Annotated in this window: 57 protein-coding genes and 1 pseudogene (2 of these 58 running past the window's edge); 11 read left to right on the top strand and 47 right to left on the bottom strand. The window is 64.5% G+C overall.

Annotated features, from left to right (window positions below):
• The 15 genes from AB7F49_RS04350 to AB7F49_RS04280 form a co-directional block, all read right to left on the bottom strand.
• Window positions 1-277 carry the 5' end (the start) of a DUF4198 domain-containing protein gene (locus tag AB7F49_RS04350; RefSeq protein WP_428520605.1) on the bottom strand. 599 nt of this gene lie to the left of the window's left edge, so only the first 277 of its 876 coding nucleotides appear in the window; its start codon is at window positions 275-277; its stop codon lies off the left edge, out of view.
• 17 nt (window positions 278-294) lie between these two features.
• A complete protein-coding gene (locus tag AB7F49_RS04345; RefSeq protein ID WP_428520604.1) occupies window positions 295-807 on the bottom strand; it encodes a DUF2271 domain-containing protein in 513 nt (170 codons plus the stop codon).
• 8 nt (window positions 808-815) lie between these two features.
• Entirely contained in the window at window positions 816-1,442 is a 627-nt protein-coding gene (locus AB7F49_RS04340; RefSeq protein WP_428520603.1) for a PepSY-associated TM helix domain-containing protein, read from the bottom strand.
• A gap of 86 nt (window positions 1,443-1,528) precedes the next feature.
• The gene (locus AB7F49_RS04335) at window positions 1,529-3,868 is read right to left on the bottom strand and encodes a PAS domain-containing sensor histidine kinase (protein ID WP_428520602.1); all 2,340 of its coding nucleotides are present in this window, start codon (window positions 3,866-3,868) and stop codon (window positions 1,529-1,531) included.
• A 357-nt stretch (window positions 3,869-4,225) separates the two neighbouring features.
• A complete protein-coding gene (gene pepN, locus AB7F49_RS04330; RefSeq protein ID WP_428520601.1) occupies window positions 4,226-6,868 on the bottom strand; it encodes an aminopeptidase N in 2,643 nt (880 codons plus the stop codon).
• Between the two features lie 187 nt (window positions 6,869-7,055).
• Window positions 7,056-10,040, bottom strand: coding sequence for a bifunctional [glutamine synthetase] adenylyltransferase/[glutamine synthetase]-adenylyl-L-tyrosine phosphorylase (locus AB7F49_RS04325; protein ID WP_428520617.1), 2,985 nt, complete (start codon window positions 10,038-10,040; stop codon window positions 7,056-7,058).
• Between the two features lie 38 nt (window positions 10,041-10,078).
• The gene (locus AB7F49_RS04320; RefSeq protein WP_428520616.1) at window positions 10,079-11,524 is read right to left on the bottom strand and encodes an ATP-binding protein; all 1,446 of its coding nucleotides are present in this window, start codon (window positions 11,522-11,524) and stop codon (window positions 10,079-10,081) included.
• A 60-nt stretch (window positions 11,525-11,584) separates the two neighbouring features.
• A complete protein-coding gene (locus AB7F49_RS04315; protein WP_428520600.1) occupies window positions 11,585-12,268 on the bottom strand; it encodes a response regulator transcription factor in 684 nt (227 codons plus the stop codon).
• Window positions 12,269-12,626: 358 nt separating this feature from the next.
• Window positions 12,627-14,156: a Do family serine endopeptidase gene (locus AB7F49_RS04310; RefSeq protein ID WP_428520599.1), complete on the bottom strand. Its 1,530-nt coding sequence runs from the start codon at window positions 14,154-14,156 to the stop codon at window positions 12,627-12,629.
• Between the two features lie 404 nt (window positions 14,157-14,560).
• Window positions 14,561-15,049 carry a cytochrome c-type biogenesis protein gene (locus AB7F49_RS04305; protein ID WP_428520598.1) on the bottom strand — a complete coding sequence of 163 codons (489 nt, stop codon included), beginning with the start codon at window positions 15,047-15,049 and terminating at the stop codon, window positions 14,561-14,563.
• A gap of 4 nt (window positions 15,050-15,053) precedes the next feature.
• A complete protein-coding gene (locus AB7F49_RS04300) occupies window positions 15,054-17,030 on the bottom strand; it encodes a heme lyase CcmF/NrfE family subunit (protein WP_428520597.1) in 1,977 nt (658 codons plus the stop codon).
• A complete protein-coding gene (gene ccmE / locus AB7F49_RS04295) occupies window positions 17,027-17,488 on the bottom strand; it encodes a cytochrome c maturation protein CcmE (protein WP_428520596.1) in 462 nt (153 codons plus the stop codon). Before ccmE ends, AB7F49_RS04300 begins: the two co-directional genes overlap by 4 nt.
• Before the next feature lie 6 nt (window positions 17,489-17,494).
• Window positions 17,495-18,637 (bottom strand): c-type cytochrome biogenesis protein CcmI, encoded by a 1,143-nt coding sequence (gene ccmI, locus AB7F49_RS04290; protein ID WP_428520595.1) that lies wholly within the window; start codon window positions 18,635-18,637, stop codon window positions 17,495-17,497.
• Between the two features lie 141 nt (window positions 18,638-18,778).
• Window positions 18,779-20,182 (bottom strand): hypothetical protein, encoded by a 1,404-nt coding sequence (locus tag AB7F49_RS04285; RefSeq protein ID WP_428520594.1) that lies wholly within the window; start codon window positions 20,180-20,182, stop codon window positions 18,779-18,781.
• An 83-nt stretch (window positions 20,183-20,265) separates the two neighbouring features.
• Window positions 20,266-20,742: an RT0821/Lpp0805 family surface protein gene (locus AB7F49_RS04280; protein ID WP_428520593.1), complete on the bottom strand. Its 477-nt coding sequence runs from the start codon at window positions 20,740-20,742 to the stop codon at window positions 20,266-20,268.
• Window positions 20,743-21,015: 273 nt separating this feature from the next.
• Here AB7F49_RS04280 and AB7F49_RS04275 point away from each other — a divergent pair, with 273 nt between their 5' ends.
• A complete protein-coding gene (locus tag AB7F49_RS04275; RefSeq protein ID WP_428520592.1) occupies window positions 21,016-22,143 on the top strand; it encodes a linear amide C-N hydrolase in 1,128 nt (375 codons plus the stop codon).
• A gap of 3 nt (window positions 22,144-22,146) precedes the next feature.
• Here the strand turns inward: AB7F49_RS04275 and AB7F49_RS04270 are convergent, their stop codons facing one another.
• The 7 genes from AB7F49_RS04270 to AB7F49_RS04240 form a co-directional block, all read right to left on the bottom strand.
• Window positions 22,147-23,514, bottom strand: a complete 1,368-nt coding sequence (locus AB7F49_RS04270; protein ID WP_428520591.1) for an ATP-binding protein — start codon at window positions 23,512-23,514, stop codon at window positions 22,147-22,149.
• Between the two features lie 35 nt (window positions 23,515-23,549).
• The gene (locus AB7F49_RS04265) at window positions 23,550-24,218 is read right to left on the bottom strand and encodes a response regulator transcription factor (protein ID WP_428520590.1); all 669 of its coding nucleotides are present in this window, start codon (window positions 24,216-24,218) and stop codon (window positions 23,550-23,552) included.
• Between the two features lie 18 nt (window positions 24,219-24,236).
• Window positions 24,237-24,572 carry a hypothetical protein gene (locus tag AB7F49_RS04260; RefSeq protein ID WP_428520589.1) on the bottom strand — a complete coding sequence of 112 codons (336 nt, stop codon included), beginning with the start codon at window positions 24,570-24,572 and terminating at the stop codon, window positions 24,237-24,239.
• 126 nt (window positions 24,573-24,698) lie between these two features.
• A complete protein-coding gene (locus AB7F49_RS04255; RefSeq protein ID WP_428520588.1) occupies window positions 24,699-25,376 on the bottom strand; it encodes a nitroreductase in 678 nt (225 codons plus the stop codon).
• 61 nt (window positions 25,377-25,437) lie between these two features.
• Window positions 25,438-25,872 (bottom strand): hypothetical protein, encoded by a 435-nt coding sequence (locus AB7F49_RS04250; RefSeq protein ID WP_428520587.1) that lies wholly within the window; start codon window positions 25,870-25,872, stop codon window positions 25,438-25,440.
• A gap of 1 nt (window position 25,873) precedes the next feature.
• The gene (locus AB7F49_RS04245; RefSeq protein WP_428520586.1) at window positions 25,874-26,110 is read right to left on the bottom strand and encodes a hypothetical protein; all 237 of its coding nucleotides are present in this window, start codon (window positions 26,108-26,110) and stop codon (window positions 25,874-25,876) included.
• Entirely contained in the window at window positions 26,107-26,904 is a 798-nt protein-coding gene (locus tag AB7F49_RS04240) for a glycoside hydrolase family 108 protein (RefSeq protein ID WP_428520585.1), read from the bottom strand. Before AB7F49_RS04240 ends, AB7F49_RS04245 begins: the two co-directional genes overlap by 4 nt.
• 371 nt (window positions 26,905-27,275) lie before the next feature.
• Here AB7F49_RS04240 and AB7F49_RS04235 point away from each other — a divergent pair, with 371 nt between their 5' ends.
• Entirely contained in the window at window positions 27,276-30,080 is a 2,805-nt protein-coding gene (locus AB7F49_RS04235) for an Ig-like domain-containing protein (protein WP_428520584.1), read from the top strand.
• 253 nt (window positions 30,081-30,333) lie between these two features.
• Here the strand turns inward: AB7F49_RS04235 and AB7F49_RS04230 are convergent, their stop codons facing one another.
• Window positions 30,334-30,897, bottom strand: a complete 564-nt coding sequence (locus AB7F49_RS04230; protein WP_428520583.1) for a hypothetical protein — start codon at window positions 30,895-30,897, stop codon at window positions 30,334-30,336.
• A gap of 225 nt (window positions 30,898-31,122) precedes the next feature.
• Between AB7F49_RS04230 and AB7F49_RS04225 the strand changes: the two genes are divergently transcribed.
• Entirely contained in the window at window positions 31,123-32,445 is a 1,323-nt protein-coding gene (locus AB7F49_RS04225) for a UDP-glucose dehydrogenase family protein (protein ID WP_428520582.1), read from the top strand.
• A gap of 14 nt (window positions 32,446-32,459) precedes the next feature.
• Here the strand turns inward: AB7F49_RS04225 and AB7F49_RS04220 are convergent, their stop codons facing one another.
• Complete coding sequence (locus AB7F49_RS04220) at window positions 32,460-32,630, bottom strand: hypothetical protein (RefSeq protein WP_428520581.1); 171 nt, start codon at window positions 32,628-32,630, stop codon at window positions 32,460-32,462.
• Window positions 32,631-32,651: 21 nt separating this feature from the next.
• The gene (locus AB7F49_RS04215) at window positions 32,652-34,433 is read right to left on the bottom strand and encodes a DUF2793 domain-containing protein (RefSeq protein WP_428520580.1); all 1,782 of its coding nucleotides are present in this window, start codon (window positions 34,431-34,433) and stop codon (window positions 32,652-32,654) included.
• A gap of 60 nt (window positions 34,434-34,493) precedes the next feature.
• Between AB7F49_RS04215 and AB7F49_RS04210 the strand changes: the two genes are divergently transcribed.
• Complete coding sequence (locus tag AB7F49_RS04210; RefSeq protein ID WP_428520579.1) at window positions 34,494-35,000, top strand: hypothetical protein; 507 nt, start codon at window positions 34,494-34,496, stop codon at window positions 34,998-35,000.
• Here the strand turns inward: AB7F49_RS04210 and AB7F49_RS04205 are convergent.
• The 4 genes from AB7F49_RS04205 to AB7F49_RS04190 form a co-directional block, all read right to left on the bottom strand.
• Window positions 34,967-38,845, bottom strand: a complete 3,879-nt coding sequence (locus AB7F49_RS04205; RefSeq protein ID WP_428520578.1) for a baseplate multidomain protein megatron — start codon at window positions 38,843-38,845, stop codon at window positions 34,967-34,969. The two genes, AB7F49_RS04210 and AB7F49_RS04205, sit on opposite strands and share 34 nt — an antisense overlap.
• On the bottom strand, window positions 38,845-39,279 hold the full coding sequence (locus AB7F49_RS04200) for an NlpC/P60 family protein (protein ID WP_428520577.1): 435 nt from the start codon (window positions 39,277-39,279) through the stop codon (window positions 38,845-38,847). The genes AB7F49_RS04205 and AB7F49_RS04200 overlap by 1 nt, the downstream gene beginning before the upstream one ends.
• Window positions 39,280-39,350: 71 nt before the next feature.
• Window positions 39,351-40,247 (bottom strand): DUF2163 domain-containing protein, encoded by an 897-nt coding sequence (locus AB7F49_RS04195; protein ID WP_428520576.1) that lies wholly within the window; start codon window positions 40,245-40,247, stop codon window positions 39,351-39,353.
• 4 nt (window positions 40,248-40,251) lie between these two features.
• A complete protein-coding gene (locus AB7F49_RS04190; RefSeq protein ID WP_428520575.1) occupies window positions 40,252-40,884 on the bottom strand; it encodes a phage distal tail protein, Rcc01695 family in 633 nt (210 codons plus the stop codon).
• A gap of 89 nt (window positions 40,885-40,973) precedes the next feature.
• Here AB7F49_RS04190 and AB7F49_RS04185 point away from each other — a divergent pair, with 89 nt between their 5' ends.
• Window positions 40,974-41,207 carry a hypothetical protein gene (locus AB7F49_RS04185; protein ID WP_428520574.1) on the top strand — a complete coding sequence of 78 codons (234 nt, stop codon included), beginning with the start codon at window positions 40,974-40,976 and terminating at the stop codon, window positions 41,205-41,207.
• 60 nt (window positions 41,208-41,267) lie between these two features.
• On the opposite strand, the gene AB7F49_RS04180 is transcribed toward AB7F49_RS04185, so the two are convergent.
• From AB7F49_RS04180 to AB7F49_RS04145, 8 genes are all read right to left on the bottom strand, one after another.
• Window positions 41,268-41,840, bottom strand: coding sequence for a phage tail tape measure protein (locus AB7F49_RS04180; RefSeq protein ID WP_428520573.1), 573 nt, complete (start codon window positions 41,838-41,840; stop codon window positions 41,268-41,270).
• On the bottom strand, window positions 41,830-42,018 hold the full coding sequence (locus AB7F49_RS04175; protein ID WP_428520572.1) for a rcc01693 family protein: 189 nt from the start codon (window positions 42,016-42,018) through the stop codon (window positions 41,830-41,832). The genes AB7F49_RS04180 and AB7F49_RS04175 overlap by 11 nt, the downstream gene beginning before the upstream one ends.
• Window positions 42,015-42,332, bottom strand: a complete 318-nt coding sequence (locus AB7F49_RS04170; protein WP_428520571.1) for a gene transfer agent family protein — start codon at window positions 42,330-42,332, stop codon at window positions 42,015-42,017. Before AB7F49_RS04170 ends, AB7F49_RS04175 begins: the two co-directional genes overlap by 4 nt.
• A 12-nt stretch (window positions 42,333-42,344) precedes the next feature.
• On the bottom strand, window positions 42,345-42,752 hold the full coding sequence (locus tag AB7F49_RS04165) for a phage major tail protein, TP901-1 family (protein WP_428520570.1): 408 nt from the start codon (window positions 42,750-42,752) through the stop codon (window positions 42,345-42,347).
• A 195-nt stretch (window positions 42,753-42,947) separates the two neighbouring features.
• Entirely contained in the window at window positions 42,948-43,355 is a 408-nt protein-coding gene (locus AB7F49_RS04160; RefSeq protein WP_428520569.1) for a DUF3168 domain-containing protein, read from the bottom strand.
• A 15-nt stretch (window positions 43,356-43,370) separates the two neighbouring features.
• Window positions 43,371-43,694: a phage head closure protein gene (locus AB7F49_RS04155; RefSeq protein WP_428520568.1), complete on the bottom strand. Its 324-nt coding sequence runs from the start codon at window positions 43,692-43,694 to the stop codon at window positions 43,371-43,373.
• Complete coding sequence (locus AB7F49_RS04150) at window positions 43,691-44,266, bottom strand: head-tail connector protein (protein WP_428520567.1); 576 nt, start codon at window positions 44,264-44,266, stop codon at window positions 43,691-43,693. The genes AB7F49_RS04155 and AB7F49_RS04150 overlap by 4 nt, the downstream gene beginning before the upstream one ends.
• Before the next feature lie 122 nt (window positions 44,267-44,388).
• Window positions 44,389-45,354, bottom strand: a complete 966-nt coding sequence (locus AB7F49_RS04145; protein ID WP_428520566.1) for an AEC family transporter — start codon at window positions 45,352-45,354, stop codon at window positions 44,389-44,391.
• A gap of 152 nt (window positions 45,355-45,506) precedes the next feature.
• On the opposite strand from AB7F49_RS04145, the gene AB7F49_RS04140 reads away from it, so the two are divergent.
• From AB7F49_RS04140 to speB, 3 genes are all read left to right on the top strand, one after another.
• A complete protein-coding gene (locus tag AB7F49_RS04140; RefSeq protein ID WP_428520565.1) occupies window positions 45,507-46,256 on the top strand; it encodes a S1 family peptidase in 750 nt (249 codons plus the stop codon).
• Window positions 46,257-46,325: 69 nt separating this feature from the next.
• Window positions 46,326-46,886: a pyruvoyl-dependent arginine decarboxylase gene (locus AB7F49_RS04135; protein ID WP_428520564.1), complete on the top strand. Its 561-nt coding sequence runs from the start codon at window positions 46,326-46,328 to the stop codon at window positions 46,884-46,886.
• Complete coding sequence (speB, locus tag AB7F49_RS04130) at window positions 46,886-47,785, top strand: agmatinase (RefSeq protein ID WP_428520563.1); 900 nt, start codon at window positions 46,886-46,888, stop codon at window positions 47,783-47,785. The genes AB7F49_RS04135 and speB overlap by 1 nt, the downstream gene beginning before the upstream one ends.
• A gap of 6 nt (window positions 47,786-47,791) precedes the next feature.
• On the opposite strand, the gene AB7F49_RS04125 is transcribed toward speB, so the two are convergent.
• The 3 genes from AB7F49_RS04125 to AB7F49_RS04115 form a co-directional block, all read right to left on the bottom strand.
• Window positions 47,792-47,965, bottom strand: a complete 174-nt coding sequence (locus AB7F49_RS04125) for a hypothetical protein (protein ID WP_428520562.1) — start codon at window positions 47,963-47,965, stop codon at window positions 47,792-47,794.
• Window positions 47,966-48,092: 127 nt separating this feature from the next.
• A complete protein-coding gene (locus AB7F49_RS04120) occupies window positions 48,093-48,278 on the bottom strand; it encodes a hypothetical protein (RefSeq protein WP_428520561.1) in 186 nt (61 codons plus the stop codon).
• A 196-nt stretch (window positions 48,279-48,474) separates the two neighbouring features.
• A complete protein-coding gene (locus tag AB7F49_RS04115; RefSeq protein WP_428520615.1) occupies window positions 48,475-49,683 on the bottom strand; it encodes a phage major capsid protein in 1,209 nt (402 codons plus the stop codon).
• A gap of 299 nt (window positions 49,684-49,982) precedes the next feature.
• Here AB7F49_RS04115 and AB7F49_RS04110 point away from each other — a divergent pair, with 299 nt between their 5' ends.
• Together AB7F49_RS04110 and AB7F49_RS04105 are read left to right on the top strand one after the other, a co-directional pair.
• On the top strand, window positions 49,983-50,276 hold the full coding sequence (locus tag AB7F49_RS04110; RefSeq protein WP_428520560.1) for a hypothetical protein: 294 nt from the start codon (window positions 49,983-49,985) through the stop codon (window positions 50,274-50,276).
• Between the two features lie 55 nt (window positions 50,277-50,331).
• Window positions 50,332-50,613 carry a hypothetical protein gene (locus AB7F49_RS04105; RefSeq protein ID WP_428520559.1) on the top strand — a complete coding sequence of 94 codons (282 nt, stop codon included), beginning with the start codon at window positions 50,332-50,334 and terminating at the stop codon, window positions 50,611-50,613.
• 10 nt (window positions 50,614-50,623) lie between these two features.
• Here the strand turns inward: AB7F49_RS04105 and AB7F49_RS04100 are convergent, their stop codons facing one another.
• The 6 genes from AB7F49_RS04100 to AB7F49_RS04075 all read right to left on the bottom strand — a co-directional run bounded on the left by AB7F49_RS04100 (window position 50,624) and on the right by AB7F49_RS04075 (window position 53,902).
• Window positions 50,624-51,532, bottom strand: a complete 909-nt coding sequence (locus tag AB7F49_RS04100; RefSeq protein ID WP_428520558.1) for a DUF2019 domain-containing protein — start codon at window positions 51,530-51,532, stop codon at window positions 50,624-50,626.
• Window positions 51,533-51,655: 123 nt separating this feature from the next.
• Entirely contained in the window at window positions 51,656-52,027 is a 372-nt protein-coding gene (locus AB7F49_RS04095; RefSeq protein WP_428520557.1) for a DUF2019 domain-containing protein, read from the bottom strand.
• A complete protein-coding gene (locus AB7F49_RS04090; protein WP_428520556.1) occupies window positions 52,024-52,788 on the bottom strand; it encodes a hypothetical protein in 765 nt (254 codons plus the stop codon). The genes AB7F49_RS04095 and AB7F49_RS04090 overlap by 4 nt, the downstream gene beginning before the upstream one ends.
• Before the next feature lie 4 nt (window positions 52,789-52,792).
• The gene (locus tag AB7F49_RS04085; RefSeq protein ID WP_428520555.1) at window positions 52,793-53,380 is read right to left on the bottom strand and encodes an HK97 family phage prohead protease; all 588 of its coding nucleotides are present in this window, start codon (window positions 53,378-53,380) and stop codon (window positions 52,793-52,795) included.
• Between the two features lie 157 nt (window positions 53,381-53,537).
• Window positions 53,538-53,717 (bottom strand): hypothetical protein, encoded by a 180-nt coding sequence (locus tag AB7F49_RS04080; RefSeq protein WP_428520554.1) that lies wholly within the window; start codon window positions 53,715-53,717, stop codon window positions 53,538-53,540.
• Window positions 53,717-53,902, bottom strand: coding sequence for a hypothetical protein (locus AB7F49_RS04075; RefSeq protein ID WP_428520553.1), 186 nt, complete (start codon window positions 53,900-53,902; stop codon window positions 53,717-53,719). Before AB7F49_RS04075 ends, AB7F49_RS04080 begins: the two co-directional genes overlap by 1 nt.
• Before the next feature lie 167 nt (window positions 53,903-54,069).
• Between AB7F49_RS04075 and AB7F49_RS04070 the strand changes: the two genes are divergently transcribed.
• The gene (locus AB7F49_RS04070) at window positions 54,070-54,483 is read left to right on the top strand and encodes a hypothetical protein (RefSeq protein ID WP_428520552.1); all 414 of its coding nucleotides are present in this window, start codon (window positions 54,070-54,072) and stop codon (window positions 54,481-54,483) included.
• A 31-nt stretch (window positions 54,484-54,514) separates the two neighbouring features.
• On the opposite strand, the pseudogene AB7F49_RS04065 reads toward AB7F49_RS04070, so the two are convergent.
• Window positions 54,515-54,880, bottom strand: a pseudogene (locus AB7F49_RS04065) (phage portal protein); it runs 805 nt beyond the window's last position.

Genomic DNA, 54,880 nt, shown 5'->3' with positions numbered 1-54,880 from the left:
CGTCGGGCGCCGAAATCAGCAGCACCCCCGGGCGGCCGCCGCGCGCGCCCAGCTTTTCCGGCGGCGCGCCGATATTGGCAATCCGAAGCGGAAAGTGCTCGAAATAAAACAGGTCGTTCGACACAGCGGCATCCACGGTCACCCAGACCTCGCCTCCCGAGAGTATCGTCGCGGACGGCAGCATCCATGAGCGATGCGCCTGCGCCGATAGCGGCAGAGCGAGACACAACGCGGCAGCAAGCCAAGTGCGCGGGAAATGCGTGCGCGAGAATTTCATGATGTGGTCCTGCTGTTTCAAGGTCTGATGTCGATCGCGACGTGCCCGAGTTCGTGCCCGCCCTTGATCCTTTGACTCTCCGGAGCCGTCGCCGGCCAGCGGAACGGCAGTCGCAAGATTTCGCGGCCTCCGACTTCGCGCGCGGCCTCGATCACGAGGTGATAGTCGCCCGGTGTCAGACCCCTCATGGGAGGCTGATCGACCGCCACGTTGATCGTGTGCTCGCCAGGCGCACGCGTCGCGCTCGACAGCCCGTCGACCGGCATGGTCAGTTCACGGCCGGACTTGCGCCACCATTGCCGCATGTCCTTCAGCCATTTCGAGCCTTCATTGTCCTTCAGCTTGAGGTCGTACCAGACCGCAAGATTGCCGACGAAGGACTGATCCGGTTTCTCCAGCCAGATCGCGACATAGGGCCGGTGATATTCGGCGACATTGAGCCGCGGGATTTCAACGCTGACCCTGACCTCGGCGGCCAGTCCCGGCGCCATCATTGCGCCGGTCATCGATATCGAGACGAACGTGCGCATGCCGGTCCTCAATGGATGAAATAGATCGCGATCAGGAGCGGGATGACGACACCGAGCCCAACCATCGGCCAGGTCGACGGCCGGGCGTGCGACAGCAGGTGCAGCAAAACGAGGCCAGTCAGGCAAAACACGATGCAGGCGACCGCGAATGCATCGAGAAACAGCGACCAGGCGGCGCCGGTATTGCGCCCCTTGTGAAGGTCATTGAGATAGGAGATCCAGCCGCGATCGGTCAGCTCGTAGTGCGCCTCGCCGCTGTTGCGATCGAGGTTCAGCCAGGCGTCACCTCCTGGCCGCGGCAGCGCGATGTAGATGTCTCCGGGAGCAAGTTCAGCCTCGCGACCGCTCGTCTCGACCTGCAGGGCGGTGGAAGCCCAGTCCACGATCCCCTCCGGAACGGGCATTCGGCCCTGTGCCGGCAGTGACTTCAGCGACTCGACCATTGCCGCGGGCAAGGTGGCGGTGCGCTCGCTCACGGCCAGCCTCGCCTCGATCCTGCCGGCATGGTTCAGTGTGATGCCGGTGATCGCGAATAGAAGCATTCCAACCAGGCAGATTGCCGCGCTGATCCAATGCCATTGACGCATCTGGCGCAGCCAGAAGGCGCGGCTGCCGAGCGTCAATTTGCGCCTCATGGGGAACGACTTGCCTGCGATCACGACCATGCTGGACATTGGTCACGTAAGTAACCAAGATCAAAACCGCTAGCAAACACAATGATTTATCGGAATTCCAAACTGCTCTGATGCGGTCCCTGCGAAGCGCTCGAAACGGCTGGCTGCGCGGCAGATCCGGCTCGCGGCCCGCCAATGGGCAGACGCACAAATACCGTGGTGCCGCGCCCCGGCGTGGAGCGGATGCGCATGCGGCCGCGATGCAACTCCACCAGCGACTTCGCAATGGCAAGACCAAGTCCCGAGCCATGATGGGTCTTGGTGAGCTGGCTTTCCACCTGCTCGAACGGACGCCCGAGCCGTTGCAACGCATCCTGTGCGATCCCGATCCCGGAATCGCTGATCGCAATGGCGATGCACCCCCCGGCGCGACGTCCGCGGACGGCCACGTGCCCGCCATTGCCGGTGAATTTCACGGCGTTCGACAGCAGGTTGAGTGCGATCTGCTTCAGAGCCCGCCGGTCAGCGCGCAACGCGATGTCGGGCGCGATCCGAGACGACAGCGTCAGCCCTTTCTCTTCGGCGCGGGTGGCAACCACACGCAGTGAATCCGCAAGGATGTCATCCAGCACGACATCTTCGGCCTCCAGCTTCATGCGGCCAGCCTCGATCTTCGACATGTCGAGCACATCGTTGATCACATCCAGCAGATATTGCCCGCTGTGATGAATATCGCGGCAATACTCGTGATACTTGTCGACACCGAGCTTGCCGAACATGCCCTTCTCCATGATTTCGGAGAAGCCGATGATGGCGTTCAGCGGCGTGCGCAGTTCGTGGCTCATATTGGCCAGGAATTTCGACTTGGCCTGGTTCGCATCCTCGGCGCGGGTCTTTTCAGCGGCATATTTCTCCGCCAGATCCTGGAGTTGCTGTTTGGATTGTCGCAAATCCTCGACGGTCGCAAGCAGACGCGTCTCGCTGTTCTTCAGCTTGCGCTCATGATGCTTCAGACTAGTGATGTTGGTGCCGACCGAGACGTAACCGCCATCCTTGGTGCGCCGCTCGCTGAACAGCCAGTGGCCGTCCTCCAGTTGCGCCTCAAAGGAGCGCGCGCCCGGCAAATCCGGACCGACATTGGAGAAGTTTCCGAGATGCAGATGCTCGCGTCCGGCTGCGAGCACCGCTTCATAGGTCGTGCCCGGCGCGACCAGAGCGTCCGGCAGCTTGTGCAGGTCCTGGAAATTCGAGTTGCACAGTACCAGGCGATTGTCGGAATCCCACAGCACGAAGGCCTCCGGGATGGTTTCGATCGCGTCGCGCAGCCGCATATCGGCCGCGGTGGTACGTTCGACCAGCGTCCTCTGTTCGGTTACGTCCACCGCAATTCCAATGAGATGCAAGCCGGGTTCGGCCGGCTGGCGGACCACCTCGCAGCGCACTCGCAGCCAGACCCAGCGGCCGTTGGCATGCAGCATCCGAAAATCGTGATCGATGGCGCTCAGCCGCTCGTCGGCAACCTGGGTCGCGAGCGCGTAAAGGTCGATATCGTCGGGATGGACGTATTTGTTGATTTCGCCGAAGGTCATCAGGTCGTCGCGTGCATCCAGGCCAAGAATGGCGAACATGGAATGCGACCAGAAGATGCGTCCACGCGCCAGGTCCCAGTCCCAGAGGCCGCAACGCCCGCGGTTGAGCGCAGTATCGATACGGCTGCGGACGGTGTCATAGATGAGGTCGGCTTCGCGCGCGCGGGTGGCCTGCCAGTGAAACGCAAAGCCGAGAATGAGGAGTACGAATCCCGTCGTTGCCGACAGCGTAACCGTGAGTGCCGTGTCCGAGCGCCAGGAGGCGAGCGCATCGCTGCGGCGCTGGTAGACCACAAGCTGCCCGAGCGGCTCCTGCAGCGTGCGGACCGTCGCGAATGCGCGTTTGCCGTCCGCGAGCGTCAGATCGAGAACACCGGCGCCGGCGCCGAGAATGGTTAGCGGAGAATCACCGAGGATATCGGACAGCTGTCGCCCGGTGACACCGGCGATGTCCGGCGCGGCCGCAACGATCATCCCCTCGGGGCTGGTGATGAGAATTCGGCGACCGGAGGCCGTGGTCCGCGGCGTGCGCGCCATCTCAAGCTCGGTCTGCGCCCTGCGCCATGCGGTGGAGCGATCCCCCGGGCGCGGACGCTCCATTCTTTGCGCCAGCACTTCGGCAATCGTCTCGATGTCCTTGGTTGCCTCTGCCAGCGCACTGCGGCGGTGATCCAGCACCTGGACAAATGCGCCGATGGCGATCGTGACCAGAAATGCGATGATGAGGGCGGGAACGGCGCGCCGCAGCGCTGGCTCCGCAGTGAGCAGGCGCCTGTAAGCCGGCTTCGCGATCGACTGCGCCAATCCCTTGATGGAATCGGAACGCGCAGACGCATGCGCAGCCTCGGCGCGCGCCATGAATTGCCCCCGTGTCGGATTGCTGCCCTAACACAACCCTTGACCGGGAGGATGTGCCGCATCGCGTCCCGAATCGAGAATCATAAGAATCGATGCGGCTTGATTTGTCGAGAGTCCGCGGAGTCAAGAACGTAAAAAAATTGCTAACAGCGAAGCTTCTCGCCTCAGGTCGCGGCTGCCATGGCGCACGGTGAAACGTGGACCGCACGAATCTTCATGATGCTTCCTCCGGCTTGACGCGGAGGACACGAGCGGCCTGTTCCCGCATCGCCGCGGCACAATCGAGCGGGTGCGCCGATCGCCCCCATTATCGTCAGCAAGGACACGCCGGCAGATACGGCCGTGCCGCGGGCCGGCTCAGGTTCCGTCCGCCAGCGCACGACTGACGATGTCCTTGACATCGGCCGACAGCGCGGACGCGATCGCGATCCGTCGCAGCGCAGCTTCCGCCCTCGCGCGACGTCCCGCTTCGAGCGCGCGCCACGAGCGGAAGGCGGTTGCGAGCCGCGCAGCAACCTGCGGGTTCTTGCTATCGAGCATGAGCACGGCGTCGGCGACGAAATCATAGCCCGCGCCATCAGCCCGGTTGAACTGCGTCGCGTTGCCGTGGGCGAAAGAACCGACCAGCGCGCGAACGCGGTTCGGATTGTTCATGGAAAAGGCCGGATGTGCCATCAGCGTCCGCACCCGATCGAGGGTGCCGCTTTCCGGGATCATTGCCTGCAAGCCGAGCCACTTGTCGATGACCAATGGATTGCTTTCATAGCGTTCGTAGAAATCCTGCAATGCCTCGACGCGCTCCGGTCGGTCATGCAGCGAAAGCGTCGCGAGTGCCGCCATCCGGTCCGTCATGTTGTCGGCCTGGCGATATTGCGCCATCGCACGCGCTATTGCCGGGGGCTGTCCGGTTGCTGCCAGCAGGTCGAGCGCGGTGTTGCGAAGGGCGCGGCGGCCGGCGCTCGCCGCGTCGGGGCTGTAGGGGACGTCGCTCGCAAGCGAGCCATAGGTCGCTGCAAGTGGCGCTGCCAGCGCGCTGCCGATCGCGGAGCGCAATTGCGCGCGCGCGGAGAAATTTGCGCTCGGGTCGATATCCCGGGCGAGTTCGCGCGCGATGTCGGCTTCGATCGGCATGGTCAGCGACAGCGCAACGAAGGCCGGTTCGAGCTGCGGGTCGATCAGGATCGCATTCAGTGCCGCCAGCAGTCCGTCATCCGAGGCAAGCGACTCGCCTGCGCGCAAATGCGCTACATTCTTCAGAAGCAGACGGGTGGCGAGCGTCTGTACCGCCTGCCAGCGATTGAATGCGTCACTGTCGTGTGCCGCAAGCCGCCGCAGGTCCTCGGCCGAGAGATTGGCGGTCAGCTTCACCGGCGCGGAGAATTCGCGGTTGATCGACAGGACCGGACGTTCGGCCACGTCCTCGTAGACAATGGTTTGCGACGGCTGGCTGAGCGTTATGACATCGGCCGCCGGGCTGCCTCCCGATCGCAAGGCAATATCCGCGCCGCCCGTCCCGACGAGTCCCACTCTCAGCGGGATCACCATTGGTTGCTTTTCCGACTGACCCGGGGTCGGCGCCAGCGATTGCGACAATTGCAGTGTGAAGGTCTTCGACGCTTCGTCATGGCGGCCATCCGCGATCACCTCGGGCGTTCCGGCCTGGGAATACCAGAGCATGAACTGACCGAGGTCACGTCCCGAGGCGTCGGAAAAGCAGCGTATGAATTGTTCGATGGTCGCCGCCTCGCCGTCGTGGCGGTCGAAATACAGATCCATTCCCTTGCGGAATGCTTCCATACCAAGCAGCACGCGCAGCATGCGCACCACTTCCGCGCCCTTTTCGTAGACCGTCGTCGTGTAAAAATTGTTGATCTCGTGATAAAGCTCCGGGCGCACCGGATGTGCCAGCGGCCCGGCATCTTCGACGAATTGATGGGCGCGCAGGTTTCGCACGTCGCCGATCCGCTCCACCGCACGCGAACGCATGTCGGCGGAGAATTCCTGGTCGCGATAGACGGTGAGCCCTTCTTTCAGGCAGAGCTGAAACCAGTCGCGGCAGGTGATGCGATTGCCGGTCCAGTTGTGGAAATATTCGTGAGCGATGATGGCTTCGATCGCGGCGTAGTCGGCGTCGACCGCGGTGTCCGGCGAGGCCAGCACATAGCGGTCGTTGAACACGTTCAGTCCCTTGTTTTCCATCGCTCCCATGTTGAAGTCGGAGACCGCCACGATCATGAATACATCGAGATCGTATTCGCGCCCGAACGCCTCCTCGTCCCAGCGCATGGAGCGTTTCAGCGCATCCATTGCGTAGCCGCAGCGCTCCTCCTTCCCAGGCTCGACATAGATTTTCAGGGCTACCTTGCGCCCGGACATGGTGACGAATTCATCCGACACGCAACCGAGATTGCCGGCCACCATGGCGAAAAGGTAGGAAGGCTTCGGGAACGGATCGCGCCACACCGCATAATGCCGTCCCGCCGGCAGGTCGCCGCTCTCGACCAGGTTGCCGTTTGCGAGCAGTACCGGCGCCTGCGCCTTGTCGGCCTCGATCCGCGTGGTATACACCGCCATCACATCGGGACGGTCCGGAAAATAGGTGATGCGGCGGAAGCCTTCCGCCTCGCATTGGGTGCAATAGGTCCCGCTGGAACGGTACAATCCCATCAATTGTGTATTGGCCGAGGGGTCGACGGCGGTTTCGATCGTGAGCGTGAACGGGCGCTGCGGCGGCTGGGCGATGGTGAGCCGGTCGGGCGTTGCGACGAACGCGGCATCCGGCAGAGCCCGGCCATCGACCAGAACCGAGCCAAGGGTCAGACCGTCGCCATCGAGCACGATCGGCGCGGGCGTCGTGTCCGGGTTGGGCCGCAGGCGAAGTTCCGACCGGACACGGCTTGCGGTCGGATGCAGCGAGATATCGAGGCGCACCTCGTCGACCAGCCAGTCGGGCCGGCGATAATCCTGAAGACGGACGGGTTGGGCCTGCTCGGTTCGCATGGACGGGGCGTTTCCTGCAACAAATGGAGATCGGATGGCGTGAACGCGCCAAGCTCGTGACCTCCATATCGGGATTTTGTGTGGCCTGATAGAATGATTGCATGCAACCGACGCGTCCGGCATGACGCGGCAGTGCCTGACAGCAATGCATTGGCCTCGCCATACCGCAGCAATCCCACCCGCCCGGTCAGTCCGAAGGCCCCAGCAGCGCGTTGAACCGGCCGCGCACGCGTGACTGGGTCTCCTTCACATGAGCGTCGAGCGTCGCGAAATCCGGCACATCGGCGGCCCGCGCAAGCAGCCGCAGCAGGCCGGGGTCGGTTTTCTTCGGATCGAACGGACCTGACAGGCACAGCCGCAGAATCTGGCTGAGATTCTGATAAAGCTGCACGGCCGGCCGCAGCACTTCGGAATCCTCCGCCGACAGAAGCCCAAGGCGGGCTGCGCGCTCCAGCACCCGGGGGGTCGAGGGATCGAGGATCTCCGGATGTGCGGCGGCGTGCACAAGCTGAAGATATTGCGCGATGAATTCGATATCGGTCAGACCGCCCGCGGCATATTTCAGGTCCCAGCGGTCGGCTTCGCCCTTCTCGGCCGCTATCGCCATCCGCATCTCATAGGCATCGCCCGCGATCGTGCGCGCGTCGCGGTTTCGTGCGAGCACGGATCGGATCAGAGCCGCGACCTGCTCGTCGAATTGCGGCGGGGCCGACACCACGCGCGCGCGCGTCAATGCCATGTGCTCCCAGGTCCAGGCCTCGCTCATCTGATAATCGCGGAAGGAATCGAATTTGGTGGCGACCGGACCGGAGCGGCCGGACGGGCGCAGCCGCATATCCACATTGTAGAGCGCGCCGTAATTGGTGTGCGAGGTCAATGCCGAAATCAGCCGCTTGGTCAGTCGCGCGAAATATTGCGCGCCGTAGAGCGGCCGCTCCCCGTCGGATTCGGGATGCGCCTCGTCGAAATCGTAGACCAGAATGAGATCGAGATCGGAGCTTGCGGTCATCTCGCGGCCACCCAGCTTGCCGAGCGCGAGCAACGCGGTGCGCTGCCCGCGAATACGACCATGGCTCAGCGCGAACAGATCCTCGATCTGACGATGCAGCGCGCGGATGATGACGTCGGCGAGCCTTGCAAAGGCTTCCCCCGCCTGCTCCGCGGAGACGGTGCCGGAGAGTATCCGTACGCCGATCAGAAACATGTGTTCGTGACCGAACAACCGCAACCGGTCGAGCATGTCCTCATGGGAGACCGATTGGTCGAGCGAGCGCGCGAGCTCGCTCGTGAGCGTCTCTGCATCGGGCAACGCTCCGAAGAAGGCCGGATCAATCAGTGCGTCCATGACCTGCGGCTGATGCGACAGAATGTCGGCAAGCCGCGGCGCGGTGCCGAGCATGAGCGCGACGAGCGCGAGCAGATCGTGGTTTTGCAGCAGCAGCGAAATAAGCCGCGCACCGCCGGCTGCCTGCAGGCCGGCCAGGAACCTGTCGAAGGCGACGACCGCCTGCTCGCGATTTTCGGTGCGCGCCAGATGCTCGATCAGGTGTGGTACCAGCAGCCTGAGCTGCGAGCGCGCGAATTCGCTGCGCAGCGCAAGATACCTGCCGCTCAGCCAGCCGCGTACCGTCCCCGAAATCTCCAGCGGGTTGCGAAACCCCATCGCCGCGAGGCGGTCGAGCGTATCTCGATTGTCTTCGTCGGAAGGAAATTGCAGCGCCGCCTCGGGCGCGGGCACCATCGGCTCGAACAGCCTCGAATAATGCTGCTGCACGTTGCGAAGATGCATGAGCAGGACTTCCGCGAAGGACGCGGTGTCGTCGTAGCCGAGAAAGCGCGCGAATTTCAGCAGTTCGATCTCGTCCGAGGGCAGGCTGTGGGTCTGCTCGTCCGCGATCATCTGAAGGCGATGCTCGACGCGCCGCAGGAACAGATAAGCCGCCTCCAGTTCGCGCCGCGCAAGCCCGCCGACCCATTGTCCGTCCGCCAGCGCCGCCAGCGTCGTCAGGGTCCGCCGGTCCCGCAATTCCGGATGACGGCCACCCGCAATCAGTTGCTGAGTCTGCACGAAAAACTCGATCTCACGGATACCGCCGCGACCGAGCTTGATGTTGTGACCGGCGACCGCGATCTCGCCGTGACCGCGATAGGCATGGATCTGCCGCTTCATCGCATGGATGTCCGCGAGCGCGGCAAAGTCCATGTACTTGCGCCAAATGAAGGGCGACAATTCCTTCAGAAGCTTTTCGCCGGCCTCGATATCGCCGGCGCAGGGGCGCGCCTTGATCATCGCCGAGCGTTCCCAGTTCTGGCCGCGATGCTCGTAATAATCGAGTCCCGCCGCAACCGAGATCGCCACCTGGGTCGAAGCCGGGTCCGGCCGCAACCGCAGGTCCACTCGGAACACATAGCCATCCGGACTGCGCTCCTGCAGCAGCTTCACGAGCCCGCGCGTCACCCGGATGTAAAGCGCGGAGGGTTCGGTGTCCTTCGGAACCGCGGGGGCTTCGGGATCGTAAAAGACGATCAGGTCGATATCGCTCGAGTAGTTCAGTTCGAACGCGCCCATCTTGCCCATTGCGAGCACGATATAGCCGGAACCCAGTTCCGGCCTCGACGGATCGGGCGGCGCCAGCCGGCCACGCCGCACCGCATCGTTGAGCAGAAACCGAACGGCTCCCTGCACCATGCTGTCGGCAAGTTCCGTCAATGCGCGTGTGACCTGCAGCATCGGCCATACTCCGCCGATATCGGCGAGGGCGATCAGGAGCGCCGCCTCCGCCTTGGTGAGGCGGAGAAGCCGCATGGCAGCAGCCTCGTCGGTCACGCCGGACACTGCACCGACAACGCCGTCGATCAGCCTCTGCAGATGGCGTTCCGGATTTTCACGCAGGATCCGGATCAGGCGATCCGGATCCGCGCGCACGAGGTCGGAGAGATAGGGGGAAAAATCGAGAAGCGAGGCCGTCAGTTCGCGTGCCTTCGGTGCCGCGTCGAATATCTCTCGCAGTGCCGACCCGTCGGACGGGGCAAGCTCGGAGAGCCAGTCATCGAGCCTGGCGAAACTCTGCATCGGCGCAGGCAAGTGCGGCGCCTGGGAAATGCGTGCGGCAAGGATGCCGGATGATCCGACGGCCTCGGGGATGGTTTGCTGCGTAGCGCCCGGATTCATCGCGACCGGCATAGACCATCCGGGCCAAAAAGGGGAGGCTATCGCACCTCCGCCGGCTGGCTATGCACCGGGGCCGTCTGTTGCTGCGGCCCGCCACGCGGCAGCATCAGTTCGGCCCGAAGGCCGGGCGAATTTTCCTCGAGGCGCAATTCGCCGCCATGCAGGCGGGCCACGGCCGAAGCGAGGCTCAGGCCAAGCCCGGAGCCGGGGATCGAACGGCTGCGTTCCAGCCGAACGAAGCGCTCGACGACCCGGCTGCGCTCGCCTTCCGGAATGCCGGGTCCACGGTCGCCGACGCTCAGCACAACGTGATCACCCTCGGCGCGCGCGCTCACGGTCACATTCGTCGACGTTCCGTTGGTCTTCGCCGCCGGACCGGCATATTTGATCGCGTTGTCCACGAGATTGGCCAGAGCCTGGCTGATCAGTTCGCGGTTGCCGCGCAGCGGCACCGCGGCGGGCGCGTCGACTTCGAGCGCAAGCCCCTGCTCCTCCGCCAGAGGCTCGTACAATTCGCCGACACTGCGGGCGGCTTCGGCCGCATCGAAATCGACCATGTTCTCGCGCGCCTGTCCGGCTTCGGCGCGGGCGATCATCAGCAGCGCGTTGAACGTCTTGATCAGCGAATCCGATTCCTCGATGGTGCCCTCGAGCGCGGCGCGATAATCCTTGTCGCTGTGCGACGTGCGCAGCGCCTCCTCGGCACGGTTGCGCAGCCTGGTCAGCGGCGTCTTCAGGTCATGCGCAATATTGTCGGAGACCTCCTTGAGGCCACGCATCAATGCCTCGATTCGATCGAGCATCTCGTTCAGATTTCGTGCCAGCCGGTCCAGTTCGTCGCCGCTGCTGCCGACGGGCAGCCGCCCGGACAGATCGCCACCCATGATCGTGCGGGTGGTTTCCGTCATCGCATCGACCCGCCGCAGCACGCGGCGCGCCACAAAGAAGCCGCCGACCAGCCCCAGCACGATCACCACCGCGGCAGACCACTTCCCGGCATTGAGCACCACATCGTACAGACGCTCGCGCTCTTCCAGATCGCGCCCGACCAGAAGCCTGAAGCCGCCCGGAAGGTGATAGACGCGCAACAATGCGCGATGCAGGTCGGAGTTTTCGCCCTCCTCGATCCGCCGATAGAAAGTCTCCGACCAGCCCTGTCGGTCAAGGACGCCGGTCGGCAGCGAGCCGACATTGCCGGCGAGCCCGTCTCCGCCCGGGGCGGTCACAAGATAGAGGCTGGAGCCGGGCCGCCGCGAACGCGCTTCCGCGATCAGCGTCAGCCGTCGGATCCCGCCGGCATTGAACTGCTCGACCAAACCGGTGATCTCGGCGTTCACGACATCCGTCACCTGCTCGGTGAACAAACGCTTGGTGTTGAGCGCGAAATATCCGAGCAGGAACACCGCGAACAGCGCAAAGACGACGAGATAGACGATCGTCAGCTTGAACGCGGTAGTACGAAACAACTTGCCGAGCGCCGCCATCATCGCCGCATGTCGGCCTTATTGCGCGTAGGCAACACCCGGGCCCCCTTCCGGTGACCTTCAGTTTCGCGATCCGTCGCGGACCATGTACCCCGCACCACGGATCGTGTGAAGCAGCGGCTGCGAAAAGCCCTTGTCGATCTTGGAGCGCAAGCGCGAGATGTGAACGTCAATGACGTTGGTCTGCGGATCGAAATGATAATCCCAGACATTCTCGAGCAGCATGGTGCGTGTCACCACCTGGCCCGCATGCTTCATCAGATATTCGAGCAGCCGGAATTCTCGCGGCTGCAGGACGACCTCTTCCTTGCCGCGCATCACACGATGCGACAGGCGATCCAGTTCGAGGTCGCCGACACGATAGACCGTTTCCTCGTTGCGGCCGCCGCGGCGGCGCGCCAGCACTTCGACGCGGGCCAGCAGTTCCGAGAAGGAATAGGGCTTGGGGAGATAATCGTCGCCGCCGGCGCGCAGACCCTTCACGCGGTCGTCGACCTGGCCAAGAGCGGAGAGGATCAGGACCGGTGTCTCGACCTTCTTCGCGCGCAACTCGCCGATAACAGACAGGCCGTCGCGCTTCGGCAGCATGCGATCCACGATCAGCACGTCGTAGTCGCCATCGAGCGCCATCGCCAGGCCCTCCTCGCCGTCGATGGCGTGGTCCGCGACATGGCCGGTCTCGCGAAAGGCGCGGACGAGATAGTCCGCGGCATCGCGATCGTCCTCGATGATCAGCAATCGCATGGTGTGAAGCTGCCCGGTGGCGTCCGAAACGGAATCGCCTGTTACGGGGGAATTTGCAAGCACGGTGGGGTCTGGGTGCAGAGACATGAGGGGGTGGCGACTTTTACGCTACTCCGCCACCCCCTCGTTGACCCCGAACCGGCGGGGGCGACGGTTGCCGGTTTCGGGGCTCGACCTGTCGCGCCCGCAATCCGGACGCGTTTTCCAGTTCAGGCGGGGCAGGTCTGCACCTGTCCCAATTTGCGGGGGCGGGCCTGAGCCCGCCCCCAGGGTTTCGTGGCACCGGCGGGGGCGACGGTAGCCGGCAACACGTCCCTTTTCCGGTGCACGCGGTCGCTGCCGACCGCGTGCAGTCTCGTTATGCGCGGCCGGCGGGGAGCGCGACGAAGCGGGTGCCCTCACCCGACTTGACGCGCATCAGCACGGTGCGCTTGTTGTCCTTGCGCGCATCTTCGAGCGCCTTGCGAACATCGGCCGGGTCGGACACGACCTTGCCGGCAACTTCGAGGATGACGTCACCGGTCTTGAAACCGCGCTCGGCGGCCGGGCCATCGGGGGCGACGCGCGTTACCACCACGCCGTCCTTGCCCGAACCGGCAACCGAAGCGGCCGGCGCGAGTTGCAGGCCGAGCACGGCTTCTGCAGCCGGCGCATTGCGCTCCTCGTCACCGCCGCGACGCAACTCCGCCTGCGACGGCAATTCGCCGAGCGTCACGCTCAGGGTCTTCTCGCGGCCGTTATCGAGAACGGTCAGACGGGCCTGGTTGCCGGGCGCCATGGATCCGATACGGCGGGCGAGTTCGCGCGAACTGGCGATCCGCTCCCCGTTCACCGCAACGATGACGTCACCGGACTTGATGCCGGCTTTTGCAGCGGGGCCATTCGACGTGGGCTCCGCAACCAGAGCTCCATCGGTGTTCTTCAGACCCATGCTGTCGGCGATGTCCTTGGTGACCGGCTGAATCTGCACGCCGATCCAGCCACGGGTGACCGAACCCTTGTCGCGCAGTTGCTTCACCACCGAGTCAACGGTCGATGCCGGGATCGCAAAGGCGATGCCCACCGAACCACCCGACGGCGAGTAGATCGCCGTGTTGACGCCGACGACGTTGCCGTCGATGTCGAAGGTCGGGCCGCCGGAATTGCCCTTGTTCACCGGGGCGTCGATCTGCAGGAAGTCGTCATACGGGCCGGCGCCGATGTCACGGCCGCGTGCGGACACGATGCCCGCGGTCACGGTCGAAGACAGGCCGAACGGATTGCCGACCGCCAGCACCCAGTCGCCGATGCGCGGAGCGCGTTCGGCCAGCTTGGCATACGGGAAGTCGTTGCCGTCCACCTTGATCAGCGCGAGATCGGTGCGCGGATCGGTTCCGATGACCTTGGCCGAATAGATCTTGCCGTCGTCGGTCTGAACCTCGACCTCATCGGCACGATCGACCACGTGGTTGTTGGTGACCGCATAGCCGTCCGGAGAAATGAAGAAGCCCGATCCCTGGCCGGAACTGCGGCGCGGACCGCGTGGCATATCGGGCATGCCACGGTTCGGCATGTTGGGGAGCATGTCCTCGCCACCGAAGCGGCGGAAGAAGCGTTCGAAGCCCTGCGGGAACTGGCCCTGGAACGATGAAACCTCCGGACCCGTCTTCACCTTGACGCGCACGGCAAACACGGCGGGTTTCACTTTCTCGACGATATCGGCAAAGCCGACCGGCCGTTGCACGGTCTGTGCCTGCTGCGTGACATTCTGCGCAACGGCAACATTGCGCGCCGCATCGGGCGCAACGAACAGGGCCGCGGCCCCGAGGCTTAGAATTGTGGTGCCGAGCAACAAAGCCCGGCGTCCATTCAGGAAGCCGCCCGGGCTGGGAGGCAGGGTTGGTGTCATCTGGTTCAACTCCATCTTCGCAATTTCATGACGCGCCGGGCAGGCTTCGCTTGGGACGATTCCCGGCGTCGTTCGAGAGACAAGATGGGGTGGGACGCCTTACGACCACCTGTCGGCGGGATTAAACTTTGGTAATGGTGCCAGAGGAGATAAACCAATAAAAATCAATGACTTACATTCAAAATTGGGGGCATTCGGGAAATCCTTCGGGCAATACAATTGCGTGAGGCGGTACCGAGGCTTTCCGAAATCTCGCTCTTTGACCCGGCCCGCGACATCTTTGAGCGGTCGGCGCCGGCACCCTGTGTCGACGGAAGGTGCAGGCGGCCTGTCAGAAATGCGGAGGCCGACCTGTGTGCGGATTTCGAGGGCGTGACCGTCCCGGGTCCAGACGGGACGACAAACTACGCTTTGGTCCGCGGGTCGCTGTCGAGCAGCCGCGCAATTTTCCGCTCTTCCTCGGCGGTCAGAGGCGACGCAGGCACAGCTGAATCCTGGGCGGCGCCGCCTCGCCGCATCGCCAGAACCAGCACGATACCGCCCACGACGAGCAGACCGGCCGGCAATATCCAGAGCAGAAATGTTTTCGCGTTCAGCGGCGGATTGAGCAGGACGAAGTCGCCGTAGCGGGTGGTGAGGAAATCCAGCACCTGCTTGTCGCTGTCGCCTTCCTTCAGGCGCTCCCGCACCAAGAGCCGCAGATCACGGGCAAGCGGCGCGTCGGAATCGTCAATCGATTGATTCTGGCACACCATGCAACGCAACTCGCGCGACAGATTGCGCGCGCGTTCTTCAAGCCTCGCATCGGGCAGAATCTCGTCGGGTTGCACAGCGCGCAGCGGCGGGCCTTGCAGGAGCACGAGCAACGCGATGGCAAGACCGAAAGTCCGCATCGCCCTACTCCGCCGGCTGCAGCTTCGGCTTCGCGGCGCGCGGCGCGCCGACTCGCAGCCTGCGGTCCGACAGCGAGAACGCGCCCCCGATCACCATCACCAGAGTGCCGAGCCAGATCAGCAGCACCAGCGGCTTGTGGTAGAGCCGCACGGCAATCGAGCCGTCGCTGTTTGCATCTCCAAGCGACAGATAGATCTGGCTGAACCCACGCGTCATCAGCGCAGCCTCCGTCGTCGACGAACTGCGCGCGGCGAAGGTGCGCTTGGACGGCTCCATCACGCCCAGGAATTCGCCGTTCGACTTGACGGTGAATTTCGCGACGAGTTCGCGATAATTCGGCCCCGGTCGCGAGATCAGATTGTCGAAAGTGAGATCATAGCCGCGGACTTCGACCGACTGGCCGGGCTTCATCGTGAGGATGCGCTCCGCACCGTAATAGGCCTCCGAGGCGATACCCAGAAGGCAGACGCCGAGCCCGAAATGCGCGATCGTGGTCCCGATGGCCGAGCGAGGCAGCCCAGCCAGGCGGCGCAACGAGCTGCCAGCCGGAAGGCGGAATAGCTGGATGCGCTCCGCAAGATCAATCAGCGCGCCGGTCATCGCAAAGAACGCGACGCCGATCAGGAACGGGGCGAGAACCGGCCCGCCCTGCGTGATCGCGAAGACCGCGCCCATGGCCATCAGCGCCACCACGAAAGCCAGTGTCAGCCGCTGGGCCGCGGCGTACAGATCGCCGCGTTTCCAGGCCAGCAGCGGTCCGAATGGCATCGCGATCATCAGCGGCAGGAAGAGCGGACCGAAGGTGGCATTGAAGAAGGGCGCGCCGACCGAAATCTTGTCCCCGGTGAGCGCCTCCAGCGCGAGCGGATAGAGCGTGCCGACAAACACCGTGGCGCAGGCCGTGGTGAGCAGGAGATTGTTGAGAACCAGTGCGCCCTCCCGCGAGATCGGCGCGAACAGCCCGCCCTGTTTCAGCGCCGGCGCACGCCACGCATAGAGCGCCAGCGATCCGCCGATGAAGACGATCAGGATCATGAGAATGAAGACGCCACGCATCGGATCGCTGGCGAAGGTATGTACCGAGGTCAGCACCCCGGAGCGGACGAGGAAGGTCCCGAGAAGGGAGAGCGAGAAGGCGAGGATGGCAAGCAGGATGGTCCAGACCTTCAGCGCATTGCGCTTTTCCATCACCACCGCCGAATGCAGAAGCGCGGTACCGGCGATCCAGGGCATCAGCGAGGCGTTTTCCACCGGATCCCAGAACCACCAGCCGCCCCATCCGAGCTCGTAATAGGCCCAGTAGGAGCCCATCGATATCCCAAGGGTGAGGAAGCACCAGGCCGCAAGCGTCCAGGGGCGGACCCAGCGCGCCCAGGCGGCATCGATCCTGCCCTCGATCAGCGCCGCGACGGCAAACGAAAACGAGATCGAAAAGCCGACATAGCCGAGATAAAGCAGCGGGGGATGAACCGCGAGCCCGATATCCTGCAAGACCGGATTGAGGTCGCGGCCCTCGAATGGCGGTCGCGCAATCCGCGCGAATGGATTCGATGAGCCGAGGATGAAAAGGAAAAAGGCCGCAGCGATCCAGGATTGCACACCAAGCACATTGGCGCGAAGCGTCTGCGGCAGATTGCCCCCGAACACTGCGACCAGCGCACCGAACAAGGCCAGGATCAGCACCCACAGCAGCATCGAGCCTTCGTGATTGCCCCAGACGCCGCTGATCTTGTAGATCAGCGGCTTCGCCGAATGCGAGTTCTCATAGACGTTGAGAACCGAGAAGTCGGAGGTCACATAGAGCGTCGTCAGCGCCGCGAAGGAAATCGCAACGAACAGGAATTGGACCAGCGCGACCGGCTCGGCGATCCCCATCAGCAGGCGATCGTTCAGTTTCGCGCCGACGATGGGCAAGGTCGCCTGTATCAATGCGAGCGCGAACGCCAGCACCAGAGCATAATGGCCGATCTCGGCAATCATTTCGCTGCCTCGCCCGGCTTCTTGCCGTAATCATCCTTCCAGTGGCCCTGCTTCTTGAGCGCGTCGGCCACCTCCTTGGGCATGTAATTCTCGTCGTGCTTGGCGAGCACCGTATCGGCGCGGAACGAGGTCGCGTCGATCAGCGTGCCCTCGGTTACCACGCCCTGACCTTCACGAAACAGGTCGGGCAGGATCCCGCGATAGCTGACGCGCACGACATTCTTGCCGTCGGTAATGTCGAAAGTCGCGTCCACGTCCTTGCGGATGACGGTTCCTGGCTGTACGAGCCCGCCGAGCCGGATGCGGGTGCCGGATTGCACCTTCTTCTCGACCACGTCGGTCGGCGAATTGAAGAACACGATGGAATCGCGCAGCGCTGTGAGCACAAGCACGGCTGCGACCGCAAGCACCACCAGCCCCGATCCGATCAGCACCAGACGCCGCTGTTTGCGGGTCATGTCACATCATCCTTCAATGCCAAGCCCCTTCGCAAGATCGTCGAGGCGTTTGCGTTTCTCTGCATCGTCGCCGATGGTGTTGCGCGCGGTGAGAAAGGCCTCTTTCGCCTTTTCCTTCTCGCCCATCACCGCATAGGCGCGCACCAGGCGCAACCAGCCTTCGAAATCCGACGAATCGGACTTCAGCCGTTCGGCCAGGCGATCCACCATGCCGCGGATCATCTCCTGCCGTTGTTCCGGCGTCAGTTGCTGGGCCGCCGCCATATCCTCCTGGGTTGGTCCCGGCTGCGGCGCTTTCGGTTCGACCGGCTCAACCCCTTTCGGTTCCACGCGGGCGAGAGACCGCTGCAGCAGCGGCCGGAACGGCGCGTTGGGTGGAGCGGAGGCCAGCATCGCCCGCCACACGCGCGCGGCCTCCTCCGGTCGGCCATCCTGCTCGGCCGCGAGGCCGGAGAAATACTGCGCCTTCGTGTTGCCGGCATCCGACTTGAGCGCGCGCTCGAAGCTCGCCTTGGCGTCGGCGGTCACGACTCCATTCGCGGCCGCGACCTGCGCCTCGCCGAGATCGGCCTCCCGTTCCGCGGTCGCGCCCAGCAGGCGGATCGTGTTGGCGCGTGCCCGAACCGCCTCGTTGAAGCGACCCATCCGCATATAGACCGGCGCGACGACCTGCCAACCCTGGCCATCATCCGGATTCTTCTCCAGATGCGCCTCCACCTGCGCCACCATGCTTGCGATCGATCGGTTTTCAGCCGGCGCGTCCAGACGCGCTGCGAGCGGCGCGCCCGGAAGCTGCGGCGAGCCCCACCTTAAATAAAGCCCGGCCGACAGCGCCGGCAGCAGAAGGAGCGCAACCAAGGCCGTCATGCGCCTGCGCCAGACCGGAGAGGACGCGCTGGCCGGGGCCGCCTGCCCCGACAGATCGGCGGCGGCGAGGAGCCGCCGCGAAATCTCGACCTTTGCAGCCTCCGCCTCGGCTTTCCCAATCAGTCCGGACTTGCGGTCGCGCTCGATCTCGTCGAGCTGGTCGCGATAGACCGCGACGTCCTGGCCGCCCGCCGCGGCGTCCGACGGACGGCGCGACAACGGCAACAGCACGGCGAAAATCGCCGCCGCCGTCATCAGGGCGAGGATCAGATACAGGCTCATGCCGGTGGGTTTACATCACCCGCGCGCGGTGCACAAAATACCGATCCGGTGATCGAGAGTCCGTCGCCACGTTCGAAACCGGCCCGGAACCCGGCAATTGCCGGCTGTCCGGTGGCAGACCGCCGGGTGCGGCGCCGCAGCCTACGCCTTCGCGACACGCCGCTCCGCGCCGGCGGCAACGTCACGCGCCTTGAGCAGCAGCGCGGCATAGTCGTCACCGAAAGCCTTGCGACAGAAGCGCACGGCGGCATCGAGCTGCGATTGCCGGAAAGCGCGGTCGGATTCTCCCGCCACACGCAGGTTTTCGACCAGAGCTGCGGTCGCGGTGTCGAGATATTGCTCGATTTCGGACCAGGTCCGCGTGGTCAATTCGCTTAGCGCAAGTTCGCTCGCATGGGCGCGGCAGGTATTGACGAACTCGATCTGGGCTTCGGTGTCGGATACGTCGGTCTGATCGAGCGAGGAGTTGGGCGCGATTTCCTTGATCGGGCGCGGTCGCAAGAGCCTGCGGATACGGCCTGGCAGCGTTTCGATCTCGCCCTTGAGGAGATCAGAAACCTGGGTTCGAAGCGCCGCGAGACGGCGGCCCCATGGCGATTCATGCGAAAAGTTGATTTCGGTGCGCAACCCCCGGGCCGCATCGTGGATGCCCTTGAGCAGCGCCCCGACCGCAAGCCCCCGACCTGACCGAAGCTCCGCCTTCAACTCATTGATCATGCGCTGGATCTCGCCCAGCACGATGTCGACGGTCATGGCGTAGGGAGTATCGGCGATGCGGCTGGCATTGTCGGAACCGGCTGCGCGGGTGGCAAGCCGTATCAATTGCCAGGGTGCGGCGAGACGGCCCATCGTCATGACGAGAACGAAGACGAACAGCGTGCGGCCGCCGGCGGCCGGCGATTCAATCGTCGCCTTCAGGGAGTCGATATTGCTGTCGTCCAGCGTCTTGATGTGGTTCGGCAGACTCGGCCCGAAGGACGCAAGGATTTCGCGCGCCTGGATGACGGTCAGAATCGCGCTGATATCGTCGATCGCGTGCGGCGTGCCTACCTGTCCGACGAGCCGTCGCGTCGTCTTTTCGTCGGTCTTCGCGGCGGCAAGCGCTTCCTCGATACGGACCACGGCGCGATCCTGAAATGCGCGCGCCAGCTGTTCCGCGCGCGGTGCGTCGCCATTTTGAAAGGCGAGCGCGACCTGGTCGGTGACCGCCTTGGCTTCTCCCGGCATCAAGTCACGGCAGATCCATTCCCAGACCGGATCGAGCACGGTCCGCGGGACGCGGCCGGGATGGCAATGGGTTCCGCTTTCGTCGACCAGAATCGGTTCAAGCGGCTGGAAGAACAGGCGGGCGAGGTTGCCGGGGCGCTTCGGGCGGGCATTGTCGCGGGCGTCGCGGCGCAGTTCCTGCAGCACGAGTTCCGCGCCAGGCATGTCCTCGCCACGCAGCACGCCGCGCTCAAGCTCTGTCATCAACAGCGCGCGCGCCTCGGGGCTGAGGTCCCTGAGATATTGCCGCAAACGCTCGACGAGACGCCCGTCGGCCATACGCACCACTCACCGCTACCGCCCGAAGTCAACGCAATAGCGGCTGCGTGTTAAGAAGCGGTTAGGTGAACCCCGTCTTGAGGTCAGACCAGGGTCCAGGTGCCGTCGGGATTGCGGCAGGCCTCGCCACGGGCGACCTGCGGGCGGCCGTCGATATAGATCGTGTGCGTGAAGCTGCGGCAGGGCAGCCCGCGACGGTCGAATTGCGGTCCGGGCACGATCGTGCCGCGGCGGCCGGAATCGGGATTTTCCCACCCCACCGGGGCGCCCGGGGCGCCGCGGTCGAGCGCTTCCATCTGTGCGTGATAGGCGCGGCGCTTGTCCTCGTCATCCATGGCCGCGCCGATCCGGTTGCCAATCAGGCCGCCAATGGCGGCGCCTGCCACACCGGCGGCGATCCGTTCGCCGGTGCCGCCGCCGATCTGGGAACCGATGGCCGCACCCGCGAGCGCCCCGACCAGCGTGCCGGTATTTTCACGCGGACCGGTTCCGGTGGCCGGGTCGCCGGCGCAACCGGCGACGAACGCCGCTCCCGCGATCACTGCTCCGATCGAACGCATGCCCCCTCCGGTGCCACTTCCCCGACGCCGCGAGAGATTGCGGCGAGGCATTTACTAAACAACAGGGAATGCGGCATTTGATTGGCCGCGCCCGTCCGTCTAGGGGACGTTATAGCCACCAAAACGTAAAGAAACCGCGCCACGCCCAAGACGACGCTTGCGGCGGAGCGCCGGCAGACACTTGCGCAATCGAAAAATTCGATGCGTTCGCCGACCACAATATTAAAGTCCGGGCGCTACAAGGCGGCCATTCGACCAACATCGGGGCCTCACATGATTGTCCGCGCCGTCGCCATCGCACTTCCATTGCTGACCGCGGCGGGCGCCGCACTCGCCTGCACCGCGGTCGACATGATCGCCGCGGACAAGAGCGTCGTCGCCGGGCGGACGATGGAATGGGCCTACGACATGAAATGGACGCTGGTCAGCCAGCCGAAAGGCACCACGCTCTCTCTGATCGCACCGAAATCGACCGGCCTGCCTGCGAAGACGGCGGTGACGAAATATCCGGTGGTGGGTGTCAGCGCCGGAATCATTCCCGGCGGCGCGCTGCTCGACGGGCAGAATTCCGAAGGGCTCTCGATGAGCGCCAATTTCCTGCCGGGCTTCACGCAATACCAGACGGTCACGCCGCAGGATAAGGAGTATCAGTCCGTACTCACCTTTGGCGCCTGGGCGCTCGGCAACTTCACCAATGTCGCGGAACTGCGCGAAGCGCTGAAGACCATGAAGGTATGGGCCGACGATTCGCTTCCGACCGGCCCGACGCCCGCAACCCTGCACTTCGTCTTCGTAGACCGTGACGGCGGCGGCATGGTCGTCGAGTATGTCGGCGGCGAGCTGAAAATCCACGACAACATCGCAGGCGTGCTGACCAATGCGCCGACCTATGACTGGCACATCAACAATATCCGCAATTATCTGAGCCTTTCGACGATCGGCGTGCCGCAGCGCGACATCGGCGCGGTCAACCTCACCCAGCTTGGCCAGGGCGGTGGCGGAATCGGCATGCCGGGCGACTACACGCCGCCGTCGCGATTTGTCCGCGCCACGATGCTTCGCAAGGCGGCGACGCAGCCGAAGACCGCAAACGAAGCCGTCCAGACCGTCGCCCATATCCTCAACAATGTCGATGTTCCGGTCGGCGTTGCGCAATATCGCGAGCCGGACGGCACGCTCGGAAACGACTACACGCAATGGATCGTGGTCAAGGACCTGACCAACAACGTGCTCAAGATCGCCGACTACAACAACCGGCTGAACTATCTGACCATCGATCTCAATGCGGTGTTCGCCGACGGCAAGCCGATGGCGAAGCTCGTCAACGATCTCCCCTATCCAAAAGCGGTGGCTGGCCCGGAAGCGTTGCGGCCGGAAACCAACGCGGCGGCATCGAAATAGGACTCACGCCGCCGGCAGCACCAGTTCGGCGCGCAGTCCGCCGAGCGGTGCGGTACCCAGCGTCAGGCTGCCGCCGTAGAGGCCCGCGAGTTCGACCACGATCGACAGACCGAGCCCGGAACCGGGCTTGGTCTCGTCCAGCCGCCGTCCGCGCCGTGCCACCTGCTCGCGCTCTGCCGGCGTGAGGCCCGGTCCGTCGTCGTCCACGATGACCCGGATCACCTGCCGCTCGTCGTCGGTGCGCTCTTTCAACACCTCGATGGAGACACGCGCCTGCGCCCATTTGCAGGCATTGTCGACCAGATTGCCGACCATCTCCTCGAGGTCCTGCCGCTCGCCACGGAATTGCGCGTCCTCGGGCGCATCGACCTTGAGACGCAGGTTCTTGTGGCGGTTGATCTTTTCCATGCTGCGCGAAATGGAAAGCACGACCGGCGCAACCTCGGTCACGGTGCCCACGACCGTCAGCCGAGCCGCCATCCGTGCGCGCTCGAGATGCCGCGCGATCTGGTCGCGCATGACGTCGGCCTGCTCGCGCACCTTCTGCGCGAACGGATCGTCGGCACGGGTCGCGGCCTCGTTCATCACCACGGAGAGCGGCGTCTTCAGCGCGTGCGCCAGATTGCCGACATGGGTCCGTGCACGCTCGACGATTTCGCGATTGGCATCGAGCAATGCGTTGGCCTCGCGCGCGAGCGGAGCGATCTCGACAGGGAAATTGCCTTCCAGCCGCTCGGCCTGTCCCGAACGGATGGCGGCGAGCTGTTGCGAGATGCGCTTGAGCGGCGCGAGTCCGAACTGAACCTGGAATGCAGTGGTGAGCAGCAGCACCAGCGCGAGCGCGCAGAAGGTGATGAACAGCGCGCGATCGAAGCTGCGGATGTCGTCCTCGATTTCGGCGGCATCGCCGGCCACGGCGACAAGGTAACTGCCCTCTTCGCCGAGGTCGACATTGCGTTCGACCAGCCGAAGCTTCTGGTCTTCCGGACCGTTGACATAGCCGGATCGCACGCTCAGCGCGGCCGCGGCGGTTGGTACCGGCAGGCGCGGCAGGCCGCCGTCCCAGAGCGAGCGCGACGCCCGGATTTCCGGCTTGGCGCTGTCGATCTGCGTCACCTGCCAGTACCAGCCGGACAGCGGCAATTCGAACAGCGGCTCGCTGACACCTTGGGCAAGCTTGTCGTCGGGGATTTCGGGAGCGGCAAGATCGGCGACCAGCGTCCGCAGATAGACCTGCAGCCGGCCGTCGAAGGCGCGCTCGACGGCGTCACGATAGAGCGAGGACAGAACGATGCCGGTGACGAGCACAATCGCGAGCGTCCAGCCCGCGGCCCACAGAAACAGCCGCAGCGCCAGTGAATTCGCGCGCATCGGCCGCCTACTCCGTCATCGCCTGGCTTGGAACGCTAGCGCACATCGGGCGGGGTCAGCAGATAGCCGAGCCCGCGCACGGTCTGGATCACATCGACCCCGAGCTTCTTGCGGATGCGGCCGACAAAGACTTCGATGGTGTTGGAATCGCGATCGAAATCCTGATCGTAGAGATGTTCGACCAGCTCGGTGCGTGAGACCACCCGGCCGGTATGATGCATGAGATAGGATAGAAGCCGGTATTCGTGGCTGGTCAGCTTGACCGGATTGCCGTCGACGGCGACCCGCCCGGTACGGGTGTCGAGACGGACCGGACCGCAATTGAACTCGCTCTTGGCGTGGCCGACCGAGCGGCGCAGCAGCGCCCTGACCCGCGCCAGCACTTCTTCCATGTGGAACGGCTTCGGCACGTAATCGTCGGCACCGGCGTCGAAGCCCTGCACCTTATCGCTCCAGCGGTCGCGCGCCGTCAGCATCAGCACCGGCATGGCGCGCCCGGCGCGGCGCCAGGCTTCCAGTACCGAAATGCCATCCATCTTGGGCAGGCCGATATCGAGGATCACCGCGTCATAGGGCTCGGTCTCGCCGAGATAATGCCCCTCCTCGCCATCGAACGCGCGGTCGACGACATATCCTGCGTCGGTCAAGGCGGTTGCGAGCTGGCGGTTGAGGTCGGGATCGTCCTCGATGACGAGGAGACGCAAGGCTGAAAACCCTCCGGATCAACCACCGTCCGTGAGCAGGCCGCTCGCGGCGTCGACGGTGGCGCGCGTGACTTTGCCATCCTGCGCGAGCAAAGTCAGCAGGTAGACCAGTCCTTTTGGCCCCTTGCAGAGCTTGGCGTCAACCACATCCGCCCTGCGGGCTCTCGCCGCGCGTATCGCCTTGGCGAGCGGAACCACCTTCCCCGCGGCCGCCACCGTCCGGCGCTGCGCCGGCGTGAGACATTGGCCGCGGGCCTGCGCGACGGAGGTGCGCAGCTCTGCCGCGCCAGCGTCGGCTATGCCGACGGGCAGCGCCAGCAAAGCCACAAAAAGAATCGGAAATCGGAGTGACATTGCCAGCGTCTAGAGGGCCAGCCGTGAATATGGGGTGAATGCGGCATGGCGGAACTGCGGCAAATTCATCCGGTCGGACGCTCGTGGTCCGCGGCCGGGTAAATTGCGAATGTCAAATCCGCTCCACTAGGCCGTGAAGCCGGAAAAGGTCGCATAGTCCGCAAGCGGCGCCCGGGGCGAGCGCCAGCCATTGATCGCGGCGGTCTCGTCGGCATGGCCGAGCGCCATGCCGCAATAGAGCATCATGTGCGGGGGCAATTCCAGGAAGGCCGGCACGGTGACATGCCAGAAGGCCCAGGCCTGCTGGGCGCAGGAATGCAGGCCATGGCCGCGCGCCAGCAGCATCACGGTCTGGATCAGGCCGCCGAGATCGGAATGCTGGGCCACGCCGAGGTCGCGGTCGATGGAAAAGAAAAGGCCGACCGGCGCACCGAAGAATTCGAAGTTGCGGGCGTATTGCCGGTAGCGCGCCGGCTTGTCCTCGCGCGGGACCCCGATCGATTTGTAGAGAAGCTCTCCGACCTCGAAGCGCCGCTTGCGGAAGGTCGCGTTCATCTCGGGCGGATAGATCGTGTATTCCGCACCTTCGCCACGCGGCAATTCGCCCATGCGCGGACGCAGCAAGGCTTTCAGCGCCTCAACCCGCTCGCCGGCGATCACGTCGATCCGCCATGGCTGCATGTTGCCGGCCGACCGCGCGCGCGCCGCGGTCTCGACGATGTCGCGCACGGTCTGTTCGGGGATCGGTGTCGGCAGGAAGGCGCGGCAGGAAAAGCGGGAGGCGACGGCGTCGCGAACGTGCATTGGGACAATCTCCGAAGACGCGAACACTCTTACGGAGACCGACCGGTTTCGCAAAGTTTTGCTACCCCCTCCCCATCACGAACACCCGCGCCACCTTCTCGAACGGCCGCGCGATGAAGAACGACAGGATGATTGCCTGCTCGTAACCGTCATAGGGCGGCGGCAGCTTGGCGATGCCCCAGCCCAGCCGGAAAGTCGAGTCGATCACGATCGCGCCGAAATGCACCACGCACGGATAGACGATCAGCGGACGTATCCATGCGGTCACCCACCAGCCGCGATCGGCCTCCAGCAGCTTCGCCTGCTCCTTGCGCGCCTCGATCTGCGCATTGACTTGGGCAATCGCGATCTGGGTATCGGCTTGCACCCCAGTCTGGAAACGCGCGAGGTCGTCGCTCGCCTTGCGCTGGAGCAGATCGGCCAGCCGCCCAAGCAACCCATCGAACGCACCGCCGCCGAACCAGCCGGCAAGCCTGAACAGGATCGTGGTCAGCATCTCAGCAATCCTTGCTTCCCACCCGGCCCGTGGTCACGAGCCGCAGCGCCACCGTCACGACGCCGATCGCGGCGATGATCTTCAGGGCATGCTCGGGCGGCAGCAACGGCGAAATGTCCACGAGTTGCAGCGCATCGAGAAGATCGAGCGCGGCACCGGCGAGCGTGACAGCGCCGCCAAAAAGCACGGTGCGCCAGCCTTTCAGCTTGTCACGCAGCCAGAGCAGCACCGCACTCATGACGTGATCTCCGATGACGGGATGACGGCCGGCGTCTCCTGCTTGCGCTTGTGCCAGAGCGTCCAGCCGATCCACGCCGCTGCCGCGCACAACACACCGCCCGCGACGATCGCAAGGACGACCGACCACGACGCACCGTAGGATGCGGCGGCCTGCGCCGCGCCGCCGCTCGCCACTACTGCGCCGGCGGATGTCGCCACCCGCGCGGTCGTCGGCTTCGGCACGCTTCCCTTGCCTGGAACCGCCGTATCGACGGAAGACGAAGGCGCTGTCGCGGCACCCTTCGACATGGCGAGCGCATCGCGCCGTACGTCGGAGACGCGCCGTCCCCAGCCCGCGCCGAATACCGGCCAGGTGCGCAGGCTTTTCAGGAAGACGAGCCGCTCATCGCAAAGCCGCCCGATCAGCGCGGACGGACTGGCGTTGCTTGTGTGCGCGATCACCGCATCGGTCATCGCCGTACCGCTGCCAAGACCGAGCAGCCGCTGCATCACCTTGGCTGCCCGCCCGATGCCGGAATTCACGCCATAATCGAACACCGCATAGTCGAGCCCGGCCGGCAATTCATCGCATCGCAATGCATGCCAGTACCGGGCGCGATAGATTTTCGCGGCATCCGCAAGCTTCATGTTGCGCACATCGGAAGCGGTGCCGCCCGCCTTGATGTAGCGGCGGTAATCGTGGATCGTGATTCCGAAGTTGGTCGGCCCGCCCGGATCCGACGGATGATTCGTATAGCCGCCCTCGTGCTTCAGGACGCGCGCGAGTGATGCATCGTAATTCGCTGCTGCCATGATGCGGCTCCTTACAGGTCGAGCCGCAGCGGCCACTTGCCGGAACTGTAGCGATAGGCAGCGAGCATCGCGATCGTTCCGAGAACGATCGCCCATCCGATCCATTCCATTTTGTCGTCTCCTCAAAGAAAAAGCCGCGCCCGAAGGCACGGCTTTGCGTGAAAGCGAAGGGACGCCGGCGGCGCGCCAGCGCTATGTCAAAAGACACTTTGGGTTGTATGGAATTAACTTCGTCTCTTTACCCAAGTGGAACTTGCCGCCGCTTCAGGCTGGAAACACGGTTCCATCACGCCTTCGCGTCTTGGCAGCACCACGCCTGCGTGCCAGAACGTCGCACTACTTGCGATTGCAAGCATTCCGGAGGGCGGCCCGTGGCACTGAATACCGGTAATCCGTATCTCGATGCGATTGGCGGTACATCGCTGCCGCTGCGCAACGGCCAACTTTACCTCAACTGGAGCTACCGCACGGATGGAAGCGGCGGCAATTGGGAGACGAACGAGGTCTATGCGTGGCTGCAGACCATCAACACATGGGGCACGATTGCGGATATCAGCTGGGAACCATCCGAAGATCCCCCTATCGATACCGACCCGAGACTACGCTCGTGGAAGGAAACGGCCGCCAAGATCCAGGAGATCACGGGGTCGGACGACCCGAACACCGCAGCGGTCGCCGACTCGCCGCATGACACGACCGGCATTCTCTCCGCATACTACAATGTGAATCACCCGGCGTGGACCGTGGCCGGACTCGAGGCCGGCGGCTACATGTTGATGACGATGCTTCACGAAACCGGGCATCTGCTCGGTCTCGAACATCCCCACGATCACCTCGGCGACACAGGCCTGTTCCCGGGGATCGATGGCAAGGACCCAAGCGGCAACGACGTCGATTTCGATCGGGACGGCACCTTGTTCGAGGCCGACGGCTCGCGCGATCTCGGCGATTTTGTTGGCGACAAGGGGAATTTCGATCACAGCTCGATCGCCTACTCGATCATGTCCTATAACGAGATTTTCGGCACCGATCGGGACGCCTCGGCGGATTTTGGATTGGGGTGGGCAGCGACCCCCATGGCGTTTGACATCGCGGCGATTCAGACGATGTACGGCGCGGTCGCAAAAGGGGCGGGCGACAACACTTACATACTCGGCCAAAATCCCTGGTTCTTTTGTATTTGGGACACCGGCGGTACCGACACGATCCGCTACGACGGCAGCGACATCGCCACCATCGATCTGCGCTATGCGACGCTCCGCGACGAGGCCGGCGGCGGCGGCTTTGTCAGCCGTGTGCTGGCCGAGTCGAGCCAGATCCTTGGCGGCATCACCATCGCCGCGGACGTGAAGGATTTCGACGGAAACGGCATTCTCGGCGTCATCATCGAGAATGCGATCGGCGGACAGGGCCGCGATACGATCATTGGCAACGAGGTTTCCAACGATCTCGACGGCCGCGGCGGCACCGACTCACTCAGAGGCATGGGCGGCAACGACCGGCTGACAGGCGGTGGCGACCGCGACAACTTTCTGTTCGACCCGAATTGGGGCCACGATACCATCACGGACTTTTTCCTCGGTGCCGAATTCACCGGCGAGGACCTGGTCTTCATCCAGGGCAGCGGCGTCGCGAGCTTCGGCCAGTTCGCAAAGAGCCTGACACCCGAAGGCCACCTGAAGCTGGAATTTCAGGGCAACTCCATCGTCCTGAACAACATTGGCCTGAATGACCTGAAAGACTACCACCTTCAGTTCAACCGCCGGGTCTCCGATGGCTACATATCGGGCGCCACCGTCTTTGTGGATGCCAATGGGAATGGTGAGCTTGACGGCGGGGAATCGTCGACGACAACGGACGCCACCGGCGCTTTCACACTGGCCGGATCGGGCCAGCTGGTTGCTTTTGGCGGAACCGATATCTCGACCGGGCTCCCATTCGCCGGAAAGCTGCTGGCGCCGTCAGGTTCGATCGTCATCACGCCTCTGACGACTCTTCTGGTCAACGGTGTCAACGAGAGCGACCTGCTCGCCGCCTTCGACCTGCCGTCTGGTTTTGACATCAGGCTGGGCGATCCGATCGCAGGCCTGCTGGCGGGCCATGCCGGCAGTGCTGCCGTCTTCGCCGCGGGCGCGAAGGTCATCGACACGGTCATCGCGATGGCCACCGCGCTGGCGGGCCTCGGCGGCGATGAAGCGGACGCCCTCAACGAGGCGTTTGCAGTGATCGCCGAGGCGATTAACAATCTCGACCCCGGCCAGACCCTCGACCTCACCGATCCGGCAATCGTCGCCAAGTTGTTCGATAACCTGGCGCAGCTTCAGGGCATTGATCCCGGCGCGCTGACCGGTGCCGTCGCCACGGCGATTGCGTCAAGCAATGCAACGATTGATCAGCATCTGGAAACCGACGGAGCGACCGACGATCTCCTGACCAATGTCAGCGACACGCAGGGCCAGCTCCAGTCCAACCAATCGCCCGCGGCGATCGACGATTCGGCGGTTGTCGTGAAGGGCAAGATCTTGCAGGGAAATGTGCTCGCCAACGATACCGATCCCGATGGCGACACTGTCCAGCTCGTCGGAGTCTCGGGCGGGACCATCGGCGCGAGCCTCGCCGGAAAATTCGGCCGGATCGTCTTCGAGGCCGACGGCGACTTCACCTATGTCGCGAACAAGAGCGGCCTGCCCACCCGTCCCGTTCCGCAGGACACGTTCGAGTACATCGTAACCGACGGCAATGCCGGCGCCGGCACGGCGCTGCTGTCGGTGCTCATCGTTGGCAAGAACCACAAATTTCAGGCCGGTGCCAACACGACCCTGACCGGCGGCGAGTCCAAGGACGTGCTCGATGGTTCGCTCGGAAACGCGGTTCTGATCGGCGAGAAATCGTCCGACGTGCTCATCGGCGGGGCAGGCAATAGCCATACCGGCGGCAAGGGCAAGGACATATTCCTGTTCCGGCCGGATTTCGGCGAAAACACCATCACCGATTTCGACATCAAGGGTGACCTGATCCAAATCCACGCCTCGGTATTCACCACCGTCGCGGATATCCTGGCGCACACGACCGATACGCTGGCCGGCGCCGTGATCGACGACGGTGCAGGCAACAGGATTACGCTCGCCGGTGTGTTCTTCGACCAGTTGCGCGAGAACGACTTTGTCATCGGGTAAGTGCCGCGAGGCGACGTCTCGCGCGGTTCGTTGAGGCTTAGTGACGGAGCGCCGGCGTCCGCCTTCACCCGCCGCGACATCGGACGCGCTATTTGCTCCGTCGTTCCGTTGCCGGACGGCCGGTCACGATGATGGCGGCAACCATGAGCGACATGACGATACCCTGCTGAGCCTTGCTTGCGACTCCGAAACACTCGTAGCTCGCCGCCCTTATCCGGTTCACCAATGACACCCGCGCGACAGATTGCGACGTCTAGCCCATCGCGCGCAGCGCTTTCACTTCCGCGAGCACGCGCGCGTGCAACGCGGGATCATCATCGACCGCGCTGTGGATGGTGGTGACGCGCTCCTGCACAAGCACCCCCCTGAATCCCGATGCCGCCTTCAAAATGCCGCGGCCGAGCGGAGATATCTTCTGATAGAAGCAGAGAGCGCGCGCGACATTCTTCGGCACCGGCGGCGGACCGAACAGGAGCCGGAAGCTCGTCGGATCAAAACAGACCACAAGCGGCACGGCGACGCGCGACGCCTCCAGCCGGACGGCAACCTTGATCGCAGCGTCCGCCCCCATCGAATGCCCGATGAGAACCACGCGGCCGCCCTTGCCGGCCGCCGCAAGCGCCAGTCCGGCAATCGCGCCCACCTCGCCATAAGGCCGCAGGAACGAGCCTTGCGGGTGTACGCTTGCGCTCACCCCCTGAGCATTGAGCTTGCGCGCGAGCACGTCGAGCCCGCCGGAAAAATAAAACGGCCGGCCACCGGCCAGCCCATGAATCAAAAAGGCGCGCAGCGGCGCGCCGTCGTCAGACGATGTCATGACAGCGTCATCTCCAAAAACGGGTTCAGGTTGGGAGCGGGCGATATCTGAGGCGCAGCCGCAACGAACGTGCCGCAGGATTCACGTCGCCCGCCTCGGGTATCGGACGATACTTGCTTATGCGCGGGCTCGCGGTTACAGGGCTTTCCGTCGGGGGGCATCCGGGCGCCAACCGATCCGGTGCTGCGCGGAAGCCATGCGCAGCCGGGGCGTTTGGAGGAGCGCATGCGCATTGCAATGATCGGTTCGGGCTATGTCGGGCTCGTGTCCGGGGCATGCTTCGCCGATTTCGGGCATCAGGTCGTTTGCGTGGACAAGGACACGCGCAAGATCGATGCGCTGAAGCAGGGCGAAATGCCGATCTACGAGCCGGGTCTTTCGGAGCTTGTTGCCAGCAATGCCCGTCAGGGCCGGCTGTCGTTCACGACCGATCTGAAGGATCCGGTCGCCGAGGCGGATGCGGTGTTCATCGCGGTCGGCACGCCGTCGCGGCGCGGCGATGGCCACGCCGACCTCACTTACGTCTATGACGCCGCGCGCGAGGTGGCGCGCGCGATCAGCGGCTTCACCGCCGTCATCACCAAATCCACGGTTCCGGTAGGCACCGGCGACGAGGTCGAACGGGTGATGCGGCAGACGCGGGGGGACGCCGATTTCGCGGTGGTCTCCAATCCCGAGTTTCTGCGCGAGGGCGCCGCAATCCGCGATTTCAAGCATCCCGACCGCATCGTCATCGGCACGCATGACGAACGCGCGAAGGAGCTGATGGCGGAAATCTACCGCCCGCTTTATCTCAATCGCGCACCCATCATGTACACCGAGCGCCGTACTGCGGAGCTGATCAAGTACGCCGCCAACGCATTCCTCGCGACCAAGATCACCTTCATCAACGAGATGGCGGATCTCGCCGAGAAAGTGGGCGCCGATGTCCAGGAGGTCGCGCGCGGCATCGGGCTCGACAACCGGATCGGCGGCAAGTTCCTGCATGCCGGGCCCGGCTTCGGCGGCTCCTGTTTCCCCAAGGACACCCTCGCGCTGATCAAGACGGGGCAGGATTACGAGGCGCCGTTGCGCATCGTCGAGACCGTGGTCGCGGTCAATGACCAAAGAAAGCGCGCGATGGCGCGCAAGGTCCTCGCCGCCGCGGGTGGAAGCCTGCGCGACAAGACGGTCGCCATCCTCGGGCTGACCTTCAAGCCGAATACCGACGACATGCGCGACTCGCCGTCGATCCCGCTGATAACGGCGTTGCAGGACATGGGCGCCAAGGTGCGTGCCTATGATCCCGAAGGCATGCAGCAGGCGCGCGACGTGCTGAGCAATGAGGTGGCCTACACCGACAGCGCTTATGCCTGCGCGGATGGCGCGGACGCGATGGTCATTGTCACCGAATGGGAGCAGTTTCGCGCGCTCGATCTCGACGCGATCCGGGCCTCGATGAAAAGCCCGGTGATCGTGGACCTTCGCAACGTCTATCCGGCCGAGGAAGTCGAAAAGCGTGGATTTGCCTATATCGGGATTGGCCGGGCGCCGGCCCGGAACCGCTAGCGCGCGACGTGCGATCAGCCCGGCGCGACGATCCAGGCGCTGCCGTTCCAGTGCGCCGTTTCCGTCTGCGGATCGTGGTCGCACCGCGTCTCGGTAGAGCCGAAGCTTTCATCGTCGAACCACACCGTACCGGAGCCCATGAAAGCGCCGGTCTGTTTCGAAAAGACGTAATAGATTCGGTCCATGCCTCGTCCTTTCCGACGCTTTCAGAGCTTGTTGAGATAGGGGCTTCGCAGCAGAGGTGTGGAGAAATTGGCGAGAAATGCGCCGCATTGCAGCAGGTCCGCACTGTTGACGGGCACGCCGAAGATCGTTCCGTCGGGAGCAAGCACGCCGCCATTCCACTTCGCGCTGCCGGTCAGCGTGGCGCTCATCGCCGACCTCGTTGCGGTTCCGGCAGCAGGGTCGATGATCAGAACATCGGTACTGTTCACCGGCATGCCGTAAATCTTTCCATCGGGACCCAGCACACCGCCGGTCCATTTGGCGCCGTCGGACAGCGTGGCTCCCATCGTCGACCGTGTTGCCGTCCCGGCCGCGGGATCGATGATCAGAATGTCGGCGCTGGCATAGGGGATGCCGTAGATTTTTCCATCCGGGCCGAGCACGCCGCCGGCCCACTTGTTGCCGCCGGCGAGCGTCGCCCCCATCGCCGAGCGGATTGCGGTGCCGGCATCGGAATCGATGATCAGAACATCGGTGCTGCTGTAAGGGATGCCATAAATCCTTCCGTCCGGACCGCGAACCCCGCCGATCCACTTCGAACTATCGGAAAGTGACGCCCCCATGGCCGACCGCGTTGCCGTCCCCGCAACCGCATCGATGATCAGGATGTCGGCGCCGCTATAGGGAATGCCGTAGATTTTCCCGTGCTTGCCGACAACGGCTCCGATCCATTTCGCGCTGTCGGACAGCGACGCCCCCATCGCCGACCGCGTTGCCGTCCCGGCCGCGGGATCGACGATCAGAATGTCGGCGCTGCCATACGGGATTCCGTAAATCTTCCCGTCGGGACCGAGCGCGCCGCCCGCCCATTTGTTGCTGCCTGTGAGCGTTGCGCTCATCGACGACCGCGTTGCAGTTCCGGCCACGGGGTCGATGATCAGGATGTCGGTGCTGCCGAAGGGTATGCCGTAGATATTTCCGTCGAGACCGAGCACGCCGCCGATCCATTTCGCGCTGTCTGACAGCGTCGCCCCCATGGCCGTTCGGGTTGCAACCGGCGCCATGCCGGGCATGAGGTTTCGCGGCATGCCGAGATCACGGGTGACCATGTAGGAGTCGGAATATTGCCGGGTGGCGATGCCAAGTCTCGCCGTGGGGTCGGACGCGACCGTCATCTTCCCGCTCGCCCGGTCGATTGCGAGCGCCGTGCTCCAGGCTGAACCGTCGGAACTGACCTTGACCGCCAGGTTGTCGTCGCCGATCAGTCCGATCTCGGCGCGCCCGGAAAATCCGCATTGAAACAGCAGGGAAACAATGTCGGCTGCGGTTTCCTTGTTGAGCTTGTAGCGAAGGCTGCCGTCACCGCCCTCACCGTCATAGCGAGCGGTCCACAGCACATTGTTGAGCTTGGCGGCGAGCGGGTTTGTGTCATCGGCGATGGTGCCAAGCCCAAGCAGGGCGACATTTTGCAGATCGGGGCTTGCGCCAAGAATCTGCACCCAGTCGCTGCCATCGAACAGCAGCGGAGTGTCTTCGTCCTCGACGTAGCAAATCCAGCCGGATTGCGGTGCATGGAACGACCAGGCGCCGTCGCGATAGGCGGCGATCTGGTTGTCACGGCCGGCGAATGCGCCGCTGCCTGACAATGGCACCAGATAGCGGTCGCCCTCCACCGGCGAGCCGGGCGGCGCCGACAGGTCACGGTCCTTGACCGCGAGCATGACGAGCGCGTCGAGCATCCGCAGCGCCTCGTTGTGCGTGACATGCTTCTGCGCCTGCGCCGCGGCGATATAGGGCAAGGCGAGGTGGGTGGTTTCGCTCATGTCGAATTTCCGTTATTGCGAGGCCGCGGCGGCGGTGCCGCGACGGAACCGGTCGAACCGATGGACGAAATCAGCGCGGCATTGCTGATGAAGAAGGAGTTGCTGCCCGGCGAAAAGCTGCTGCGCAGTTTCGGCGCCAATGCCTTGCTGCCGCTTCACCCCGATGCCGGGGGCGCGGGAGCGAAGCCCTATGTGCTTGGCGCGTCGGCCCCGCGCAAGGTGCTGGGCATGCTCCACCTGACCAACTACCGGCTCAAATTCAAACCGGCGAACCCCGCCGAAGCTGATTTCTCGATCATGCTGCCGGCCATCGCCCGCATACAAAATGTGTCGTTTCTGTTCGTGCGGAAGTTCCGGCTCACCATGGCGGACGGCAGCTTCATCGAATTCCTGAAATGGGGAATCCCGTCCTTCATCAACGCGGTCCATGCCGTCGCCGGCCAGACGCGATATCTTGACTGGCAAGCGATCGAACGCGACATGGCAAGCGAACCGGAAAAGCTCGGCGCATGGTCGGTCCAGCCGCGCGCAGCTCAGCCTACGGACACGACCGCTTCCGCCGGATAGCCACGACCGACCAGAGCCGACATCTGGACGACCCGAACCGCGATCGCGTCGAGCGGCGCGCCGAAATCGGCGATCTCGTCGGCGGATGGATAAAGCAGGTGCGGCGTGGATGATGTCAGTACGCGCCTGACCGTCCCGTCATCGAGAATGTCCAATTCATAGCGCTCGTCCGCCTCGCCGAGCGGGACATCCACCGCGTCCCAGGAATCGCCGTCGAGCCGCGTGCGCCGAAGCCACGACAGCACGATACCGTCGTCCTCGCGTACCGCGCGCAAATGCACCGGCGCATAGGGACGCAGCGCCTCGCCGCTTGGCGTCGTTTCCGCGGTCACCGCAGCACCGTCATCGTGGTCGCGGTCTCCGGCGACAATCCGCAATGAAAGCGGCCGACCGAGCATATCGAGCCCGCGCGCGACCGGAACGACATGCTCATCCAGCAGAATGAACGGCGCGCCCTCCGGCAACGGATCGCCGATCGCCCATTCGGTACCGCCCTGTCCGCGCAGCAGCCGTGACAATTCATAGATGCCGTCACCGGTCAGTTCGGCATGACCGAACTGGATGATTTCGCAGGCACCATCCGGCCGCTGCAGCGCCGCGAGATTGGCGCCCCCCAGCATGGCGAGATCGGAGATGGATGCAAGTTCTCCGCCATAGACTTGCACGCGCAGAAGGTTCGCGTCGTCAAGGCGTCCCGCCGGGCCTTTCGGCAGCGGATCGAGGGTCTCGCCCACGATCGCGGGCGCGAAGGCGATGGCGGCCCGCTCGAAGGACGAGCCGTCGCGCGAGCGCCAGATCGCGACCGGTCCCGGCCATGGATCGGCAAAGACCGCCGCACGCGTGAGCACGACCGGCTCGATGATATCCGGCGACGGCAGGTCGAGTAGCCGCACTTCCACCGGCCCGACGGCCGGCGGTATCGGCGGTTCGCCCGAAGCGTCCGGCACGAGCGTCACATTGAAGACTTCCGGGTCGATCGATCGCGCTTGTACCGCACGCGACTGCGTATCGACGATGTCGCGCAATTCCAGAACGCGCCGGCGGCCGTCTGCGGTCAAGCCGATCACATCGCCGGGCGTCAGCGCAATCCGACTCGGCGGCAATGAAAAATCGGCACGTTCGCGCCCGGCCCAGAGATCCTGCAGCCAGATTTCCGCGCGCCGTTCCGCTGCCTTGCCGCCGGTCACCATCGCGATGTCGTTTTGCACCAGTCGCGCCGATCCTCCAACCAGACGCCGCGACGCAGCCGCACCGCGACGATAGTCGTTGCGGCCATCGACGAAGCCGAGCGAAACTTCACGTGGCAGTTCGGTTTCCTGCGCACGCACCAGCCGCAAAGGCGCGCCGCGATCCGGCAGCACGCAATCGCCCTCACTGAGTTCGAGCACGGGCGCAGCGCCGCGCGGACGAAAGGCAAGCGCGCCGCCCGGCTCCATCGCGTCGAACGAAAACGCCTGCGCCAACGGCTCGATGGCCCCGCGCGCGCTCATCGGCCGGTCGATGCTGTAGCCGTCGGGCCCCTCGCCCAGTGCCGACACGTCGCATCCGGGCGCCTCCGCATCGGCCAGGATCGTCCCGATCAACCCCTCCATCGCCGCGGCTCCGAGACGTCCGGTCAGCCAATGCCCGGTCTGCCAGTTGGCGCCATCGCTCCAGGTACCGCTCGCCTGCGGGAAGACCGGATAGGGCCGTGCGTCCCAGGTCCAGACGTGGATGGCGGACGGATCGAGCATCGGGCCATCGTACAGAGAGGACTGCGGATTGAGCGCGCTGTCCGCCTCGAATGCCGCCAGCACGGCTTCAAGGTATCGGCGCTGCATCAGGTCGTCGCGCGTGGCGTTTGAAAAGTGAGGATAGCCTCCGGTCTCCGATTTCGGATCGGGAAAAATGCTCGGTTGGTTCGCGCCCTTGTCGACCGCCGGACACCCGGTCTCGGTGAGCCAGATCGGTTTCGACTGCGGCACCCATGCGGTGGGCGCAGTCAGTTCGACGCCGTCCGCGCGCTCATAATGCGGCTGGCTCCAGAAGCTCCAGATATCCTTCTGACGAAACATCCACGGTTTGCCGAGCCCATCGGCAATTGTCGTTCGCATCTGCGCTTCACGCGCGGCCATATCCGCATAGTAGAAGTCGAACCCCTCCCCGCTGGCGATATTGGCCGCCAGATAGCCGCGATCATGGATCGTATCCGCGATCGTCCGGTCGGCGTGATCGGGCGTGTCGCGCCAGTCCGACAGTGGCGGGTAGTAGTCGATGCCGATCACATCGATATCCGGCGAGGCCCAGAGCGGGTCGAGCGGGAAACGCACCTCCTGCGCCATCGCATCGACAACATGCGTCCCATACTCGGTCCAGTCTGCCGCATAGGTTATGATCGTGTCTTCGCCGACAATGGCACGCACGTCCGCAGCGAGGGTTACGAGCTGATTCACCGCCGGATAGACCCCGGCAGCCGACCGGACGCGCGTCAGGCTTTTCAATTCGGAGCCGATGACGAACGCATCGACGCCGCCCGCTTCCAGCGCAAGCTCCGCGTAGTGCAGGATCATGCGGCGGAAATTCCAGCCGGCAGCGCCGCCATCCGCGAAGAACGCATCGACCTGCTCCCCTGCTTCGCTGGTGCCGTCGGGCGAACCCTCGATATTCGGCGCGGGAAAGCAGGTGATCTCGCCGCGCCACGGATAGGCCGGCTGCGGCGCGACGCCGGTATGGGGGTTGGGCAGATCGTTGCCGGCCGGCACATCCATCATCACGAACGGATAGAGCGTGACCTTCAGCCCACGCTCCTTCAACTCGGCGATCAGACGGCGAACGCCGTTGTCGGACGGCGTTCCGCCATAGGCTGCGCGGTCCTCGATCTGCGATACCACCACGGCATCGTCGCGATCGAGGCCCGCCACCGACCAGCTCGCACCGTCGGTCTTCTTGTTCGCGCCATCGACACGGGGACGGATCCGGCAGACTCCGGCGCGCAGATCGTCGCCGAACCACGACACCACCAGCGCGACCCGTTCGAGATTGGGGCACAGCGCCTGCAACTCATCGAGCGAGGCGATGACATCGGAGGGAGCATGCGCGACATGCCGGTTTTCCGGCGCGTGCTTGCCGGGCCCGAGCCGGCGCGTCACGGCCCGGGGATCGTAGCCGAACTCGGTTGCGCCCGGGATCAGCGTTACCGCCCGCACCATCTGTTCCAGCGCGCCGACCGGCCGCACGATCTCGAACGACAATTGCGGGATGCGATTGCCGAACCGACCGACCGGGAGCCGCTCGAACACCACGTAGCTGAGCCCCCGATAGGCCGGCGCATCCTCGGCACCTTCCTTTGCAACGATCAGCGGGTCGGCCGCCTGATCCTCGCTGCCCGGATAGAACCGCACATTGAGCCGGGACGGATCGAGCGGCTTGCCGTCGGCCCAGACACGGGCGAGATGCGCGACCGGCCCTTCGGCGAGCCCGACTGCGATATTGGCAAAATACGAATAGGTGCGCGTCGTGGTCCCCTGTGGCGCCGGATCGGCGCCCTTGCCGCCCGCACCTCCCGCCGCCTCGGTGCGGGTCTTGACCTTCTCCTCGAGTGCGGTCGCCCAGATCACCTGACCCGCCACGCGCACCCGCCCATAGACGCGCGGAATCGGGGCGCCTTCGGTCGAGACCATGATGTCGAGGTCGCGCAGGCGAGGCCCCTCGTGGATTGGCGCCGCTGCCGACACAGGCGAAAACAGCCGCTGATCGATCAGGCTGCCGCCGACCGCACCTGCGAGCCGGCCGGCGAATGCACCGGCGGGGCCGAACAGCGCACCGCCAAGTGCACTCCCCGCAGCGGACAGTACGAGCGATGCCATCAGTTCACTCCGGGAAAGCGAAAGACATAGGCGAGACGCCGCCGCCACCACGGCGCCAGCGCAACCTCCGCGACTGCCGCGCCGTCATGGGCGTGGATCATGGTGGCATCCGCGGTCAGGATCGCCGCGTGCTTCGCGACAAGACCCGCACGCCACCGAAACAGCAGCACGTCGCCTCCCCGCATCGCGTCGTGCGCAACCGGCACGAGATGCCGCGCACCGGCTTCCGCCAGTGTTTCGCGCGACGTGGCTTCGGCCCAGTCGCGCGAATAGGCCGGCATGCGTTCGGGCTCTTCGCCGTAGAGCGCACGCCATACCCCGCGCACCAGGCCGAGGCAGTCGCAGCCGACCCCTTTCAGTGAAGCCTGGTGACGATACGGCGTGCCGATCCATCTGCGCGCTTCCGCGATGATGCGTGTTGGAGTAATGGACATTGGAGTTACCGCAATATTCGGTGCGCTCCCGCTCCCCTTTCAGGGCCTTTCGGGAGAGAGGGTGAGGAGAGCTAGGCCTTCTTCAAACTCTTCCCGTCATGGCCCGGCTCGCCATCGGTGGCGTAACGGATGATGAAATCGTTGCCGGGGATATGCGGGAACCCGCGGAAGTTCGCCACATTCTCGAAGCGATCGCGGCAGGTGGCGAAACGCTTGTCGCAGCCTGCGGTAACGACAAACATGTCGCCCGGTGCGATCGGAAGCGCCAAAGCCTGCCACAATTCGATGATGACGACGTCCCCCGCCACGTGGTGGCGCTTCACTTCCATCGCATCGCCGTCATTGGCACCGCCTGAAAAAGTCAGCCGCCCGCCGGTGAACCAGCCATCCGCGAAATCCGACAGCCCGCCGGCAGTGAACGCCGAGACACCAGTCAGCGCCGTCACCGCACCCTCGCCATGGTAGGACGCATCTTCTAGATCGACGCTGCAGCGTGCGTCGCCGAGATCGGCCGCGCAGGTCGGCGTATAGAGCCGTCCGGTCTCCGCGTTGAGCGCGTCGGCAAGTCCGCGCAACTCGGCCGCGAACGCCCTGCCCTCGCGCCGCACCTCGCCGATATGGCCGCGCGACATCAGGACGTGCAGCGACGGCTCGCTCCAGTCGACGAGATACAGGTCGACCTGCGCTGCGTCGTAGCGCCCGGCTGCGAGCGCATTCTCGCTCAGGGCCTCGTCGGAAAGCGCACCCGACACTTCCATGCCATCAACCGAGAGGCCGAGACGCGTCACCGCCTCCGATCCGGCAAAGCCGGTATCGGCGCGGCAGGTGACATCGTTCAGTATGATGTCGCGGTCGTGGTCGGTGAAGCCCTGCACGATGCCGTCGCGCCGGGTGACGATGTAGCAGCGGCACAGGGTGGTGGCGCCGGAATCCAGTCTGGCCTGCAGCGCGGGCGGGATGGCACGCATGGTTTCACAGCCTGATTTCAATGAGCGGGATTTTCGGAATTGCCCCCGACGCAAAGGCCGACATGTCGACCTCCAGATATTCGGTGTCGAACCGCACCGGCACGTCGAATAGAAAGCCCGCCGTCACCGCGTCGCCGAGGCCTGGCGGTTCACTCAGCATCACGACACCGGTCGTCACATCGACATCGAAGCCATCCTCCAGTTCCATGCCACCGACCGCCACACGAACACTGCCTGCGACAGGCTTGACGATCGGCCGCGCGTAAGGCGCGAACGCCGCGCCATAAGTCTTCAACAGTTGAAAGCTGTCGGTCGTCCCGTCGCCGAAACCGAGCGTCTGGTCGAGCGCGGTCACCGAGACGCCCGGCGCCGCGGAGGAATGATCGAGCCGGTCGCGCCAGCGAAAGCCGTGCAGCATGCCGCGCCGTTCCTCAAAAAACGCGATCACCTGCGACAGCGCATCGAATGTCTTGATGCCGTAACCCGCGTCATAGCGGCGCCGCGAATGTGCCCAGCGGGCGTTGCGCTCTTCGCGACCCGAGGCGAGCGCGACGATTTCGGTGCGCCGCTCCGGCCCGCCCGCGCTGCCGAACGCAATATCGAGCGGAAACAGGATTTCGTGAAAGGCTGTGGTCATGCCGGCATCCGTGACTGCGTCAAAGGGGAAATGGAACTGACGGCGCCGGCGCGTCTTGAGGTAGATCGATCGAGACCAGGAGGCGTGCCATGGCGACCTGCGAGACCTGCGGCAACAATTACGACAAGTCGTTCCAGGTGACGATGAACGGCGTCAGCCATACCTATGACAGCTTCGAATGCGCCATCCATGCGCTGGCGCCGACCTGCGCGAATTGTGGTATCCGGATTGTCGGCCACGGCCTCGAAGCGAGCGGCACGTTCTATTGCTGCGACCATTGCGCCGAGCACAAGGGCGTCAAGGGGCTGCGCGACCGCGTCTAGGGGTTTTCGAGCGAAGCGGGAACCGGTTCGCGTCAAGAAAGCGCACCATCAAACCTGCGCTCACAGCCCGCGCCGGCCGCGTGCAACCGCCCGCGCGATCTGCCCGGTGACATACATCTCGGAGCGGCGAAACGAGTCCGCGTCGGGCGTCGCGATATGCACCGTGATGCTGGCGCGCCCGCCGCCGGACGCCGCAACCCCAAGCCGTCCGTCCGGGCCGCGTGCGAGCGGCATGATCGCTTCGGGTCCGCCTTCGCCCGCAAGTCCCAGGCCGCCCGGACGCAGCGGAAAATAGGTCGGCGTGCCGATGATGCCGCCTGAGGCGAAGGGCTGGATTGTGCCCGACCCGATACCTCCCGCGAACAGCCCGGCAAATCCGGCCGTCAGGGCATTTTCCACCGGCTTGAACGCCAGCCGCAGCGCGATATCGGACAGACGCAGCGTGAGCGACTTCAGCACGGTCTCGAGACTGCGGCTGCCGGTCACGCCCTGCGCAAACGCACCCGACAGCGCGCGGCCGAATTGCGCAGCGCTGCGGTTGATGTCGTGCATCGCGCGATCGATGCTGCGCATGCCGCGATCGAGACCGTCCACGTTTCCGGTCAACGCGAAATCTTCGAAATCATCGGCCATCGGGATATCTCGTCATCAGGTCTGCGAGGTCGTCGCGGCGTAGCGGAGTCACGCCGCCGGTCGCCGCCTTGATTGCGAGCGCCAGTTCGCGCGGCGTCATCGCCCAGAATGCGCAGGGAGAGAGCCGCAGCACGCCGAGCCCGAAGCCGATCGCCTCGTCCCAGGGAAACGGCCTCATGCCTCGACCGGCCCGAAGGTCGCCTCGATCAGGGCCGCCGCGATCCGCACATAGCCTTCCGCGCCGTCCGGCGACGCCATGTGCGCGACCTGGTCGTCAGTCACGGCCTCGCCTGCGCCGCGCAAACCGGCACCGATGATGCGGATCAGATCGCGCGAACTCAGGCGGCCCTGCGCGAACCGCCCGGCAAGCGCGACGAGGTCGCCCTCGCCGAACCCCGCTTCCATCTCGGCAAGCGCGCCAAGTGTAAGCACCAGCGTACGCTTGCGGCCGCCGATCTCCGCTTCGATCTCGCCACGGTGATGATTGGGCATGCTGTTCCCCGCCTATGCCGCCGCGAATGTCAGTTCGCCCGCGGATTCCAGCGCCATGTCGTACGTGACCTCGCCGTCATGCTCGCCGGCAAATTCCAGGCTCGTGATCTGGAACGCGCCCTGCACAATGCCGAAATCCGGGATCACCACCTGGCAGTTCTTCACCGCGCCATCGAAGAAGGTCTGGCGCATCAGCGCATCGGTCGCGGCATCCTTGAACAGGCCGCGGCCGGACACGCCGGCTCGCTTGATGCCGGCGCCGTCGAGCAGTTCGCGCCAGCGGCCGGCGCTTTCGGCATGCGTGATGTCGACGCTCTCGGCGTTGAACGCGATGCGCCGCGATCGCAACCCCGCGACCGTTACGTAAGCACTGCCGTCATGCATCTTGACCAGCAGGTCCTTGCCCTTTTGTGCTGCCATGTTGTTCCTCAATGTCCGTTGCTGTCCCCCTCCCCCTTGTGGGGAGGGTCGGCGAAGTGAGCGCAGCGAACGAGCCGGGGTGGGGATCGTTGCTGTAATGCACCGCCTCTCGCCCCACCCCGATCATCCTCACTTCGTTCAACTGATCGACCCTCCCCACAAGGGGGAGGGTAAAAGGACGGAGCGCGCAGCGCATCACATCGCCTCCGTCACCGCGCGAAACCGCACCAGTGCGTGGTAGGTTCGCCCGTCGGACTCGCGCCGAATATCGGCAAGCGCGAAGCGCAGATTGACAAGCTGGTGGCCGTCGGGCGCCAGCGGCGTATCATCGAGCGCCTGCAACAGCGCGCCGGCGATCAGATGCGCTTCCCTGTGTCCGCCCTGCCGCGACCAGGCATGCAGCGTGAGCTGATGCTCCTGCAGCGACTCGTCGCCCGCGGAAAAATCGGACACCCGCGCTTCACCGAGCGTCACATACGGAAACGCCGCATGGGCCGGCGGCTCGTCGTAGATTTTCGGGCCGCCGAGAATGCCGGTGAGCGCGGTGTCCGCGCTCAACGCGTCATGGATCGCCGCGCGCAAGGCTGCGGTTGCTGTGGACATGGATGTCTCCGGTGATTACGGAACGATCTCTTCCGCCTCGATCGACAGAAACCGTCTGCGCCCGTCACGATCGCGCAGCGACACGATGCGGAAGATGCGCGCGCCGTCGCGGAAACGGTGCATCGTCGTGATGTCGTCGGCGAAGCGAATGCCGATGCGATGGGTGACGCGCGCTCCAAGCCGCTCAGCCTCCAGCGTGCGCGCGGCCGATACCGGCGTCACCTGCGCCCACAGCGTCGCAACACTTTCGAAGCTGCGCATCAAGCCGCCTGCACCATCGGCGCTTTCGACCGGTGCTTCGAGCGTGAGACGGCGGTTCAGCAGACCGGGATTGCTCATAGCGACAGCACCCGAAACGGCGCAATCATCGACGACACGGAGACCGGCATCGACGCCACCTCGCCGCTCGCCGCAATCACGCCGCGGTTCTCGTACCAGTGCGCGACCAGCATGCGGATCGCCTGGCGCAGCGGCTGGGGCACGGCGTCAGGCTCATCGCCGTAACCGGCCACGATGTCGATCTCGATACCGGCGGCAAGCTTGCCCGGCGCTGGAGGCGCACCGCGCACAAAAGCCAGCACGGCCGGAGCCGAGGCCCGGTCGATTGCGAAATCGTCGACATCGAGAAGCTCAGGCATGCCATCGGCATCGAACACCCGGATCGCTGCGACCTCCACCAGCGGCACCGGCAGCACGGGCAGCCGCCCGGCCGCGGGCCAGACATCGCGAACCAGCCGCCAGGTCTGTTCGATCAGCGCGCGGCGGGTCTGCGCCTCGACATGGACGCGGGCAGCCGCGATCAGTGCGGCAATCACATCGTCGTCGTCGTCGTGCGCGACCCGCAGAAAATGTTTGGCATCGGCAAGCGAAACCGGCTCGAGCGCCGGTGGCGTCAAGAGAATGGCGGACATGGATTTCTCCGTCATTCCGGGGCGCGGGCACACGCCCGCGAGCCCGGAACCCAGGCAAGAGCACCCGGTGGTTTGAAGTGGATTCCGGGTTCGCCGCTTCGCGGCGCCCGGAATGACGCCGGCTACATCGCGCCGGTCAGCATGATGGCGATCGGCATGATCGCCACCATCGCGAACGAGGTCAGCACCAGCGTGGATGCGGACTCGGTTTCATAAATGCCGTAGCGCGGCGCCAGCAGCACCGCGAAAGCCGAACTCGGGATCGCGCACATCAGGATGGTCTCGCGCGCCAGCGGTTCCTTGATCGACAGCGCCAGCACCAGCACCACCGCGAACAGCGGTTGCGCGATCATCTTGGCGATGACATTGCCGACGATCTCGGTCGTCACCCTCACCTTGTAGGCGGCGATGATCAGACCCGCCGCAAACAGCGAGACCCCCGATGTGGTCGAACCGATCAGCGTCAGCATGTTGTCGACCGGCTCCGGAACCCGGACGCCGGTCAGCACGATCGCGATCGCCGCCAGCGGCGCCCACACCACCGGCTTGACCAGGCTGCTCTTGAGCGCCTCGGCGACCTCCTTGCCAAGCCCCGCCGGATCGCCGCCGCTCCCCGCCCGCACGGCGCGTGCCGCGTGCATTTCCAGCAGCAGCACCGTCAGCGGCGCGATCGTCAGATTCGCCACCACCGTCGCCGTCGTCACCGACAGCACGCCGGAATCGCCGAACAAGCCCTTGAAGATCGGGATGCCCATGAACGCCACCGACGGAAAGCTCAGCAAGCAGGCCTGCAGGGCCACCTCGCCCAGCGAATGGCGCAGCACATACAGGCCAAACAGAACCACCGCGACATAAAACCCGACCAGCGCCAGGGTGATCGCAATCAGGAAGGCGGTCTCGCCGGCGGGCGGATGCGCCGCCGTCTTGACGATGCCGACAAACATGATCGCCGGCAGCGCGAAATCCAGCACCAGCTCGTTGATGCCCTTGACCTGGTCGGCGTCGAATTCCTTCGTGCGTCCAGCGAAATAGCCGAGCGCAAGCACGAACAGCACGGGCAACAGGACGGAGAATGAACTGACCAGCATGCGGGAATGTCGGGAGGCGCAGATGCGCGGGGTTCCCGACACTCGCATCATCGTCGCAGCCTGCCAAGGGGCGACACACCGCGCGTCATCGCCGCAGGTCTTATCCCCGTGCAGTTGACTCCGCGCGTGAACATCGTTCCAAGATCGCCGTCATGCGCCACCTTATCCTTGTTGCACCGCTTCTGCTCGCAAGCCTCTCGCCCGCGCCGGCCCTGGTCGGCGGCGCGCCCGCGGTTCAGGGACCGCATGCGGCGGTGATGATCGTCGGCTCGCGCGGCAATTCCTGTACCGGGATCGCGGTCGCGCGCGACCTGGTGCTGACCGCGGCGCATTGCGTGCCCGCCGGCGCCGAGTACAAGCTGGTTGAATTCGATGCGCAGCGTCAGCCGCGCCTGCGCGATACCCAGGGCATCGCGCGCCACCCGCAATTCAGCCAGAAGACCTTCGACGCCCACCGCGCCACCGCCGATGTCGCGCTGATCAAGGTCGCAACATCCGCCATGCCCGCCCCAATCCATGGGGAGCGGCTGAAGATCGCGCCCGGCGACCGGCTCACGCTGCAGGGCTTCGGCCTCACCCGCGCGGGCGACGGCAAGAGCGGCGGGACACTGCGCAGCGCCACGCTTACGGTGACCGGAAAGCCCGGCAATCTGCAAATCCGCCTGATGGACCCGGCCACGCGCAACGAGCGGCCGGGGCTTGGCGCCTGCACCGGGGATTCCGGCGCACCGGTATTTCGCGACATCGGCGGGCGCATGATGGTGGTCGGCGTGGTGAGCTGGTCGACCGCCGCCGGCAACGAGGCCGGCTGCGGCGGCCTCACCGGCGTTACGCCGCTGTCATTATACTATCCGTGGATCTTGCAGGCCGCGAAGCAGCTCGGCAGCCCGCTGGCGCCGTAACGCGTCCGCCATTGACAAGTCACACGCTCCTGCGAACCTGCCTCTCCCTTCCAATCCAGAGGCGGCCGCATGTTCCCCGTACCCACCAGCTACTTCCTGACCCGCGGCGTCGGCGTGCATCGCGACCAGCTCACCGCCTTCGAACTCGCATTGCGCGAGGCCGATATCGAGCAGCAGAATCTCGTCACCGTCTCCTCGATCCTGCCGCCCGAATGCGTCGAGATCACCCGCGAGGCCGGCGTCGCCACGCTGCGTCCCGGTGAAATCACCTTCTGCGTGATGGCCCGCACCGAGACCAACGAGCCCGGCCGCCGGATTCATTCCAGCATCGGGCTGGCGCGCCCGAGCGATGCGAAGATGTACGGCTACATCTCCGAGCATCACGGCTATGGCATGACCGGCGAGCAGAGCGGCGACTATGCCGAGGATCTGGCGGCCTCCATGCTCGCCTCCACGCTTGGCATCGAGTTCGATCCCGACGCCGCCTGGGACGAGCGCAAGAAGGTCTACCAGACCAGTCACCTCATATTCGGATCGACGTCGATCACCGCCGCTGCGATCGGGGACGATTCCGGCCGCTGGACCTGTGCGATCGCGGCGGCGGTGTTCCGTTTCACGGAGCGCAGGTGATGGCTGCGACGCCGACCTTCGCCGTGCCGTCGAGCTTCCTCGGCATCCTGCGGCTGGAAAGCGAGGCCAGTTTCCATGTTGCCGGCATTCCGCTCGATATCGGCACCACCAACAGAAGCGGCTCCCGGTTCGGACCGGCCGCGATCCGGCACGCGAGCCGCATGCTGGTCGATGGCGACCATCCGCATTGGTGGATCGATCCGGCCGGTCTGCCGGTCGCCGATATCGGCGATTTCGCGATTGCGCTCGGCGACATCGAGAACAGTCTCGCGCTGATCGAAGCGCAGGCGGCCGAATATTCGCATCTGATTGCGCTGGGTGGAGAACATACGATCTCGCTGCCGCTGCTTCGCGCCCTTTCGGGACGAATCGGCGAGCCACTCGCGCTGGTTCACTTCGATGCGCATGTCGACACCTGGCCCGACAATTTCGGGCAGACCTACGCCCACGGTTCGGTGTTCTTCCACGCCATCGAGGAAGGACTGATCAATCCGGCCCGGAGCGTGCAGATCGGCATCCGTTCACCGGTGCAGAAGGATGTCTACGAATGGACGCTCGACAAGGGCGTTACCATCATCACCGCGCAGGATGTCCACGAATCCGGCCCGCAGAACGTGGCTCAGCGCGTCACCGGCATCGTCGGCGACGCTCCGGCCTACCTGTCCTTCGACATCGATTGCCTCGACCCGGCTTTCGCGCCGGGCACCGGCACGCCGGAGATCGGCGGACTGGCAAGCTGGCAGGCGCAGGCCATCCTGCGCCGGCTGGACGCGCTCGCCTTCTCCGGAATGGATGTTGTCGAGGTGGCCCCCGCTTACGACACCGCCGAGATCACAGCGCTCGCGGCCGCGACAATGGCGTGGGAATACCTGGCGATGGTCGGCAAGCAAGCGGGCTGACGGACATTACTCGTCGAAGCCGGCATTCATCCGGTCGGACCAGTCGACCCGCGAGGCCGCGCCCGTTGTGTGAGCGGTGTAGGTGCCCGGCGCCGCCGGGTGCTCAACCGAACGTACGACCGAATAGGCGCCGCCCCCGACAATTGTCACGGCAAGCACCAGGGCCAGCAAGATGCGCATTTTCAATCTCCAGGTTCTTTTTGTTGCAGCGCATATATGAGCGCTGTGCACATTCCGCCTTCACGTCCCCGTGACGGCATCCCTGCAATACCGCAGCCGCATGCGCAGCAGACTGCGGCGCGTCCCGTCAATTCGCCACGCCTTTCGGCGGCGGCATCTGGAAGCCGTAGAAATTCGACTGTTCCTGCCAGTCGAGACGAGACGAGCCGGTGGTATAGGCATCGGCCGTCGATTCCTGGGCGGAGTTCAGAGCCAGATAACCGCCGCCGGCGAGGATCACGACGGCAAGGACCGAAAGAGCGTAGACGCGCATGGCATCCTCCATTGGATTGCCCAGCGATGTAGAGACGCCGCGCGCGCTCCGCTTTCACGTGGTTGTGACGAATTGCAGGATCTTGCCTCAAAGTGCTCGCGTTGGCGTGCGATCACTCCGCTCGTCCCCGCGAAAGCGGGGCCCCTGTCTTTCAGGATGCCCGCCTTCGCGGGCATGAGCGGAGTTTCTGACCAGCCTATGCCCCCGCAAACTTCAGCAGCTTGATCGCGTCGAAGTCCTGCACGCCGCCGCCGACGCGCTTCGTGGTGTAGAACAGCACATAGGGCTTGGCGGAATACGGATCGCGCAGCACCCGCACGCCCTGGCGGTCGACAACGAGATAGCCGCGCGCGAAATCGCCGAACGCGATCGAGTAGGAGTCTTCGGCGATGTCCGGCATCTCCTCGGCTTCCACCACCGGGAAGGTGAGCAGCCCTGCCCGCCCGCCGACCTGCGCCGGCGGCTGCCAGAGATAATTGTCGTCGGCATCCTTCAGCTTGCGGATCGCCGACTGCGTCTTGCGGTTCATCACGAAATGCGCGTTCTGCCGGTAACCGGCCTTCAGCGCATAGACGAGATCGATCAGCGGATCGGCCGGGCCATCCGCGGGAAAGCCGGCATCGAGCCCGGTCTCGATGAAGCCGATCTTGGTCCAGGCCCAGGAGCCCTCCGCCACCTTGTCGTATTGCATGAAGCCCTTCGGCTTGTTGGTGCCGTCGCCGTTGACGAAGGCCGCGCCCTCCTGCACGGCGAATACCTGCTCGACTTCGCTTGCGATCCATTCGTCGATGTTGACCGCTGTGTCTTCCAGCAGCACCGGCGTGGCCGCCGGCATGGCGTAGAGCTCCGCCGCCGGAAATGACAACTCGGCGAGCACCGGCGAGTCGGTGGTCGGCCGCGCGGCGGTTTCCGCCACCCAGCCGGTGGCGGGGCCGGTGGTCATGAACGGCTTCTTGTAGACATTGCCGGAAATCTCGCGCACCGCCGCGATCGAACGGATCGGCGAGATCGCCGCCAGCCGCTTTCCGATCTCGCGTTCGACCTCTTCGGGCACCAGATAGCCGCCGTCGGCGGGCGTACCGGCCGACATCGCCTTGACCTCCAGCGCGCGCAGTCCTGCGCTTTCGCCCGCGCGGACATAGGCCTCGAACGCGGCCTTGTGCTCGCGCGCAGAGGCGCTGCGCAGACCCGTCTCGATCCCGAGCTGCGGTCGCGCCGATTTCAGCGACAATTCGTCGAGCCGGCGCGTCTGCGCGTCCAGCGCAGCGTCGATGCGCGCGACTTTTTCCTCTTGCAGCACGTCAGCGGAGCGTCGTTCGATCGAGGCAATGCGCTCGTCATTCGCCGCCTTGAAGGCGTCGAAGGTGCGCATCAACTCGGCATGGGTGACATGCGCTTCCCGCATTGGAGCATCCGGCGCAAAGCCGGCCTTGGTTTCGAGGTCGTGATGGGCGAGGTCCATTCGGGTCTCCTTGTGGAATGGGACAAAAAAAACGCGCCGGGCTCAGCCCTCGCGCGCTTGGACAGGTGAATTGGAGGGATGGCTTTCCGGGTCGCTGCACCGGACGGGACGGTTCAGATTCCGCACACCTTGTTGTGAAGCCCGGCTTGGGCATAAGAATCGTGATACCATGTGTTGATAAGCAAAGGCTGGGGGGGTCGGTGCCGGCACCGGATCAGAGTGGCTACCCGCGGAGAAAGATGATGCGTAAGATTGTAGCGATCGCGGCAGCTGGAATGACCCTCGGCCTCATCGCGACGGCCACCCTCGACGCCGCGCAGGCTCAGTATTATGGCGGTTATCTCAACCAGCCGCGCAGCTATGCGCCACCGTCCTATGTCCCGCCACCGCCAGCCTACGCGCCTCCGGCATATTCGCGGCCGCGTGTGGTCGTGACGCCGCCCAGCTACGGCTACGGCAGCGGCGCCTATTTCGACTACCGGCATTTCGGCGATCCGACGACCCAGGATTCGCTTCTGACCTGCGCCTATTGCTGAGCGGGCGCGAGCTACGCGTCAGCCGGCGCATCACGCTAGGGCGAGACCGGACACCATGCGAACGACGGTGACGCTCGTCGCAACCTCGATCATGATCGGCGCGGCTGTGATCGCGGCGCCGGGCATCGCGCAAGCGCGCTTCGGCGCCGGCGCGATTGCCGATACCGCAGTGAACATGGCCGCCACGCAGCCCACACAATTCAGTGCGCAACAGCGCAGCCAGCGCTCACCCCGGCGCACCACCCCGCGGCGCACTTACAGCCCGCCGCCGAATACGACATCGCCCTACATCTATCCCGGCTCGCGCGGCGCGTTGCTCAACTGCTCGTTCTGTTGAGGGGCGGACGTCACGTGGGCTTGTAGAAGCCGTCATCCAGGCTGCGAAGCGTTCCTGCCGCGTCTGCGCAATACGGCTGCCGCTCCGACTGTGCAATGATCTCGAAGACTTTCCTTGCCTCTTCAGGCATGAGAGCCAGCGTCGCGTGCGCCGCGTTCAGACGAACCTTGAGGTTGGTATGATCGTAGAAGCGCGCCAGTATGCGTCGTTTGTCTCCATCGCGCCTCTTGAGCTCATCGATCACCGCGCGCTCGCGGCTGTAGAGTCGATTGTATCTCGCAAGCTCATCATACTTTTGCGCTTCATCTTGTTCGATTGACAGCGCCAGAAAGCGCTCGACGAGTTGCTCTTCGCTCAAATCGTCCAGCGCCGCTGAGCGGTTACTGCTCCCGGGCTCCGCCGGGACGAGGCCGTGCAGTTCGGCTTCATATGCACCGGGCCCGGTCGCTGGCGGCCGCCATGTCTCGTCCCCAACTGCGCTCATCCGATCCGACGACAGAACTGGCGCGAGCGTTCGCGTTGCCTGCGCCGCCGCATGGTGAACCCGCTCATCGGGATGAAAATAGAGTTGGAAGAGGGCTCGACGTTGATCTCCGTCGCGGCGCTCCAATTCAACGCTGACGGCGTCCAGATCCCAATAGCGCTCGTCCACTTCGGGCATCCCGTCGGCTTCATCATAGGCTATCGCTCGCTGGACAAACATCGCAACCAATTCATCGGTCGCGTGGCTTTCCAGACCAGTCTTGGGCGTATTGTCGCCCCGCCGCCGAGCAATCTCACGTTGAGCCTCCAGCGCCCGCGCATGAAGCGCTGCCGCCTTCGGCTGGTCATAGGCCGCGCACGCTTCTTTATAGGCACGCATCAAGGCCAGCCGGTGCTCGACGAGCTCCATCTCATCAAGGTCGGCGAGGTGAACCATTGCCACGACTCTCAACCGGAGGTTGAGCGGATTGTGTGCCCAAGCTGTGCCGCCGGTCAATAGCGTCAAATTGCGATGTATACGCCCGCTTGGAAGCACTGACTTGTCTCATAAGGCAAGCAATCAGGCTGGCTTGTAAACACCATCGTCGAGCGCACGAAGAGACATGCCGGCGTCGCCTGCCTGTGGCTGCCAGCCAGACGATTGAATTTCCTCAAGTTGTGCGCGCGCGGCCTGCGGTGCGATCGCAAGAGTTGCCTTCGCCGCCTTGAGTCGCACCTGCATGTTCTTGTGATCGTAGAGCGACAGCAGAGCCGCGCGCTGATCTCCGGGGCGGGATTTCAACTCACTCTTGATCTCTTCCAACTTCCAAAAAATCTTATTGACCTCTCGTTGCGCACGGTAGAGGAGAGCAGCATCTTGCTGGACCGCGAGGTCAGCGAACAAACGCACCAGTTGTTCAGTGGTCATGTCGGAGAGTTTTATGCGCTTCATGGTTTGAGCACTTCAAACTTCTGCAGGGCACCGAGGCCAATATATCTCTTCTCGTCCCAACTCTTGCCTTGCAGATATTTCCGAGGGGTCAATCCGCCGTAGGTTTCGTTCGGCGTCTCAAACCATGAGTTGATCTGCCAATGCCTGTAACGCGGGATAAGCACGAGATTGTCCGACCGGTTGATGACGCTGTCAGGAAATCCGTCATTGCGCGCCTGGGTCTGCTCGACAATGTGGTGGACATCATAGCCGCGTTTGTCCGCCTGGAATACGCCGTCGTGCAATTCGCCGAGGCTCTTCGGCGCGTCCTGAAATGATCTGATCTCCCAATACTTTTCATTGAGCCAGTGGCTTGCCGACGTCGCGACCTCGGAGAGATATTCGCTCGCCAGCCGGACATTCCGCGCCACCTCTTGCGCGATGTAGTTGCGCTCCTGCTGGGTCTTCGGTTGCGTGCCCGGAATGCTGTGAAGAGTCTCGATCGGCGGCAGATTCGGCGGGCGCCTGCGTACGTCCGAGAAGTCGGTCGATTCGAGTTCGCCGAGATCGCTATCCAGCACCTCGCCGTCGGCGGCGTCACCGTCATCGAGGGTCCCACCGCCCGCATCCGTCCACTGCCCCAGTTCGTCCCGCGGCTGGTCCGGATTGAACCCTGCCTTCAGCGCGATCGCATGCTTGCGCATCGCGAGTAGAAAGCGCAGCGCGGCCACATGCCATTTCAGCCGGAGCAACTCCAACCGTACCCCATCGAGTGCATGCATGGCCTCACACCGCGCGCTGATACAGCACGCGCCGCCGCGCGGTGGGGTCGACGACCACCGGCTTGCGCGCCCGCGCGGGCGGAGCGAACGGGGGCTTCGCCTCCTTCACCGCGCGGACGCGCGCTCCCGGCAGCGCGCTAATGCGCGCACCTGGAAGCAGCGGAAAGGTCACGATCGAGATTTCCCACAGATCGATCTGGTCGAGCTTGCGCACGCGCGACTTCGGATCGACGCGCGCCTTCACCGTCTTGAAACCGATCGAGAGACCATCGGCCGCGCCCTCGCGCAGCAGCGCCAGCAATTCGCGCGCGCGCACGACGTCTGGAATGAGCCGCCCGCGCACGCGAAGCCCGCGCCAGTCCTCGGCGATCTCGTTCCATATCCCGATCGGCTCGGCCGGATCGTGCTGGAACAGCATCGGGATGCGGCGCACGCCGCGCAGCCTCAGCGTCTGCGCGAATGCGCCCGGCATCACCATGTCGCGCGCCTGGTCGATCTCGCCGAACAGACTGGCGTAACCCTCCACGCTGCCGTCGGGATGGATCGCCGCGCGCGGCTGAAAAGAGGTGTCGTTGGTGTTGGGTGCGAGCATGAAAACTCCATGCGTCGTCCCGGCCAAGCTGAGCACGCAGGCAAGTCCACGCAGCCTGCGTAAACCTGGCTGCGCGAAGCGCGAGCCGCGACCCATAACCACCGACGGTGGCTATGGGTCCCCGCTTTCGCGGGACGACAACCGATTGCTGTTGTGACTAGCCCTTGGGCGCCTTGCGTGGCCCTTTCGCCTTGCGCATGGCCTTCACATCGCGGGCGGCGTTTTGCTTCGATACCCGGTCGAGATGCGAGAGAAACTCGCGAAACACCGTGAGGTGGTCGCGCTTGCGCTTGGGCACCGGACGCAAACTGCGCATTACCGAATGCAGACTATCCATCATCGGCCTCCGAACTTTCTGTTGAAGCGCGCAAGCTCGCGCACAAAATCGTCGAAGCGCCGCATCGCGGCGGCGTATTCGCGCAGCACGAAGACCGAAAGCGCACTCGCGCCGGCGGCCCACAGGAACAGCGCCAGATGCGCGAGATCGCCGCGCTCGGCGAAGATGCGGGTCAGGTCGGGCATGACAGCGTTTTCGAGCGAAGTGGGCACCGGTTCGAGAAAACGCGTCGGTGGGAAACCCTAACGGAAAACTCATCGTGTTCGCGGCGCGACGTACCGCCGCCGCAACCGGACTGCTATCGTGCTGCCGGTTCCGGATACACCGGGGCAGCGTCACGGAAGGACCGATCATGCAGAAACTTGCACTTGCCGCCGTGCTTGCGGCATTCGCTTCGTTCCCTGCCACAGCGCAGGACGGATTTCCGAACCTGGTCGGCACCTGGAAGGGCGACAGTCAATCGATCGTCCTGTCGGGCGGCAATCAGCACCATCCCGGCAAGTCGAGCGAGCCCCGCATGACCAGCGTTGCCTTCACGATGGTCATCGACAAGCAGGATGGCCGGCGTTTCTACGGCACGTTTTCATCACCGCGGCACAAGGAAACCGTCATCGGGGTCATAGCGCGCAACGGCGCGATCTACGTGGTGGATGATGACGGCTACTCCGTCGGCACCCTGCTCGCTCCCACCAGGATGGAAATCTGCTACATGAAGCGCGCGCCGGACGGGCGTATCGCGTCCTGCACTGAAATGGCGAAGCAATAGCACTGCAAGATGGCTCGCCCTGCATGAAACGTCAGGCGAGCGCATCCCCGCCCTCGACTGGCGCGTAACCAACCGCGATCCGCTTCTCGTTCAGCGTGAGGAAGGGCGCGGCGGTCACCCGCGCCCACAAGGCGGCGCGATCCGCGCCTAGCGCCTCGATCCGGTCGGCATCGACCGCGAGCCGCACGCTCCCGCCGTAAGCAGGCGCCAGCCATTGCGACAATGCCGCGCCGATGCGGCTTGCGAGCGGCAGCACGGTGCCGCGGAACAGCGCGCGATTCGCCTCCTGATAATTCGCATAGGTATTGTCGCCCGGAATTCCGAGCAGCATCGGCGGCACCCCGAAGCACAGCGCAATCTCGCGCGCTGCATTGTGCTTGGCCTCGAGGAAGTCCAT

The organism is Pseudorhodoplanes sp., assembly GCF_050250235.1.
Lineage (GTDB): Bacteria > Pseudomonadota > Alphaproteobacteria > Rhizobiales > Xanthobacteraceae > Pseudorhodoplanes.
This window is presented reverse-complemented; position numbering and strand designations above follow the sequence as displayed.

Excerpts from the sequence above, each read along its gene's own strand:
- AB7F49_RS04345 (WP_428520604.1), bottom strand. The coding sequence starts at position 807 with ATGCGCACGTTCGTCTCGATATCGATGACCGGCGCAATGATGGCGCCG.
- AB7F49_RS04340 (WP_428520603.1), bottom strand. The coding sequence starts at position 1,442 with ATGAGGCGCAAATTGACGCTCGGCAGCCGCGCCTTCTGGCTGCGCCAG.
- AB7F49_RS04335 (WP_428520602.1), bottom strand. The coding sequence starts at position 3,868 with ATGGCGCGCGCCGAGGCTGCGCATGCGTCTGCGCGTTCCGATTCCATC.
- pepN (WP_428520601.1), bottom strand. The coding sequence starts at position 6,868 with ATGCGAACCGAGCAGGCCCAACCCGTCCGTCTTCAGGATTATCGCCGG.
- AB7F49_RS04325 (WP_428520617.1), bottom strand. The coding sequence starts at position 10,040 with ATGAATCCGGGCGCTACGCAGCAAACCATCCCCGAGGCCGTCGGATCA.
- AB7F49_RS04320 (WP_428520616.1), bottom strand. The coding sequence starts at position 11,524 with ATGGCGGCGCTCGGCAAGTTGTTTCGTACTACCGCGTTCAAGCTGACG.
- AB7F49_RS04315 (WP_428520600.1), bottom strand. The coding sequence starts at position 12,268 with ATGCGATTGCTGATCATCGAGGACGATCGCGATGCCGCGGACTATCTC.
- AB7F49_RS04310 (WP_428520599.1), bottom strand. The coding sequence starts at position 14,156 with ATGACACCAACCCTGCCTCCCAGCCCGGGCGGCTTCCTGAATGGACGC.
- AB7F49_RS04305 (WP_428520598.1), bottom strand. The coding sequence starts at position 15,049 with ATGCGGACTTTCGGTCTTGCCATCGCGTTGCTCGTGCTCCTGCAAGGC.
- AB7F49_RS04300 (WP_428520597.1), bottom strand. The coding sequence starts at position 17,030 with ATGATTGCCGAGATCGGCCATTATGCTCTGGTGCTGGCGTTCGCGCTC.
- ccmE (WP_428520596.1), bottom strand. The coding sequence starts at position 17,488 with ATGACCCGCAAACAGCGGCGTCTGGTGCTGATCGGATCGGGGCTGGTG.
- ccmI (WP_428520595.1), bottom strand. The coding sequence starts at position 18,637 with ATGAGCCTGTATCTGATCCTCGCCCTGATGACGGCGGCGGCGATTTTC.
- AB7F49_RS04285 (WP_428520594.1), bottom strand. The coding sequence starts at position 20,182 with ATGGCCGACGGGCGTCTCGTCGAGCGTTTGCGGCAATATCTCAGGGAC.
- AB7F49_RS04280 (WP_428520593.1), bottom strand. The coding sequence starts at position 20,742 with ATGCGTTCGATCGGAGCAGTGATCGCGGGAGCGGCGTTCGTCGCCGGT.
- AB7F49_RS04275 (WP_428520592.1), top strand. The coding sequence starts at position 21,016 with ATGATTGTCCGCGCCGTCGCCATCGCACTTCCATTGCTGACCGCGGCG.
- AB7F49_RS04270 (WP_428520591.1), bottom strand. The coding sequence starts at position 23,514 with ATGCGCGCGAATTCACTGGCGCTGCGGCTGTTTCTGTGGGCCGCGGGC.
- AB7F49_RS04260 (WP_428520589.1), bottom strand. The coding sequence starts at position 24,572 with ATGTCACTCCGATTTCCGATTCTTTTTGTGGCTTTGCTGGCGCTGCCC.
- AB7F49_RS04255 (WP_428520588.1), bottom strand. The coding sequence starts at position 25,376 with ATGCACGTTCGCGACGCCGTCGCCTCCCGCTTTTCCTGCCGCGCCTTC.
- AB7F49_RS04250 (WP_428520587.1), bottom strand. The coding sequence starts at position 25,872 with ATGCTGACCACGATCCTGTTCAGGCTTGCCGGCTGGTTCGGCGGCGGT.
- AB7F49_RS04245 (WP_428520586.1), bottom strand. The coding sequence starts at position 26,110 with ATGAGTGCGGTGCTGCTCTGGCTGCGTGACAAGCTGAAAGGCTGGCGC.
- AB7F49_RS04240 (WP_428520585.1), bottom strand. The coding sequence starts at position 26,904 with ATGGCAGCAGCGAATTACGATGCATCACTCGCGCGCGTCCTGAAGCAC.
- AB7F49_RS04230 (WP_428520583.1), bottom strand. The coding sequence starts at position 30,897 with ATGACATCGTCTGACGACGGCGCGCCGCTGCGCGCCTTTTTGATTCAT.
- AB7F49_RS04225 (WP_428520582.1), top strand. The coding sequence starts at position 31,123 with ATGCGCATTGCAATGATCGGTTCGGGCTATGTCGGGCTCGTGTCCGGG.
- AB7F49_RS04220 (WP_428520581.1), bottom strand. The coding sequence starts at position 32,630 with ATGGACCGAATCTATTACGTCTTTTCGAAACAGACCGGCGCTTTCATG.
- AB7F49_RS04215 (WP_428520580.1), bottom strand. The coding sequence starts at position 34,433 with ATGAGCGAAACCACCCACCTCGCCTTGCCCTATATCGCCGCGGCGCAG.
- AB7F49_RS04210 (WP_428520579.1), top strand. The coding sequence starts at position 34,494 with ATGGACGAAATCAGCGCGGCATTGCTGATGAAGAAGGAGTTGCTGCCC.
- AB7F49_RS04205 (WP_428520578.1), bottom strand. The coding sequence starts at position 38,845 with ATGGCATCGCTCGTACTGTCCGCTGCGGGGAGTGCACTTGGCGGTGCG.
- AB7F49_RS04200 (WP_428520577.1), bottom strand. The coding sequence starts at position 39,279 with ATGTCCATTACTCCAACACGCATCATCGCGGAAGCGCGCAGATGGATC.
- AB7F49_RS04195 (WP_428520576.1), bottom strand. The coding sequence starts at position 40,247 with ATGCGTGCCATCCCGCCCGCGCTGCAGGCCAGACTGGATTCCGGCGCC.
- AB7F49_RS04190 (WP_428520575.1), bottom strand. The coding sequence starts at position 40,884 with ATGACCACAGCCTTTCACGAAATCCTGTTTCCGCTCGATATTGCGTTC.
- AB7F49_RS04185 (WP_428520574.1), top strand. The coding sequence starts at position 40,974 with ATGGCGACCTGCGAGACCTGCGGCAACAATTACGACAAGTCGTTCCAG.
- AB7F49_RS04180 (WP_428520573.1), bottom strand. The coding sequence starts at position 41,840 with ATGGCCGATGATTTCGAAGATTTCGCGTTGACCGGAAACGTGGACGGT.
- AB7F49_RS04175 (WP_428520572.1), bottom strand. The coding sequence starts at position 42,018 with ATGAGGCCGTTTCCCTGGGACGAGGCGATCGGCTTCGGGCTCGGCGTG.
- AB7F49_RS04170 (WP_428520571.1), bottom strand. The coding sequence starts at position 42,332 with ATGCCCAATCATCACCGTGGCGAGATCGAAGCGGAGATCGGCGGCCGC.
- AB7F49_RS04165 (WP_428520570.1), bottom strand. The coding sequence starts at position 42,752 with ATGGCAGCACAAAAGGGCAAGGACCTGCTGGTCAAGATGCATGACGGC.
- AB7F49_RS04160 (WP_428520569.1), bottom strand. The coding sequence starts at position 43,355 with ATGTCCACAGCAACCGCAGCCTTGCGCGCGGCGATCCATGACGCGTTG.
- AB7F49_RS04155 (WP_428520568.1), bottom strand. The coding sequence starts at position 43,694 with ATGAGCAATCCCGGTCTGCTGAACCGCCGTCTCACGCTCGAAGCACCG.
- AB7F49_RS04150 (WP_428520567.1), bottom strand. The coding sequence starts at position 44,266 with ATGTCCGCCATTCTCTTGACGCCACCGGCGCTCGAGCCGGTTTCGCTT.
- AB7F49_RS04145 (WP_428520566.1), bottom strand. The coding sequence starts at position 45,354 with ATGCTGGTCAGTTCATTCTCCGTCCTGTTGCCCGTGCTGTTCGTGCTT.
- AB7F49_RS04140 (WP_428520565.1), top strand. The coding sequence starts at position 45,507 with ATGCGCCACCTTATCCTTGTTGCACCGCTTCTGCTCGCAAGCCTCTCG.
- AB7F49_RS04135 (WP_428520564.1), top strand. The coding sequence starts at position 46,326 with ATGTTCCCCGTACCCACCAGCTACTTCCTGACCCGCGGCGTCGGCGTG.
- speB (WP_428520563.1), top strand. The coding sequence starts at position 46,886 with ATGGCTGCGACGCCGACCTTCGCCGTGCCGTCGAGCTTCCTCGGCATC.
- AB7F49_RS04125 (WP_428520562.1), bottom strand. The coding sequence starts at position 47,965 with ATGCGCATCTTGCTGGCCCTGGTGCTTGCCGTGACAATTGTCGGGGGC.
- AB7F49_RS04120 (WP_428520561.1), bottom strand. The coding sequence starts at position 48,278 with ATGCGCGTCTACGCTCTTTCGGTCCTTGCCGTCGTGATCCTCGCCGGC.
- AB7F49_RS04115 (WP_428520615.1), bottom strand. The coding sequence starts at position 49,683 with ATGCGGGAAGCGCATGTCACCCATGCCGAGTTGATGCGCACCTTCGAC.
- AB7F49_RS04110 (WP_428520560.1), top strand. The coding sequence starts at position 49,983 with ATGCGTAAGATTGTAGCGATCGCGGCAGCTGGAATGACCCTCGGCCTC.
- AB7F49_RS04105 (WP_428520559.1), top strand. The coding sequence starts at position 50,332 with ATGCGAACGACGGTGACGCTCGTCGCAACCTCGATCATGATCGGCGCG.
- AB7F49_RS04100 (WP_428520558.1), bottom strand. The coding sequence starts at position 51,532 with ATGGTTCACCTCGCCGACCTTGATGAGATGGAGCTCGTCGAGCACCGG.
- AB7F49_RS04095 (WP_428520557.1), bottom strand. The coding sequence starts at position 52,027 with ATGAAGCGCATAAAACTCTCCGACATGACCACTGAACAACTGGTGCGT.
- AB7F49_RS04090 (WP_428520556.1), bottom strand. The coding sequence starts at position 52,788 with ATGCATGCACTCGATGGGGTACGGTTGGAGTTGCTCCGGCTGAAATGG.
- AB7F49_RS04085 (WP_428520555.1), bottom strand. The coding sequence starts at position 53,380 with ATGCTCGCACCCAACACCAACGACACCTCTTTTCAGCCGCGCGCGGCG.
- AB7F49_RS04080 (WP_428520554.1), bottom strand. The coding sequence starts at position 53,717 with ATGGATAGTCTGCATTCGGTAATGCGCAGTTTGCGTCCGGTGCCCAAG.
- AB7F49_RS04075 (WP_428520553.1), bottom strand. The coding sequence starts at position 53,902 with ATGCCCGACCTGACCCGCATCTTCGCCGAGCGCGGCGATCTCGCGCAT.
- AB7F49_RS04070 (WP_428520552.1), top strand. The coding sequence starts at position 54,070 with ATGCAGAAACTTGCACTTGCCGCCGTGCTTGCGGCATTCGCTTCGTTC.